Source organism: Fibrobacter sp. UBA7003 (genome assembly GCA_002449765.1).
Taxonomy (GTDB): domain Bacteria; phylum Fibrobacterota; class Fibrobacteria; order Fibrobacterales; family Fibrobacteraceae; genus Fibrobacter.
In genome coordinates this window covers 1-57,671 of the sequence record DJXN01000013.1, presented here as the reverse complement: position 1 = coordinate 57,671, position 57,671 = coordinate 1, and the positions used below count along the sequence as shown (strand labels likewise).

Here is a 57,671-nt window from a genome sequence, read left to right as displayed (position 1 = left end):
CCAACTCCACGCACCTCACGAAGATCTACCGCAGCGCATTCAACTATCGCGGGAAAATCTGGAGGGCGGGATACCCAAAAAACGACGCCCTGTTCCAGGAACGCGGGCCATTCCGAAAGAAGATCCGCGACCTCTACGGCATCCCGCAAGACACGAGAATCCTGCTGTACGCCCCCACGTTCCGCGACAGCTTCAACGAGGCAGGTTTTGACCGGGGGCCATTCGACATCCATTTCGACAAGCTGCAAGGCGCGCTCCAGGAACGGTTCGGCGGCGAATGGAAAATACTTGTCCGCTGGCATCCGGTCATGGCGAACAGCATGAAGGATGTCGCCGAGATATACGGCAGCTCGGTTATCGACGCGACACGCTACCCCGACATGCAGGAACTCATCATGGCGACCGACGCGATGCTCTCGGACTACTCCAGCGGCATATTCGACGCAGCGATGCTTGCAATGCCGTGCTTCATGTTCGCGACCGACTTCGAGGATTACAGGCAGGACCGCGGCGTGTATTACGAACTTGAGGACCTTCCCTTCCCCTGCGGCAGGAACAACGATGAGCTTTTGGAACGTGTGCGGAACTTCAACGCAGAAGAATACAACGCCACATGGAAGGCCTTTACGGAAAGGGTCGGCCTGCACGAGACAGGGCATGCCGCAAAGGATATCGCGACCGTAATCAACGAATTCATCAAGGGGAATTCTGCGCCCCTGAACGAAATTCAGAATGACGAAATTCCGGGAGGCGGCAATGGCTAAGGTCGCCATCTACACGGTTCTCACCGGCGGATACGACACGCTCGAACAGCCCAAGGTCATCGACGAGCGCTTCGACTACTTCTGCTTCTCGAACGACATCGAGAAGGATACCATCGGAATCTGGAAGGTTCGCAAGTTCGAAGGCGAATTTCCCTCGAAACAGATCGAGTCGCGCTACCCGAAGATGCACCCGTACACAGTGCTGTCCGATTACGAATACAGCGTCTACATGGACGCGAACATCCGCATCGAGACTGCCGACTTCTACAATGCCGTGATGCAGAAGATCGATGCAGGCGTAGAACTTTCGGGCGTGAAGCACCCGTTCAGGAACTGCTGCTACGTCGAAGGCTATGTGGTATTCACCTACGGGCTCGACAAGTTTTCGACCATCGTGAAGGAGATGCGATTCATCCGCAAGGAAGGCCTGCCCAGGCGCTTCGGCATGTTCGAGGCGAACATCATCTTGCGCAGGCACGACAGCGAAAAGGTACGCAGGCAATGCGACATGTGGTGGAAGATGATAAACACGTATTCGCGCCGCGACCAGCTTTCGTACCCCTACACGCTCTGGAAATCGGGAATCGCGTTCGACTACCTGCTCCCCGAAAACGAGAATGCGCGCAACTGCCCGTGGCTCTACATGGAACAGCACAAGCGCGAAAAGAACATCTGGGGAAAAAGCCTGAACCGTATCGGGCGATTTGTCTACCGCAAGCTGGTCGGCTTCGAGAAATAGGGATTAGCGCCTCTTGGGCGGGAGCGTAATCATGTCGCCCCATTTCAAATCGGCTTCTTTCAAGAAAGTCGTATCGTATCCACTATCCGGGAAGAACGTGATTTCTCCAAAATAGACTTTTCCAGAAACACAATACAGATCTATTCGCGAAAACGGGAGACCTTTTGAAAGTTTCGCAGCGATACCGAACATCTCGTCAATGCAGGGAGGCTTTGGAATCGTGAAATCATCGGGCAAGTTTTGCGTTTCGATGTTCGGTTTCAGGAATTTCCAGTCGCGATCAAAAAAATAGAACTTGACATCGTGCAGGTGACGATCTACGCAGACCATCACGCAATCAACGCGTCCGTCAAAGCAGAAAAACTTGTAATCCGGAAGCCCTCCCAGAAGGTCGTCTTCCATAAATTGTTCCGCAATAATGCGCGGGCGGATATTCCTATAGGGCCATTCGCGCCAACGGTAGTAATAATTCCGCGCGAGGCTCTTCCCAATCTTTTCCCGGGCTGCAGCCTTGTCGAGTTCTTCCTTGTTGCGGCAGATGACAAGGCCGCCAGAATCATGTGTACACTTCAAGACAAATTCTTTCGGCAGTTTACCGAAATCGATATCGTCGAACTTATCCCATACGCCGAGAAGCGGAATGAGGTACTCCTCGCCAACGGTCTTCTTGACGTATTCGCGGACTCCGTACTTGTCAACCATTTCCGTATATTGCGGATTTTTGTTGTAGAACTTAAGCCACTGCAGTTTTTCGTTGAGCGTCCGCGGATTCTTCCAATTCAGCTTGTAGCCCATCTTTATGCGGAACATCCAGGACAGGAACAGCTTATCCGGCAGCCAATGGAGCCTGTCTTCCTTGACCATTTTCAGGAACTTGCGGTCAAGACGCTTTCGTATCTTTTCAACTAGGGAGGACATTGCCGAACCGTATTACACCCGTTCCAGTTTCATGCTTTCGATGGTGCGCCGGAACATCTCTTCCAGGCCGAATTCCGCCTTCCAGCCGAGGGTTTCGAGCTTCGTTGTATCGAGGCAGATTTTCACCACGGGATTGTAGCCGAGCTTTGTGGCGTCTTCCGCGATGTCGAACACGACCTTGCTCCTGCCGCCCGAGAACTTGTCGCACACGAGATGCGCCATGTCGGCGATGGAAATCGCGGTATCCTTGTTCGCGACGTTGTAGGCCTCCCCGACCGAGCCATTCACGAGCACGAGCAGGAGCGCCGTCACCGCATCCGCCGTGTAGCAATAGTTACGGAGCGTCTCGCCCTTCGTCTTTAAAACGATATCCGTCCCTTCGATGGCGCTGCGGGCAAACTGTGCGAATACGCGCCCGTCCACATACGCGACCCCCGCACCGAACGTCTGCGAGAGGCGCACGACCTTTATAGGCACGCCGTATTCCGAGGCGTAAGAGGCGCAGAGGCATTCTACCATGCGCTTGCCTTCGGAGTAGCAACTGCGGACCTTCATCGAGTCGATGTAGCCAGCCTCGGATTCTTGCATCTTCACGTGGCCTTCGGCCGGGACGCCATAGACTTCGAGCGAAGAGAGGTAGAGGAATCCCTTCACCTCGCTGCGGCGTGCAAGTTCCAACACGTTGCGCGTGCCGTCGATTGCCGTCGCGATGGTTTCCACGGGGTTCGTCACGAAATACTTCGAGCTTGTCGCGCTCGCCGTATGGATGATGTAGTCGACATCGCCGGCACCTTCAATGGGCGCGGTCACATCGCCTTTGACAATCTCGAATCCGGGCCGATTAACAAGACTCTCGAATTCGCGTTCAGCCTTCTCCCTGTTGCGGGCGAGAGCCTTTATCCTGATATCCTGATTGAACAGGCGATTACGGCAGGCAAGCGCACGCACCAGAAGCGAGCCGATAAGGCCGGTAGCGCCCGTCACGAGGACGGAGCATCCGCCAAGTTTGTCCCACGGGATGCACGCAGAATTCGCGATGCGTTCTACATCTCCCTGCAAGAAGCTATCCCGAGAAGATTCAATTCCTGTCATAAGCTATCGGCCCACCTGCTTTATTTCAAAAGGACAATATAGCATTTATCCCCCGTTTACAAGAGCCCTGCGGACACGGAAAATTCTATTATTATATGCAATGGGTTCGAAGAAACGATTTGCCATCAACGGCTTTGCGCAAGTGTTTGCCTTCCTGGTGAGCATCGGCATCACGTTTTTCCTGACCCCCTACATTGTCGCCCGCCTGGGTGCCGCCGCATACGGTTTTGTGGGCCTTGCAAGCAACTTCGTGAGCTACGCGCAGATTATCACGATCGCCCTCAACTCGATGGCGGGGCGCTTTATCACCATAAGCGTACACAAGAACCAGATCGAGGACGCGCGCAAGTACTTCAGCTCGGTTTTCTTCTCGAATATCATCCTTGTCCTGTTCATCAACTGCATCGCCATCGGCGTCCTCTACAAGCTCGAATACATCGTCAAGATTCCGGAAGAAATTATCGGGGATGTCAAGCTGCTTTTCGGTTGCATTTTCCTGAACTTCTTCATCAGCCTGATCTTCAACGTCTATAGCGTAAGCACCTTCATCCGTAACCGCCTCGATCTCTCTTCTACCAGGTCGATTGTCGCCCACGCCCTGAAGGCCCTGTTGCTCATCGCGCTCTTCTACTTCTTCGACCCTGCGGTATGGTTCATCGGCCTAGCAACCGTCATCAGCACAGTCTATACCATCGGCACAAACATCATGTTCAAGCGGAAGCTCACTCCGGAGCTCCGGATTTCGTTCAAGTATTTCGACACCAAGTCTATCAAGGAACTGCTTTCAGCAGGCGTCTGGAATATCGTTTCCAAATTCAACGCCATCCTGTGCACGGGATTCAACCTGCTCCTTGCGAACATCTTTATCGGTGCGGGGCCCATGGGTATCCTTTCCATTACGCGCCGCATCCCGGAACTCACGCTCACGTTCTACGAACGCATCAACTCCATCTTCGCGCCGCCCTGGACCAAGCTCTACGCCGAAGGGAACACGAAGGAACTGCACCGGGGCATCATCTCTTCGCTCCGCTTCTTCGGCATCATCAGCATCATTCCCACGGCATTCATCTTCGTGTTCAGCGACCACTTCTACCAGCTATGGATGCCAACGCAGGACGCGCACCTGCTCTATATCTTGACAGTTGGCGCCTGTGTCGACCTACCGATTGCGATGCCCCTGCAGCCTATCTACAACATCTACCCCATTGTAAACAGGATTAGGGCAAATTCGCTGTTCGGGCTCGGGCTCTTTTCGCTCACCTTCGTAGTCGTGGTCATCGGTCTGAACGTTACGGAAGGCGAGACGACACACCTGATGATTATCGCCTGCACAAGCGCCATATTCAACGCCATCAAGGCTCTCACGTTCCTGCCGCTCTACGGAGCACACTGCGTGGGGCTCAAGGCACGCCTGCTCTACGCCTGCACCGTACGGAGCCTCATCGCATTTGCCGTCACGCTCGCTCCGCTGTTCTACATCAAGCAGTTCATCACGGACCCGAGCTGGGCAATGCTCTGCGTAAGCGGGCTTGCCTGCTGCGTGGTGGGCGGCGCGTTCGGCTACCTGATTATCCTCGACGGGGATTCGCGCAAGGAAACTCGCAAGATTGCAGGCAAGCTAATCGCGAAGATTACGCACAGGAACTAGTACAGGAAAGTGCGGGATTCCGCCTCGCAGAAAAGCGCCGGAATCAGGACTGCGGCTATTCTTCGGGCATCAGCAAATTCTGGTCGAGAACCCACATCCAAGCATCCGCCGCGTCCAGGAGGCTGTCCGTAGGAGCCTTCACGCCTAGCGGGAGCTTCTCTTCGGCGACAAAACCGCCCACTGTCTCGGTCGTATCCCAATCGACGGCACGGCTCTGCCTGCGCGCATGCGAGAAAGAAGCGTTCCCCGCGCGGGCAAATACCACCACGGAATCCCCGCGCATCACGGCATCGGAATGCCGGAACGAGAACACCCTCCGGTGCGATTCGCCAAAGAGGTTCTCCCCGACGAAGTGGTTTGTCGCCCGCAGCCCCAGCTGTGACAATATGGTGGGCGCATAGTCTACGTGCGAACGCGGTTCCAAAACCAGGCTGTCGGCAGGGATCCCGGCGCCCGCCCAGATGAACGTGGTCCACGTGTAGGTGCTGTTTGCCTCTCCGAGCTCATCCTGCTTTTTCTGGGCCTTCGCATTGGCGATGGAGTGGTCGCCCGTAACGACAATGATTGTCTCGTTCGCGCGCGGGCCATTCCGCACTGCATCCAGCACAATCCCGATGGCACTGTCCAGGTAGGCGACGGCCTGGGCGTAGCGCTGGTCGGATGTCGAGGCCGGCTCCGCATAGGATTTCGGCACCGTGAAGGGAGTGTGCGTCACGAAGTTTATCCACTCGAAGTAGAGAGGCTTATCCTTGGGGCGAGCCGCATAGACTTCCCTGAACCTCTCTGCAAGCGGAATATCCGCAGACCTTTTCGGGTCGTATTCGGCAAAATCGAACCACTTGCTAAACCAGGGCGTAAAGTTGTCGAAGCTGGGCTCGGCGGCGGTAAGGACGACACGGTAGTAGCCAGCCTCGCCTAAGATATCGGGCAGGGAGCGGGTTCGCGTATTCATGAGGCTGCTCAGGAACACCTTGCTCGGATGGCTCCAAATTCCAAGCTGCAGGCCAAGCATACCTTCGGTCGAAGGGTAGCCTACGCTGTAGGTATAGGGGAACGTCGTGCCGGCCTTGCCCAGGGCGCAAAGGTTCGGCATGCGTTCGCAGTTCTGGCCAATGCGGAAGTCTCCCACCCAGCCGCGAAAGCTTTCCAGGGAAAGGAGAATCACATCCTTCTTCTGGTCGAGCGGACGGTTCCTGAATTCTTCCATCAGGGAATCCTCATTTTCAACTGGATGGTAGAAAGGGTATTCCGATTCCGGGTTCCCGCCCAGCATCGAAATTCCCTGCTCAAGGCGCTGCGGGCGGACGCTGTGTTCGCGCTGGTAGATGTACTCGTCCAAGATTGTCAGGTACGTGGGCTCGATAGTCTGCCAGCGGATGCGGCAGGGCTTGTAGTAGTGGTGCGCATTCCCGCTCGCGACGGCAATTACCACAAGGACGCCCGCAAGCACGCAAGTCACCCACAGGGAAAGCGGACGCTGGCGCAACTTCGCAAGCATCACGAAAAACAATACACCCGCAAGCAGCACCAGGAACACGGACAGCAGGAAGTTCGGGAGCCCGTCGAGCGCAACGTTCGACGCCATCGTCGAATCCAGGCGGAAGACCGAATACGTGGAAAGGAAGGACATGGTCAGGTGCTGCCCCATCCAGCGCATGATCTGGTCGTCGATGGCGCATATGACCAGATGGAACCAGGTGAGCGCGGCCACCAGCACGCACACCCATCTTGCGGCCTTTCCCTTCAGAAGCGTAGCCAGGGAGAATAGCGCTCCCAGAAATGCGAACGCGGCGATGTTCACGATGGTCGCACATATAATCCCGTTCACGGGACGTTCGATAAAGCTTCCGCCCGACGGCGTCTCGGTAAAGTACAGTTGCAGAATTTGCAGGAATCTTATCCCGAAGGCAATCAGGATAAACAGGACAGGCTTGCTAAAAAGAAAATTCTTCACCACAGCAAAGATAGTTTTTTCCAAAGCGGGAACTGCGGCTGCACAATAATTTATACATTGTACCTACAAACAGGAATTCCGCATGATATCCGTCGCGATGGCAACATACAACGGCGAGCGCTACATTCGACAGCAGCTCGACTCCATCCTGAACCAGAACGTTCAGGATTTTGAAATCGTAGTATGCGACGACTGTTCCACCGACGGCACGTGGGACATCCTTCAGGAATACCAGTCCAAATTTCCGTCCATTCGATGTTTCAGGAACGAGAAGAATCTCGGGTTCAAGGCGAACTTCGAGAAGGCCATGCGCCTCTGCGAAGGCGAATTCGTCGCGCTCTCCGACCAGGACGACATCTGGAAAGAAGACCACCTAAAAACTCTCGCGGAAACAATCGGCGACCGCGACATCGCCTGCGGAGATGCGGAACTCATCGACGGCGAAGGCAAGCTTCTCGGGGCAAAGCTCAGCGAAGTAGATTTTCTCTACCATTGCCCAAAGGACTACCGCGAGATTCCGCTCCGCATCTTCTACAGCAACGGATGCTTCCAAGGAGCATCGATGCTCATCCGGAAATCGCTGCTGGATGTCGCGCTCCCGCTCCCCGAAGGTATCGACTATCACGATACGTGGCTCACCGTCATCGCCTGCTACAGCAAGGGTTTCGCCTTCACGCCGCAGGTCATTACGCAGCACCGCCGCCACGACATGAACGCCTCGCGCCGCACGCACTGGCCGACCTATCTCGGGTTCATCCACTTCAAGCGCAACCCCGTCCGTCCGGACAGGCTCTGCATCGCCGAATCCGTCAAGACAAGGCTACAGGGCAAACTCAACCGTTCGCAGTTGCAGCAACTGGAGCACCTGAGCGTCTACTACAAAAACCGCAAGTCAAAATTCGGGAAGCTGAAGAATCTCCTTTTCAGGTTCTTCCACTACGGTTCCATCTACACGACGCATACCAAGTTCTATATCGAGTGGTAACCGGGCCCTACACCAACCCGATTCCATTCTTAGCGCACTTCTATTTCAATCATGACCGGATGATGGTCCGACGGGAACCGGTAATTCTCGCCGTCGAAATACGTCTCGCGCAGGATTCCGTAACGCAGGATATCGACCCCGCCACGACAGAACATGTGGTCGAGCGTTTCCTCGCTGTGCCTATCCGTACGGAACTTCGTGAAGGAGCCCTCGGGAATGGAGACGACCGGGGAGATTTCCAGCGCTTCGCGGAAAAGCGAATCCTCCTTCAGAATCTGGATAGGTTTCCTTCCCGGCTTGATGTTCAAATCCCCCATGAAGATTGTCGGCGCGTCGCCCGCAATGCGCGGGACAAGGTTTCTTGCCATGCGGGCACTCTCCATCCTCGCCGTATCGCCCTTGTTGTCCCAGTGCGTATTGAACACGAATAGTTCCTTGCGGGTTTCCTTATCGACCAGGCGGACCCAATTGCAATAGCGCGGGTGTTTCGAGTCCCAATCCTTCACGCCGGGAACCATCGAACGCGAATACCAGAACACCCCGTTGTCGAGAAGCTCAAGGCGGTCCTTGCGAAACGCGATAGGGTTGCCTTCCGTACGGCGGTCGAGCACCCATTCATATTCCGGCAGCAGTTCCTCGAGCATGGCCCTCTGCGTGGAATCCACCTCCTGCATGCCCACCACGTCGAAATTCCTGAACCGCACGACCTTCGCGATTTCGGGGGCACGCTTGCTCCAGGCATCACCCCGAAGCGAATCCTTGACATCGACGCAGCGGATGTTCCATGTCGCGACATGGAACGGTTCCGCACGGGATACCGTCACCAAAAACAGAACAGCTAGCAAGGCAAGCGCTTTCAACGACTTCATATGGCAATATTAGTTTTTTCAGACCTCTTTTTTTTATCTTTTAGACAGAAATGAGATTTGTATTTCTAGGTCTGATGCTTGTCCTTGTCTTCGGCAAGGTCCGCTACCTCCAGGACGCCTTGGGCTTTGGAGGCGAAGTGGTCAATATCCCGCCTAAAATCATTCTCATCGTCATTCTCTTCGGCATTTTCCTGCGCGCCATCCACGGCAAGCGACTTATCAACTTCTCTCTGACAGAAAAACTCATGTTCGTGGCCTTCGGGCTATTTATCGCCTGCGGATCCCTGAGTTCCGTTTTCTCCGACGAGCACATGAAACTCTACCCGCAAATCATGGACGTCGTGAACTACAGTTCGTTCATTCTGGGGTTCTACGGTACCATCTGCTATTTCCAGGACACGCCGAAGGAGCGGCTGAAGGAATGGCTCGAGCCGACGATATTCTTCGTCAAGGGGCTGACCGTCGCAACTCTGCTATTCTGGTTCCTCGAACAGGCTTTCGGGCTAGGGATGACCTCGCACGACGCAGCGCACCGACTTTTCCCGCCCTACGAGTTCATTTACTACCACGGCACCTACCTCATCACTGTCGTCGCCTTCTCGTTTCTGCTTCTCTACAAGGAACGCAATCTCTACACGTTCATCCTCTGCGCGCTCTGCCTGCTTTCGGCCAGAGACCGCGGCTACATGTTCCTGCTGCTATTCATCGCCTTTGCAATCGTTTACCGGAGCAACACCTTCAACATAAAGCTGTTCATCCCGTTGCTATTCCTCATCGGAATCATTGCCGGCGCGATTTCCTACCAGAAGATTCTCTACTACACCGACGACGACTCCATCCGGGCCACGTTCTACGTGGTGGCAACAATGCTCGCGCTCAAATACAACCCCCTGGGAGCCGGATGGTGCACCATCGGAACCTGGAACGCCTACCGCTATAACTCGCCCGTCTTCAGCGACTACTACTATTATTTTCTCTGGGCCGACGAGCGCGATTCCGTCTATGGCGACTCCGGCTTTTCTTCGATTATAGGCCAGACAGGTTTTGCAGGCACAATCTGCTACCTGCTTTTCATGATACTCCTGTTCTTTGCCATCTCGCAGAAGTTTACCGGCAACAAGAAGCTCCGAATGGTCGTCAGCTGCTGGCTCATCTTCAACATCGTGAGTTTCTTCATCAGCGATTCGATGGTATCGAACTTCTCCATCATCAGCTCGTTCTTCATGGGAATTCTCTACTTGACCCAGAAAGAGGACCCGGACGAACCGAAAGCCCCGGCGCAAGGTGACGACGGCAAAACTGTGCCGGAACTGGAAAACATGGCAGAAGGCGAAAGCGCCTCCGACGAAAACTAGACTACTTTTCCCACACGAGCAACCCGTGCGTACGGCGTTTCTCTTCGGGAGGCAACTTCATGTAGTCGCCATACAAATTATGCAAATACTTGTCGTAGGCGACGGGCGCGTTATACATCTTGCCCTCGAACTCCACCTTCACGGCAGATTCCAGGTCGGCGCGTTCCATACGCTCGTGCGGGCCGTAGCCCCAGTTGATGCCGCCGAGATAGCGTCCCTTCTCGTAGCGCCGTATCTTGCTGATGCGGTCGATGCATGCCGACGCGAAATCGTTCACGCGCTCGGGAGAGATGTGCAGCACCTTGAGAATCGGGAGCGCAATCTTTCCGAACAACCCAGTGCGCGGGCGGAAACCGAAATACACGCCCTTGCGCAAAAAGAGTGTCACCTTGTAATGCAACTTGTTGAGGAAGTTATTCTCGAACAGGCTGTCAATCGCAAATACATCTATCCAGAGCGCCGTGCGGGAACGGTTGTTCTTCTCGCACGCCTCCGTGTTCGCGTTCACGACCTTCAAGAACGGCTTGTGCGACTTCCCGTTCTTGTAGAAATGGATTTCAAACGGAGCATCCATCGTCAGGTTCTGGATTTTCTCGAAGTCCGGGCGGGGCATGAACACGTCGATGTCGTCGTCCCACGGGATAAAGCCCTTGTGGCGGATGGCGCCGAGCAGCGTGCCTCCGCAGAGGTAATACTGCAGGCCGTTCTTTTCGCAGGTATCGACAAAAGCATCCAGAATTTCTATCTGCTTCTGCCTAATTTCCTCACCCGATAATTCGCGCATAGTTACTTCTCGAATGTTGACTTCTGGGGCAAGATCTGCTCGAACGCGGCGACAAGTTTTTTCTGGATGTTCTCGAACACGTCCAGGTTCTCGTTCTCGTCCTCGTTAATGCAAATCGCCTTGTACTTCCTTTTGCAAATCGCCTTCGCGATATCGCCCGCATCGTCGACATCCAGGTCGAAGCGCTGCCGCACCGAATGCATGTTCACAGGTGCAAAACGTCCCTGGGCGATCTGCCAGTACCTGAACAGGTACTGGTTCACGTTGAAGAACGACCTGAACTTGCAGGCACATGTCGCATCGAGAACCTCGGGTTCCTTTTCCCAGAGATCCACGAATGTGCTCTTCAAAAACGACTGCGCCGTATGCGTCCGCTTGAAACCCGGGAAAACGGGCGACGCCATCGTGTAGAGGGTATAGAGATTGTTCTTCAGGCCGTAAGCGGGATGAAAGAACTTGAACGGATGCTTGCGAACGGACTTCTTCTTCGAAAAATTCCTGTTCAGCACACCCATGTTGTGACCGTCGATGGACTTGGAAATATTGTAACGCTTGGGCAGCAGGAACTGCATGGAGGCTTCATCGCAAGGCAGGCCGTTTCTGAAAAAATCCGTCGGCTTCGCCGGAGCGACAAGGAACATGTCGTCGTTGAAATAGACGAACTCTTCCGAAAGATCCTTTATCCTGTGCAGGTTGAGCTCAATCGTGTGCGAATTGAATGTCGGCAGGTATTTCGCCGGAATATACTCCGAATGCCTGACAAAGTTGATCTTGGGGTGATCCAGGTTTAGCCACGCGGGCGTGTGTCCGCACGTCACGAAATGGACCTTGTCCACCCAAGGGGCAAACTGTTCCACGCCCCGGAACCAGTACTTGAGCAGGCCCCAGTCCCTAAAGCGCGCCGCGGCATTGTCGACAGGCGTGCCGGAATACTTGGCCTTTTCCTTCAGCCACTCCTCGTCACCGCCGTCAACCCAAATCAGGACAAAATCCATCAGATGAATCCCTTCTTCTGTAGGTCGGCAAAGGCGGCGAGCAGGCAATCGTAATCCTTCTCCGTCAGGCACCCGATATGGCCGACGCGGAAAACCTTTTCCTTCAGGTCGCCGCCGTTGGGGCAAATCCAGATTCCATACTCGTCCTTCAGTTTCAGGAACAGGTCGTTCGCCGAAACCGTCGTCGGACAGAGCGCCGTCACCGCGTTGGAGGGGGAACAAGAAAATTCCTTGAACGGGAACGCCTTGATTCGGTCCCTGAAGTACCGAGCAAGATGCGCCGTACGGGCAATTTCAGTTTCGACACCGCCTGCGGCATCGATTTCCTTAAGTCGCGCGTTTATCTGCAACAGTGTCCCGACAGCGGGCGTCCACGGGGTCTGACCGCGTTCCGCGTTCCTGAGCGCAATCTGCAAGTCGAGATACTGGCAGACGCACTTTGTCTTCGACACGCGTTCAAGCGCCCGCGGCGAAAGCACCATGACGGAGATTCCCGGCGGGCAGGCAAGTGCCTTCTGCGAACCCGTAATCATGATATCGGCGCCCAATGCCCCCATATCGAACGGATCGGTCAAGAAAGAGCTGATGCAGTCCACAATCAGAAACAAACCGTTCCTCTTGCAGAACGCACTTATCATGTCCATGTCGTACAGGATGCCCGTCGACGTCTCGTGCATGTTGACGACGAACGCCGTGAAGCCCTTGTTCTCGAACGGTGCCAGATGATTCGCGGCAAGCGGAGTCCCGGCCTCCAGCGCAATCTCCTCGAACGGCACCTGGTGCAGCTGGAGTAGTTCCACAAAGCGGTGGCCGAAGCTTCCGCCATTAACAACGAGCACCTTGTCCGCAGAGGCAAGCGTATTCATGATGGACGCTTCCATCGAGGCCGAACCCGAACCCGTGATGAATACGACCCTGGAGCCTTCCGGAGCCTTCGCGAATTTTTTGACCAAGGCTTCGTTCTCGAACATGACATCGGAAAACTCGGCCGTCCTGAAATAGGGAACCTGATGGGAGCCAATCTCCCTTACGGTTTCGCTCGACTGCACCGGACCTACTGTAAAATTGAGCATCCGTCAAATCTCCGTAAAGTTTTTCCTGTCGGAAAACTGCTCCATGACTTCCGCCATGGCGATACTTTCCCTGCGACGCAGGCGAGCCGAAGAGAAACGCCTGTTCACGATACAGCTGACAAATTCCTGAATTTCGTAGCGGAGCCCGAAGCCATCCCACTTGTAGAAGAACTTCTTGTTATCGTTCTGGTCTTCGTAGCGGAGCTCGAAATAGTCCGTCTTCCACCAGGGAGCCGGCACATAGGCGTAGCCCTTCGTTCCCGAAATCACCAGGTTGCCTTCGGTTTTGACGCCAAGCCCGACCTTGAAGGAGCACACCGCCTTCGGGTACCTAAAAATTCCGTGCGTATAGACGTCAATCCCGTTCTCGATGCGGGAAAACAGGCGCAGTTCCTCGTAATCGATTCCCATCAGCTTGAAAATGGGGAGCAGCGGGTAGCTGCCTTCCTCGTACAGGGAACCGCCCGCCTGCTTGCTGTCAAATTCGCGACCGCTCTTGTCGAGCAACTGCGAAAGCGAGGCCTCGATATCCACCACGTCGCCAATCAGCCCGGATTTGATCATTACCATCAGGTGGTTGAACGCCGGGCAGTGCGCCGTCTTGTTCGCTTCCATCAGCACGAGGCTATGTTCCTCGGCGTACTTGTAGAGTTCCTTCGCCTCGTCCTTCTTCAGGACCATCGGGGTCTCGCAGAGTACGTGTTTCCCCGCTTCCAGCGCCTTCTTGATGCATTCATAGTGCGAAAGGTGCGGAGTCGCGATATATACGGCGGAAACCCTGGAAAGCAATTCGTCGTAAGACTTGCAGCAAGCGCCATCGGCCAAGTGGTTCTTGCAGAATTCCCTCGCGACTTCGATATCGGCATCGTATGCGGCAACGACGCGCACGCCATTCACCACGTCGGCTTCCTGCGGGAAGCGCTGGGCAACACGGCCGCAGCCAACAATGCCGACAGGCACCGTTTCCTGGTCCTGGTCGCGCAGCTGCGTCGAGGAAATGCCTTCCGTGCGGGGCAGGTACACGACATCGCAGAATTCATTGAGGTAATCGAACTTGCCTTCCCAATCGGAACCTATCGCGAAGATATCGACATCGTATTTCTGGATATCGTCAATTTTCTGCCCGACATAGTCCTCGATAATCACCAGGTCGGCAAAGCCCGTAGCACGCACGGCTTCGACGCGTTCGAGCACGTTGTTGCGGACATTCAGCTTTCCGCGTTCGCGGTCGAAATTGTCGTTGGTAACCCCGACAATCAGGTAGTCACCGAGTTCCTTCGCCCTACGCAACAGGTTGATATGCCCCTGGTGCAGCAAATCGAATGTGCCGTATGTGATGACCTTCTTCATTCTTCGTCCCGCCAGTACATGGAAACAATGTGGTCATGCCGTTTGTCTTCGGGCGGCAGCGTTTTCCAGTCCCCGTAAAGCGACGTGAGGTATTCCTCGGGCATGGCCACTCCATAAAACTGAGTATCTTCGAACTTGTAGAGTCTAGGTTCGCCCATGTATTCCCTGGGCATCGTTTCGGCCTTCGCGGTACCGCCGTATGTATTCGCGATGAGGTCGCCCTTCTTTTCTACCAGGTGGCGCTCGATGAAATTGTAAATCATGTCCCTGCTGACAAAGAAGAACACCGTCTTGATCAAATAGGCAAGAATCTTCTTCGAAAGCGAGCGGTTCTTCGCACTCAGCACCCTGTAGCCGCGCATCTTCAAGATAAAATCCTTGATGCGCCCGCGCGTCTTGCTCGTCGCAGGGTCGAGCTGGAAGATGTCGATATCGACACCGTAATCGCGTTCCTGTCCGTCCGTCCAGCGATACACATGCAGGGTTCGCTCGTCGGAAATTTTCAGGAAGCCGGTGACGGACGCGGTATCCTTGCGGGTGAGCATCCTGTAGGGCGCGGGCAGCCGCTCGGGCAGAATCTTCAGCAGGCGTTCGAAATCCTTCCTGGACACGGCGAAATCCATATCGTCATCCCAGGGGATAAAGCCGCCGTGACGGATGGATCCGAGCATCGTTCCGCCCACCATGTAGTAGGGGATATTCTCTTCTACGCAAATCTGGTGGAAGACCTTGGCTATACCCAGCAAGACTCCCTGAAGTTCCTTCACGGACTTGATCGGCCTGAGTTTTTCGACATCTATGTTGCTGGTTTCTTTTTTCATCGGGCTTCCATCTAGTACCATAGAAATATAAAAACTATTTCAACTGCGCATACACCGATTCGAGTCCCTGCAAAACTATTCCACCCGCAAATCGTTCCGTACAATCCTTCCAGGCGGCCTTACCCATCTGCATGCGCAGAGCGCGGTCATTCACAAGTCGCTCCAGCGCGTTCTGCAACGCCGGCAGGTCACCCGCCTCGAACAATATGCCGTCTTCGCCGTTGCGCACCACGTAGGGAACGCCGCCGGAGAATGTCGAAATCACGGGCAGGCCCTGGCCCATCGCTTCCACCAGGCTCATGCCGAAAGTCTCGGAATACGAAGGCAGGGCGAGCAGGTCGTAACCGCGAATCATCTCCAGGTAATCGCCACGGCTCACCCAGCCCGAAACAGAAATTTTCTTGCCGCAATCCGCAAATTCCGCATTGTCGCGTTCGGCAATCTGCTTTACCTTCTCGACTTCGTCGTCACCGAACAGGCACAGTTCCGCGGGAACATTGAAATTCGCATTCTTAAATGCGGCAAGCAAGTCGTAGACACCCTTGCGGTGGCCGTAGCGGCCCGCAAAGAGGATGCGGACCGGAGAGCCTTCGGGGCGATTCAGGTCGGCAGGAACATTCGCCAACGTATCGCACGGATTCGGGACGACGCTGTAGCGGCAAATTCCCTTGCCGACAAATTCATCCAAAAATTCCTGCATGTCAGGTGTAATGCAGATGACCATCGCGGAATGCCTGAAGTAACTACGGATAAAACCCTTCACTATCGAAGGCGCCGTCGAGCACATCCTCTTGAACTGGCTTCCGTGAATGTGCGCGATGTAGCGCTTGCCGCGCAGGCGGAGGCAGAGGCTAATCAGGTACTTGCGAAAAAAGCTCCCGTTGAACGACGTATGTATCTGGACAAGCGGAGCCTTCGGCGGGCACAGCAAGAGCTTAAGGCAAAGCAAAGTAAACATCGGGAGCGACTTCACGAACGAGCCGTTGTAGCTCGCGATGAAGTTCTTGCGCGGGAGACCGAACAGCTTCTTATAGCTCACCAGCACGGAGCTGATGCCGCCCTGCACGTCGAGCGCGGGACCTATGTGACAAATACGTTCAATCATCCGAGCACCTTAATCCTGGTCACGAATTCCATTTCGCCTTCGCAGTCGGCTTTTGCATATAGATATTTCGTCGGGACCTTCTCGCCGAAGTGTTCCGAATACCAGCCGTCTTCGCGGACGGCGTATGCGAGTTTTCCATCAAGCGCAAGCGAAACGCGGCGGCTCCCCGGTACAGAGACCTCGGCGACCGTCCCGCGCAAATCTACAACGGCGGCCGGATGCAGGTGGAACGGGATTTCGAGAGTCGCCGACTTTGCGCAGCGCAGCTTATCCGTGATAACAAATTCATCCGCATCGCGATTGAATTCTACACGGCGCGTATGCGAAACGCCCTCGGCCCTGTAACCGTCGTGGGTCGCCTCGACAAAGCCCTTCGCCTCGTCGTAACTTAGCACCGTCGCCTTGTAATGGTTCAGCCACATCGTGGGGCCCGCCTGCTCGGCCTGGTTCCTGCCGTTCACGCAAACCGTATTGTGCGCAAGCGTGCTCACAAAATAGGCACGCAGTTCCTTGTGCGTATGGTAGGTAAACGTACCGGGGTCAACGATGACAGGTTTTCCATCCACATGCAGAATAAACGAAAGCGCATCCGCATGGCCATGCGCCGCAATGCTCAGGAACCCGAGCGGGGCGGCATCGAAATGCAGGTAGGTTTCGCGGCCCTCATTTTTCCTGAATATAAAATGCCCGCTCCCTGCAAAGAACCTGTTGCCATCCGCAAGCGGGGTCACCTGCAAGGCGTCAAACTTCTCGCGGCCCGCACTGCCGAACAGGACCTCGTTTTTCTCGTCCCATACGAGGCCCGCACGCTTGAACGAGGAAGCGCCGAAGTATGTCGCAAACGAGACGAGCAGCGACTTGAAGTTGTTGAAATGCCCGCCCGCATCGGGGCGCAGCACGAACCCGTCGTCGCCGTCGCCGTACATCGGGTAATTGAAATTCACGTCGAGCATGGCATTCATGTAATTTGCCATGGCGTGCAGGCGTTCCTTGTATGTGGCAGAGAACGGATGCCCCGTTGCATCGCCCACCACAGCGGCAATCAAGAAGAAGTCGTCGATAAACTGGATATATTCCGCAGCCTCCTCGCGGTTCACCCCCTCGGCCGTATTCTGCTTGAGGATTTCGCGTTCGAGCCCCGCTTTCGCATATTTCAGGCGCGCATTGCGATGCGGGATATTCCACACGCAGGCCGCGACGAACAGGCCCGCATACTCCGAAATCAGGTGGTTATTCGCCGAGGAACAGAGCGACGGATGCCTGTAGGAATATTCCGCGTGTTCACAGATCATCGGCCACCACGCTTCCGTTACGAACTCCTCGATAGCGCTGTTTTCCTTGCGCAGGCTGTCAATATCCAGCAGCTGCCAGCAAAAAGCCCAGCAGATAAGCCGCAGGTTCACCTCGATATTGCTGTACCAGTTCACGCCCACCATGTAAGGGTTCGCATTGCGCCACATTCCCAGATGGTGGCAGAACAGCACGAGATGTTTTAGGTCACCGCCCGACTTGTAAAGCCCAGCAAGGTAGAGCAGGAACTGCATGCGATTCACTTCCCACACGTGCTTGGCACTCCCGTAGCGGTCACTGCGGATGTCTATCTTGTGGGCAAATGTCTGCGGGAACCGTTTCCCTGTCGAAAGATCAAGATGCCAGTCGATTTCCTTGAAAATATCGAGCTTCTGGTCAAAAACCGGATAATAGCAGTGCGCGTCAGGATTCTTCACGATTTCGGAATCGGGAATCGACAACTGGGTGCCAGAACCATCCTGCCTTAAATTGTCCAAAATATGGGTCCGGACGCGTTGGCGAACCCGAAAAAAGACTTCGCCCGCAGAAAATGTCCGCAGCCGCTTTAAATACCACGATAGACTCACAGGATAAATATATATTATTACAACGAAGAAGGATGTTTGTATGAACCGTTTCCTAGCAATATACCTGAACTCCCTGTTGCTCCTCGCATGCAGCAACAGCACGCAGGAATACATGGAAGAAACAACGGACGTTCCCGAAATGGACGGTATGATTCTCGTCCATGCAGGCACGGCAACGATCGGCAGCAACGATTCCAAATACAGGACATCGGAGCGCCCCGCCATGAAGGTCATCCTCGACTACGATTTCTATCTCGGGAAGCATGAAGTCACTTGCGGGGAATACAGCGAAATCGCAACGAAAATGAGTCTCAAGGATTTTGGCAATTGCGACGGCGACAGCCTCCCGCTCGCCGACATCACCTACTACGACGCGGCGCTCTTCGCGAACGCCAAGGGCAAACTCGAGAATCGCGACACCGCCTACACCTACAGCAAGGCGGCCTTCGACAGCGAAGGCCACTGCACCTATCTGGAAAGCTTCGCGTTCCACCCCAAGGCCAAAGCCTACCGCCTGCCGACCGAGGCGGAATGGGTTCTCGCCGCATCGCAGGGATGGAATCCCGAAAGCAAAAGCTGGAACGCGGACAATTCCGGATTCCGCACGCACGATGTCTGCAGCATCGGCACCAACACGCTCGGCTTCTGCGACCTTGCGGGCAACGTGAAGGAATGGGTCAACGACTGGGCCGGAAGTTTCCGCGACACGACCGTCACGAACTACCTGGGCGCACCCGACGGGGGCGACCTCGGCGAACGCGTGCTGAAGGGCGGCTACTTCTCGGACCGCGCCTCCGAACTGAATATCGTCGCACGCGGGGACGAATACACCGTAGAGGCGTCATCGCACGCCGACCGCATCGGCTTCAGGCTTGCTTTCGGCGCCATCCCGAATCCCGTATGGCTCGACGCGAGCGGCAACGTGAAAGGAAGCATCGTCACGCCGCTTTCCAACGTGGCCACGCTGAAATCCTACACCGGAACCTACAACATGCTGCTCGCCTTCCGCAACGATGTCAGCGGGAACCTCGCCTACATCGACTACGGCGAAGGCAATCTATCCGTGACCGAAATCGACGACACCCTGGAAGTCTACCACCCCGATATTTCCCCCGACGGCAAGCTCGTGGCGTTCTGCACCAAGCCCGAGGGCGTCTCGGGAAAATCATCGCTCTACGTGCGCGACCTCAACGCCGAAGGCACGAACCTCAAAAAGCTCGACGTTGAAAGCGCAGCCATCCCGCGATGGCGCGTGCTCAGGAACGGCGACACCGTGATTGTCTACGTAACCGACGCAGGCAACAACAAGGACGAAGCCGCCTTCAAGAACTCATCCACCTGGCAGGTAAAATTTGCAGGAGGCAAGTTCGGCACTCCGGAAAAGCTCTTCGACGGAGCGTTCCACGGCGGCATCAGCGAAGACAACACGCTCGCCGTAACGGGAGCGCGCCTGCTCCGCGCACGCATCGCCGATTCCGGCTCCACGCTTACGGGCAAGGCGGCAAACACCATCTGGTACGACACGGCCCAGGCCTGCAACGCATCGCTCGCCCAGGACGGCAGCAAGCGCACGCTCTTCCTCGACTTCGGCGGAAAGCCCGGCAGGACATTCGCCGGCGAAAACTATGCCACGCACGAGCGAATCCTCATCGCCGACAGCAACGGCAAGCTGCTGCAGACCATCAAGGCTCCCGCAGGCTACGCCTTCGACCATACGGAATGGGCGGGCGACGGCGAGACCTCGAACATCGTCGCAACCATAACGAACACAAACGGAGTGCACGAAAAGATTGTCCTTGCAAGCCCCGCCGACAGCAGTATTATAGAACTTGCCGAAGGCGACGAACTGTGGCACCCCTGCCTGTGGGTCGAACGCAAGGCAAAAGTTCCGGCAAGCAGCGGAGACTCCACGTCCACCGAAACGCCCGAAGTGGGCATCGACTTTGAACTCGATCCCGACAGTGCCGGCATGTACTATACCGTCGGAGGGAGCGATGATGCCGAAAAGTTCAGGTACAAGATGCAACTCCTGTGGCAATACAGGGATTCGGCCACCGTCGTCATCCTTGGTTCTTCCCGGACATTCCACTCGGTAATTCCCGAGCTAATCGAAAAGCCTCATTTCGCCTTGAACATGGCAAACGACCACAACACGCTCATAGGCTCGTTCTTCCTCTTCAAGAACTACATATTGCCGCATTTCTCGAATCTCAAATGCATTGTCGTCGAAGCCGGCATGGACAGGCTCAAATACCTCGACAGTTTCTGGGATTCGGAAGCATGGACCTATCCCGGATGGGTCTATGACCAGAGTCACGATTATTGGAAAGACGGCATCCCCAAAAAAATGCTAAAGGCAACAGAACAGTCCCTAGGAAAATCCAAGACAATGAAAGAGACGATTCTCCAGACAAGAGGCTACAAATCACAAAAAAACCGCGGATGGGGCGATTCCATCCCGTCCGTCAATGGCGACAGCAGCTGGCACGTCAACGACCCGACACCTTTCAACGAGAACCTCGAACTGCTCAAAGAAATTGCACGCCTTACAGCCGACAAAGGAATCCGTGTCATCATCCTGGAGCCACCGCAGAGTCCGTCATTTCGAAATACCGGGGCATACGGCAAGAACGGAATACTTAGAAGCGAAGCCCCCGCATTGCTAGAATCAATCCAAAACATTTCACAGGACTATCCCCACGTCGTATTTATGGACGAAAACAAGATGGGCGAACACGACTATACGGACGACATGGCCTATGACAGGGACCATCTAGGATCCCTAGGCGCCGAAAAAATTTCCCAGCGTCTAGATTCTCTCATCCAGACGCTGGACATCGACTTTTCAAGCAAAGAGTAAAACTACAGCCCGAGCAGCTTCTTGTAGGCACCGATCAGCTTCGGCTTCTCGTAATCCCAGCTGAGTTCGTTCACCACGCGCTCGCGGCCAAACTTGCCCATCTCGGAAGCCTTCTCCGGATTTTCGAGCAGCCACAGGATCTTTTCGGCAAAGTCGTCCGTGTCAGTATTCTTCGCATAGAGCGAGGCTTCCTGGGCACTGAACTTCCCTTCCTTGAGCGTGAACTGCACGATGGGCTTCCCGAACGCCATGTATTCCATGATCTTGTTCATGGTGGACTTGTCGTTCATTTCGGATGGCAAGTCGGGATTCACGCAAACATCGGCGGTATTGAGCACATCGGCCAGATATTCGTCCGACACACGCCCCGGGAACTCCACATAGTCCGTAAGCCCCATCTTCTCGTTCATCTCGCGCAACTCGTCAAGCGCGGGGCCTCCGCCCATGATGCAGAAGCGGATATCCTTGCGGCCCTTCCTGTTCACGATGTAGTCGACGGATTGCAGCAACAGGTCGATACCTTCCTGCTTGCCCATCACGCCAATATAGCCCACCAAGTGCTTGAAGCCCTTCTTGACTTCGGGTTTCGCCGGGCCCACCTTCAGCTTCGAAATATTCGGGCCGCTGCGGACGATGGTCACATCCTCTTCGCGCTTGTGCCCGCGGCGCATGGCGATTTCCTTGTAGGATTCGTTCGTCACGATGGCATGCCTTGCAAAGTGGTACGTGAGGCGTTCCACCAAGAGCATCGCCTTGTAGCCCAGCCCCTTCTTGCCGAATTTCGCAATCCAGAGTTCCGGGTTGATGTCGTGGTGGTCGAAAAGGAACCGGCAGCGCGTAAAGAAGAAGAACGGGGCCGCCGCAATGAAAATCAGGTCGGGCGGGTTGCAGGCATGGATCACGTCCTGTACGCCCTGCTTGCGGAACACCTTGAACAGGAGGCGGGTTTCGTGATAGAGCGCCCCGAGGTATTCCTTGATATACTCGATGGAACGGTTCGCCTCCGGCAGCGGATGACGATAAATCCTGATGCCTTCGAGTTCCTCGTATTCGAGCGGGTAGGTCTTCGTCTGCGGGCAGATGACCGTCACTTCGGCACCCGCCTCTTTCAGGGCGAGCGACTCCTGCCACACGCGGCGGTCAAACGGAACGGGTAGGTTTTCGACAACGATACAGACTTTTTTATTCGCAAGTTCCATGACACTATTACCAGCAGAATCCTTCGTAGTTCGGGAGCGTTTCCACGGACGAATCCTTCAAGCGGACCAAATCCAGGAAATGGATTTCCGGATACTTGCGGATCAAATCTGGTATTTCGGGATTCTTGACTGTCACGATCACGAGAGAGACCTTGCTCACCACCGATTCTACGTCCTTGTCCAGAAGCGGAAGCAAATGCGGAATGCGATGGTTCAGTTCCTTCAAATTCGTTTCCTTCTCGCGCGCGATATTCAAGTAGCGGTCATAGATGCGGAGCGCACAGCCCTTGCCGAGCACCGCTTCTGCCAGGCGTATGGCGGCCGAATTGCGGAGGTCATCGGTCCCTGCCTTGAAGGTGAGACCCACGATACCCACGGAGCGCACGCCAATCTGCTGCACGCGTTCCAGCACGCGCTGGATGTGGAGGTTGTTGCTGTTCTCGATAGAACCGAGGATAGGCACTTCCACCTGGTTCGATTCGGCAAGGAAGTTCAGTCCGCGCAAATCCTTCGGAAGGCACGAGCCGCCATAGGCGAAGCCCGGCTTGAAGTAGTACGGAGAGATATTGAGCTGCGTATCCTTGCAGAACAGGTCCATCACCTGGTGGCTGTCGATATCGAGCTTCTTGCAGATAGCGCCAATCTCGTTACCGAAAGCGACCTTGAGCGCATGGTAGGAATTGTTGACGAACTTGATGATCTCGGCGACCTTCGGGTCGACTTCCACGATCTCGCTGCCGAGGCCGGAATAGAGTTCCTTGAGCTTGTTGAGGGCGCGACGGTGAAGACTGCCGATAACCGTGAGGGGCGGGTTCAAGAAGTCCGCGACGGCCATGCCTTCGCGCAGGAACTCCGGGTTGGAGACGACCGTAAAGTTGATGCCGTCACGCTTGCCCGAAACCTTCTCGATAATCTCGCTCACCATGGCGTTCGTTCCGGGAGGGACCGTACTGCGGATAACCACGATATGGAACGTCGACTTGGAGCGGATCGCGTTCGCAATGGAACGAACCGCCGAAACAAGGAACGACGTATCCAGGCGGCCATCCGAAGCATTCGGAGTGCCGACGCAAAGGAACGAGATTTCGGACTTGAGCACGGCTTCCTCGGCAGAAGACGTCGCCGAGATGAGTCCGGCCTTGAAGCCTTCCATCATCACTTCGTCGATATCGCGTTCGACAATCGTCGGAAGTCCCATGGCGATTCGCGAGACCTTGTTGAAGTCCACGTCACAGCCAATGACGCGATGGCCGAGCTTGGCCAAACAGGCAATACCTACGCATCCAACGTATCCCAACCCAAAAACACTAATAGAAGCCATACCAGTCGTCCCGGTTAAAAACTATTCCGCCTTGCCCTTGCCGATGCTGGACACTTCAAAGCCGATCTTGCGGAGGGCGTCGGCATCCAGGATATTGCGGCCGTCAAACACGAAAGCGGGCTTCGCCATGCCCTTGTAGATGCGGTTCCAGTCAAGTTCGGCAAAGCACTTCCATTCGGTACAGACCACCACGGCATGTGCGCCCTCGGCAGCCTTGTACGGGTCTTCTTCGAACTCAACCTGTTCAATCACGTCCTTCAGGTCGCGCTTGGCATCGGGAATAGCCTTCGGGTCGGTCACGACCGGCTGTGCATGTTCGGCGAGCAAATCGCGCACCACGAGGTTCGCGGGGCTTTCGCGGGTATCGCCGGTGTTCGCCTTGAAGGCGAAACCGAACACAGCAATCTTCTTCCCTGCAATCGTGTTGAACATGGTCTCGAGCATGCGGTCCACCACGCGGTGGGTTTGCCACTCGTTGATTTTCACGACGCTTTCCCAGTAGGCGGCCACTTCGGGGAGGCCGTAGTAGCCACACAGGTACACGAGGTTCAAAATATCCTTCTTGAAGCAGGAGCCACCGAAACCGATGGAGGCCTTGAGGAACTTCGGGCCGATACGGCGGTCCTTGCCCATCACGTAGGCGACCTCGTCCACGTCGGCGCCGGTCTTTTCGCAGAGGGCGCTGATGGAGTTGATGGAGCTGATGCGCTGCGCCAGGAAGGCGTTCGCGGTGAGCTTCGTGAGCTCGGAACTCCAGAGGTTCGTCGTGAGGATGCGGTCACGCGGCACCCAGTGGGCATACACATCCACCAGCTTCTGGCAGGCGGCGAGGCCCGATTCCGTCTGGTGGGAGCCAATGAGCACCCGATCGGGCTCAAACAGGTCGTTGATGGCGGTGCCTTCAGCGAGGAACTCGGGGTTAGAGAGCACTTCGAAATGCAGGCCCTTGTCGTTAGAATTCAGGATGCGTTCCATCGCGGCGGCGGTACGCACGGGAAGTGTCGACTTTTCCACGATAATCTTGCCTTCGTCGGCAATTTCCAGGATGTTGCGTGCGGTCTTTTCCCAGTACTGCAGGTCGGAAGCCTTGCCGGCGCCATGGCCAAACGTCTTGGTCGGGGTGTTCACGGAAACGAAAATGATGTCCGCTTCCTTAATCGCAGCCGGGATGTCCGTGCTGAAGAAGAGGTTACGGCCGCGGGCACGCTTCACCACGTCGTCGAGGCCGGGTTCAAAAATCGGAAGGTTGTCGCTGTTCCAGGCGTCGATACGGGCCTGGTTGATATCGACTACGGTCACTTTAACATCGGGGCACTTGTCGGCAATAACAGTCATAGTGGGGCCGCCGACATAGCCCGCGCCAATGCAAAGAATCTTGGTATTGTAGTTCATGATGTGTAAAAATAGAAATAAAGCCGCCCCCCGCAAATCCGCATGTTAAATCGCTCACACAAAGCCGACACTAGAGCGCGCAAGAACTGCACAAGAGAGCATACTTTTCTTTATAAAATTGTGAAAGAATGTGCAAAAACTTCAATTCAGCGCTTCGTAACGGCCCGCCTTACGTAAATTCCAGCCAGCCGTTTTCAAGCGCCGTCACAGGGACGATGCGGCGGACAGCCTTAAGCGAATCCGTCACGACAGCCATCCCGGTGAGGTAGTTCATCCAGCGCTGCGGCGTGAAGCGCATCTTGCAGAAATGCGTGAGACACGGAACCACCCAAGCGTCGTGCGTCGCGAAGATGTTGAAACGGGCATTCCCCTTTTCGAGCATCATCGAAAGCATCTCTTCGGAACGGGCAGACAGCGGCGCGAACGCTTCTTTGTCGCCGCGTGGCCTACCCGCAGTCTCGCTAGCAAGCCACTCGCAGATGCCCTCGTAGAAACCGGCACGCAGCACATTCAGGTACTCGTCGTAATTTTGGACAAAGTATTCCGCCAGGCAGTCGAGCGGTTCTACAACCGGTTCTTTCGGGACCTGTATGCCGAGTGCAGCCGTCCGGCCCCTTTCTATAAATCCGGCAGTTTCCATGCAACGTCCGACCGGACTCGAGAAAAGCGACATCCCGCCTTCCGCAGGGATGCATCTGCCAAGTGTCAAAGCCTGTTCGCGGCCCCTTTCCGTGAGCCCCACGTGCGCCCCGAAATCCGGGTCGTCAGGCGTAATATGCCGACGCTCCCCGTGGCGAATCAAAAGGAAAACGCGTTCATCGGATGCAATGGCAGAAAAGAATTCCGGAGCCAGAACAAAATCCATCAGCCGATTCCGAAAGTCGCAGTCACCAGGATCCATATCGCGTGTCCGATGACATAGCTCAAAATGCCGAGCAGGAATCCACCCACCACATCCGAAAGCCAGTGGACGCCAAAATACACGCGCAAGAGTCCCCACGTGAGGGGCAAGAGGACCATCACCCAGCCATATTGCGGGACGCTATAGAACACCGCCGATGCGACCGCGAGGTTGTTCATCGTGTGCCCCGACGGGAAGCTGTACTTGTCGAGCGGCGGGACCTCCGCCTTGATTGCCGGATTGGCGTCAAACGGGCGCGGACGCTTTATCCAAAGCTTTATCACCCAGTAGCCAAGCAGGCTTATCGCAAGAGCCGTCAGCGCATGCCAAAGAATCGGCAGAAAATTGTCGAGCCCGACCCTCCAGAAAAGGAACGCAATGAACAGGGCCCAGATATAGCCGTCCCCCAGGCGCACGTAGAACCTGAGGATTCTGTTCGCACGTCCGGAAAAATGGTGGTTCGTCCAGTACTCCGACACGCGATTGTCAAATTCTGCTATTCTCTTGAACATCGCCACAAATGTAGTTAATAAAATTCCTATTTTTTTGCGAGTTAAATTATAAAGGAAGCATTATGCGCGTACTCGTTCTTAATTGCGGCAGCTCCTCGGTCAAGTTCGCCGTTATCGACACCCAGACCAAACAGTCCATCGCCAGCGGCCTCGTCGAAAATATCGGCGTGAACGGCCACGTCAAGGCCAAGGGCCCCGAAGGCAACATCGACTTCAATTTCGACTGCCCGACCCACGCCGAAGCCGTCGCCGAGGTACAGAAGTTCCTCGCCGAACAGAAGCTCACCGACACGATTGAAGCCATCGGCCACCGCGTGGTGCACGGCGGCAAGTACGTCAAGAGCGAGCGCGTCACGCAGGAAGTCATTGACTACATCCGCAGCATCACGCTGTTCGCCCCGCTGCACGAACCCGCGCACGCCACCGGCATGGAATGCGCCACCAAGTTCTTCCCGGGCCTCCCGCAGGTCGCCGTGTTCGACACCGCCTTCCACCAGACCATGCCGCGCAAGGCCTACCTCTACGGCATCCCCTACAAGTTCTACGAAGAAGACAAGATCCGCCGTTACGGCGCACACGGTACGAGCCACCGCTTCGTGACCGGCGAGGCCGCCAAGATTTTGGGCAAGAAGCCCGAAGAAGTCTGCCTCATCACGGCCCACCTCGGTAACGGTTCCAGCTGCTCTGCCATCCTGAACGGCCAGTGCGTTGATACCACCATGGGCTTCACTCCGCTCGAGGGCCTCATCATGGGCACCCGCTCCGGCAGCCTCGACCCGGCCATCCTCTTCTTCATCAGCAAAAAATACGGCTACGACATCGACCGCCTCGACAAGCTCGTGAACAAGGAATCGGGCCTGCTCGGCCTCTCCGGACTTTCTAACGACATGCGCACCCTGACGCAGGCCGCAAGCGAAGGCCATGTGGGCGCACAGATTGCCCTCGAAACGTTCGCCTACAGGCTCACCCGCGAAATCGGTGGCATCGCCATGGCACTCCCGCGCATCGACGCGCTGGTGTTCACCGGCGGTATCGGCGAGAACAGCAAGCTCGTCCGCAAGATGGCGATGGACAACCTCAAGATTCTCGGCTACCAGATCGACGAAGCCCGCAACGAAAAGAACGGCAAGGAATCCGGCCACATCATCAGCAAGGACGGCACCCCGACCGCCATGGTTGTCGCCACCAACGAAGAACTGCTGATTGCTCTGGATACAGAAGCTCTGGTAAAGTGACGCGAAGCCCCATCTGGTTCTTGAATACAGTAAAGGCCCCGCAATCCGCGGGGCCTCTTTTCGCTTCTATTTATTCATCCCGATTGGTGCCGATGGCAATAAACTCGACTAAATCGTACCCGTTTAGTTCTTCATTCGGTTTTTCTTGAAAATGGAATACGATTCTGACTACCTTCTTTGCCGCTTCCTCTCCCGAAATAGCCTCGTATCCTTCTTCAAGATTGGGTTGTTTAAATTGGCTCCATTCGTAGCATTGGGGTTCCTTTTGAGAGACCGTTTTTACAGACGGCAAGGAGTGGCCCATCTTTTGGTTGAGGGAATCGCCTAAATCTAACTGTATGGTCGGACTGATAGAACCTTCGTAAAGAACGCATATTCCGTTCCAGTCAGAAACATCTGCGGATATCGCATGCCCGCTGGAATCGAATCCCGCCACATTGAAACCTATATTGCAGAAAGGATTGTATGGAAGGTTCTGTTTCACTAACTGGAGATTGGCAAAAAGTAATCCTCTGAATTCTGGCCAAATAATATGGTTGTCGCCCCAAATAATTCGAGATGCTCCTCCTTCTGCAGAATCCGTTTCAAAAAAGAACTCTCCTGCCCTATCACCCAAAGAGGCAGGGTCAATAAGAGAAGCTGTTTTTACCTTAAGATTGCCTGTAGACCATAGGTCTCCGTGACCACTAGGCGGAGTTTCCGCACATCCGCCACGCGATCCCCAATCACCGCTCACCTTGCACAGGGCATGGAAAGCACTTGACGACGATTCCTGCATAGATGTGGATGATGCCTCAAGCGAGGAACTTGATTCTTCAACAAGAAGGCTTGACGACGATTCGTTTTCTGCAGCCGAAGATTCCGGGTTGTCGGATGTCCCGGAAACATCGTCTCCCGAGCAGGCGAGCAGGGCGAGCGACAACGCTCCCGTCAAGAACATGAGTCTTTTCATTTCAAGCCTTTTTTCTTTATTCATCCCGGTTGGTGCCGATGGCAATAAACTCGATATCCTCATGACCATAAAATTCTTCATTCGGTTGTTCTTGAAAATGGAATACGATTCTAACTACCTTCTTTGCCGCTTCCTCTCCCGAAATAGCCTCGTATCCTTCTTCAAGATTGGGTTGTTTAAATTGGCTCCATTCGTAGCATTGGGGTTCCTTTTGCGAGACCATTTTTACAGACGGCAAGGAGTGGCCAATCTTTTGGTTGAGGGAATCGCCTAAATCTAACTGTATGGTCGGACTGATAGAACCTTCGTAAAGGACGCATATTCCGTTCCAGTCAGAAACATCTGCGGATATCGCATTGCCGCTGGAATCAAATCCCGCCACATTGAAACCTATATTGCAGAAAGGATTGTACGGAAGGTTTCCTGTAACCAGATGAATATTGGCTTCAAGAAGTCCTTTAAATTCAGGTATAACGAAAATCCGTTCCGTCCAAATTATTTCCGAACCGCCGCCTTCTGCAGAATCCGTTTCAAAAAAGAACTCTCCTGCCCTATCACCCAAAGAGGCAGGGTCAATAAGAGAAGCTGTTTTTACCTTAAGATTGCCTGTAGACCATAGGTCTCCGTGACCACTAGGCGGAGTTTCTGCACATCCGCCACGCGAACCCCAATCACCCCTAACTTTGCAGAGTGCGAAATCGGCGCTTGACGACGTTTCCTGCATAGATGAGGATGACGCCTCAAGCGAGGAACTTGATTCTTCAACAAGAAGGCTTGACGACGACTCGTTTTCTGTAGCCGAAGATTCCAGGCTGTCGGATGTCCCGGAAACATCGTCTCCCGAGCAGGCGAGCAGGGCAAGCGACAACGCTCCCGTCAAGAACATGAGTCTTTTCATTCTGAACCTCCTTTCTTTCCCTAATTATAATCTAAATAAATTAATCTATTTGTGCAATAGGCCCCGCAATCTGCGGGGCCTTCAATTTTATAAGAAATTCCCGCCTTCGCGGGAATGACACGGGAGCGTATTACTTAATCGTCCAGGTCTGCCTGTTGACCATCAGGATCTTGCGGCCCTGCACCTGAGCGGCGGCGTTACGCACGGCGTCTTCGCTTACCGGGAGCCTATGCTGCCACATCACGCGGCCCTGCATGTCGAACATGACTGCCATGCCATGGTCGGCAGCGACGGCACCTTGCCAACCGGCCTTGGGCGCATTCGCGACAACAGGTATCGGAGTCGGATTGGAGACGAACACCAGCTCCTTCGCAGGGGAAGTTTCGCCCGCTTCATCCGTTGCCGTCACCCTGACTTCGTAAGCAACGTTATACTGAAGCGCCAGGCGTTCTTCGATCAGCCTGACATACAGGGAGTCGCCGACAATTTCTGCGAACAGGAACGGATGGACTTTCGTCGTTTTCATGACCAGCACCGAATCGTCCACGTCTTCGAAGAGATCGAACACATAGAACACCTTCTGCCAGCCGGAAATCGGGACATAGACCGTATCCTTCAGGCCGTAGCGCGTCGGCCTGTCGTTGACGCAGGCAACCGGAACCGGAATCTGGAGGGCCGTCGAATTCTTGTTCTTGTCCGTAGCGGTCACGACGAGTGTAGCATCGCCACAGGCGTCCTTCACGGACTTGACGGTCATCTTCGAGGTATTCACCTCCACATGCAGGATGCTGTCGGGATTCGCGACTGTCACATCGAAGGCATCACCGTCGGGATCGGCAAACCAGCCCTTCATTTCCATGAGGGTGTACGAGAACTGGCTAGTAAAATCTTCCTTGAGGTCGGCAAAGCGAGCCTTGAGGGAATCCGCAATTCCAGCGACAACCTGCGGGGCGCGGTTCCTGTAGGCGACATCCAGCGTCACCGTAGCCACATCCGACGTATCGCCTTCGGCATTGACGATGAAGTAGGTGAAGGAATCCTCTCCCTCGTAGGCGCCCACTTCATAGCGGAAGGCACCCGTCGTATCGAGAGTGACCTTGCCATGCGAAGCATCCGTCGAAAGGAAGGCCTTCAGCGCGGATGCGGCATCATCGGGGTTCAGGTCGTTCTTGAGCACGCCCTTCGCGGCCGAAACGACAGTCACGGTATCCTGGAGGACGGAGTAGGTATCGTCCACCGCCTTGGGCTTGTCGGCCACGGCTTCAATCGTGAGCGGGATGGAGAATCCCACGGTATCCTTGTCATCGATGATGAACAGCTGGATGGCGTCCTCGCCGTACGCATCGGCAACCGGGGATACGGAGACGATGTAGTAGCCGCCGCGCTTCTTCAGGAGGGTCTCGACGCTGCCCTTCGTGCTTCTCGCGAGGACGTTGAATTCAGCGCCAACCACGTCAGGGTCGGTGAACACGATGTCGGCGGTGGGGATGAACAGGTCGAATTCGGCAAAGTCTTCCTTTAGGGCGATGCCGTCGGAAAACTTGTTCGCGTCGCCAGTGTAATCGTCTATGTAGAACAGCGAATCGGTGATGGAGAGGGTCGCCGGGTCGTTCACGTTCTTGACAGTGATGGTGACGGTCGCCGGTTCGCTTTCCAGGCCGCCATCGTCGGTAATCGTGTAGGTGAAGGAGTCCGTTCCGTAGAAGTCGGCGTTGGGGGTATAGGAGAACTTGCCCGTCAGACCGTTGAACGATCCGAGCGTTCCATGGGACGGTTCGTCCTTGACAGTCGCCGTGAAGCCGTTGTCATCGGCATCGTAGTCGTTGGCCATGACATCCCTGTCCTTGACCGTGAGAGTCTCGTCCTCGTTCATTTCGTAGTTGTCGTCTACGGCCACCGGCGCGTTCTTGCGGTCGATGAGGTTAAGCTTGACGGTGTAGGTGACGGATTTGCCTGCCGGATCCTTGGCGGTGAAGGTCGCCGTGGCTTCCGTGCTGTCGATCGGGTTCGCCTTGCTCTTGATCTTTGCGATATCGCTCATGGAGTAGCTCTTCGAGCCCACGAGATCTTGCGCATAGCCGGAGAGGGCCATCGTGATGTTCAGGTCGTCGCCGTCGGCATCCTCGAAGATTTCCTTGAAAGCGACCTGGAGCGTATCACCTTCGTAGAGGTCCTTGGTAACGGCAGCGGAAACGCCGTCGACTAGGTTCGGGGCGTGGTTCACGCACTCGTCGGCCAGGATAAAGCTCACTATTTCGACCGTGTTGGTGCTGACGGTCGTAGTCGCGTGGGTGTTCTTGTAGGCAAACTGGACACCCGTCTGCGAGTTCGCGTTCCAGGCGACAGTCGTCTTGGAAGTCCACCCCTGCTTCAGGCTGCTGAACGCGACGAAGGTCCTCTTGGCACCCGCGGCGAGTTCCGCACCATAATAGTTGTAGTCCGCGATGGTGGACTGTTTGAAGTCCATACGGAAGGGAGCGGTCGCCCTATAGGTGAAGCAGACGCCCTTGTAGTTCGCAAGCGAAACGGGAACATCCTTGTAGCCATTGTCGGGATCCTGTTTCCAGGTGAGGCCAAGGCCAGCGCTGTTCTCTGTCTTGCCCGGTGTCACACTGAATGTAGCCACCTTGACATTGTCCGCCGTTGTCGTCGTATCGACCGAGGCACCCGTCCCGCTCGTATAGGTATACCAGGAGGCCGGGGCCATTGTACCCGGACCATCTTCCGTCCAGACTGTCGCCGTTGCGGCCATGGCGGCGCTACCCAAAAGCGCCAGAGCCAATGCAGAATTCTTCACGTTCATAAAGCCTCCTACCAAAAGGTTATGAAGAGTAATGTAATAATAAAATAAACAATCTGCGCTTTTTTTGCAACAGCGAAACCCCGGTTTTTTGCCGGATTCCATAGACATTTCGTCCAAAATAGGCTAGCCGCCGAGCAAATCCAGTTCTTCGTAGCGTTCGTAGGCCTTTTCGAGTTCCGACTCTCGGGTCGCAATCTCTTTTTGCAGTTCTACGATACGTTTTGCATCGGTATAGACTTCCGGTTTCGAAAGTTCCGTCTGAAAACCGGCAATTTCGGATTCCAGCTTCTCAATCTTGTCCGGAAGTGACGCATATTCGCGTTCCTCGTTATAGGAACGCTTCTTCTTTTTTACCGGATTTTGCGAAATTTGCGTACTTTGCGCAGGATTTTGAGGCTGAACCGCGCCGGACGCGCGAGATTTCGCCTTTTCTTCGGCTATTCTCGCCGCATTTGCCGCTTCTTTTTCACGAATCTTGCGATTATTTTCGTAATCGGTGTACCCGCCGACGGCTTCGAACACGTTTCCGCCGTCTTCTATGGCAAAAATACCCGTAGCGACGGAATCCAGGAAGGCCCTGTCGTGGCTTACGACGATAACCGTGCCGTTGAAATCGGCCAGAAGTTCGGCCAGGAGGTCGAGCGTTTCCATGTCGAGGTCGTTCGTGGGCTCGTCGAGCACGAGCACGTTGCTCGGGTGGCTGAACAGGCAGGCGAGCAGCAGGCGATTCCTTTCGCCGCCGCTCAAGGCACTGATGGGCCCGCGGGCGCGTTCCGCCGAAAACAGGAAGTCCTGCAGATAACTTAACACATGGCGCCGGACACCGTTGAGCGTGATATAGGCCTGGCCGTCACCTACATTCTCGACAAGGCTCTTGTCTTCGCGCAGGCGGGTGCGCATCTGGTCGAAGTAGGCAATCTGCAGGTTCGTCCCCAGCCGGACTTCGCCCTCGTCGGGCTGGATCTCGCCGAGGATAAGCTTGAGCAGCGTCGTCTTGCCGGAACCGTTCGGGCCCACGATGCCGATGCGGTCCCCGCGGGAGACCTCGGTACTGAAATGCGATATCAGCGGGGCGCCCTCGTAGGCAAAGCTCACGTCGGTGAGGCGGGCTACAAGGCGGCCGGAGCGTTCGGCCTCGGTAATCTGCATGTTCACCGATCCGGTCCGCGTGCGCCTTTCCGCACGTTCCTGCCGCATCTTGATGAGCGCACGCACGCGTCCCTCGTTCCTGGTACGGCGCGCCTGGATTCCCTTGCGGATCCAGACTTCCTCTTCGGCGAGCCGCTTGTCAAAGAGCCTGTTCGCCTTCTCCTCTTCAGCGAGTGCCTGGTCCCTGAACTGCACGAACTTGTCGTACGGATAATTCCACGTGCGGACGCGCCCGCGGTCGAGTTCGAAGATGCGGGTCGCCACACGCCGCACGAAGGCGCGGTCGTGGCTCACGAAAAGCACCGCACATTCCAAACGCGAAACGATACCCTCCAGCCACTGGATGGCAGGAATATCCAGGTGGTTCGTGGGTTCATCGAGCAAAAGCAAGTCCGGATTCTCGGCGACGGCCCGTGCGAACAGCACGCGACGCTTCTGTCCGCCGGAAAGCCCGTCGAACAAAGCGTCGGCCGCGATGCCCGTCTTGCCGAGAATCGCCTCGGCGTGGGCATCGTGGTGGCCGTCCTGCGCAATGCCGACCATCACCACGTCGCGCACCGTGCCTTCCATATGGGCGGGGATTTCCTGCACCATGCGGGAAACCTTCAGGCCGGTGCGCTTCACGATTTCGCCCGAATCCATGCCCATCTCGCCCTGGATTATCTTGAGAAGCGTGCTCTTGCCTTCGCCGTTACGGCCCACGAGACAAATGCGGTCACCCGCCTCGATATCGAACGAGGCGTTGTCGAGAAGCGGAGGGCCGCTAAACCGCAGGGAGATATTCTGTGCAGACAGGATTGGCATCTGCACTATAATTTAGAAAAATGGGGACGCCTACAATCCGGTAATATCGAACATCCTGGTCATAAGGCGCATGCCCGAAGCGCTTTCGACAATGGCAAGGACACGACCCGCACGGATTTGCGGCATGGAGCCACCCTGCGCGCCGAGCACACCGAGCAAGTTGCCCTGTATGTCAAACAACTTAACACGGGCATCCACCGGAGCCCCGGAAACCGCAAGGAACCTTCCCGAGACATGCATCGCGATGCCGTGGGGCATTCCCATGCCGCGCACCAAATCCGGTATGGAATCGTTCGTCATCGTATCCTGCGCAGAAGTGTCGGCAACCGTGGTGTCGGCAGAACTCGTGTCCGGAGGCGGCTCCTGCGACTTGAGGATTTCAAGCATCTTTTCGGCGTAGCGCTTGCCGAACGTCTCGTAGCCCTCGCGCGTAAAGTGCAGCGTGTAGCTCGCCTCCTTCAACGCGGGGCAGCCCTGCGCCGAAATCAGGTGGCCGTTCGGGATAAGGTCCGCCGCCTGCTTCACGGCATCGTTACGCCAGCCCAAATCGCCCGTGGGCGCAAGTTCGCCAATGAGTATCGGGGTCTTTTCCGGGTCGAGTTCCAGTTCGGCAATCAGGTCGTCGTACACCTTCTTCACGCGCTTGGGCCAGTCGCTCATCTGGTAGTCCGCCTCTCCCTGGTGGAAAAGGAAACCCTTGATGACGCCCTTCTGCTTGGCAATCTTCCCCATCTCGACGATGCGCTTGTACACGTCGCCACCGTATTCGTCCAGGTACTGGATCCACCAGGTATCGCCCTTGTTCTTCGCGTTCTGCACATAGGCCTTGTTGCGGTCCTTGTCGAACAGGTCTATGCTCTGCCCGCCAATCGCAATATTCGCCACCGCCACCTTGATGCTGTCCGGGAGGTTAGCGACCATGGTGCGCCCGAATATATCGGCGATGCCCACCTTGGACTGGCTGTGACCCATCGGGGGTGCCGCCGGGTAGAACTCGCCCACCTTCTGGTTCGAATGGTTCGCCGCGCGCAACACGAGGAAGCGGGGGTCCTGCACGCGGTCCTTGTCGGTGACAGTCGCCTGCCCCGACATGTTGGACTGCCCGTAGGCCAGGTAAATGTGGAGGTTTGGGTCCTGCGCAAAACCGGCCGTGGCAAGGATGCACAAAACAAGCGCCATCAAGGGCACCGAAGAAATTACTTTGTTCATTATCACTCCTTTAACCAAACAGCAAAACCGCCCATTCCCCCAAAATACGGGTTCCACCCGTCATGCCTTAATCTAATCTTTTTTCCCGCAAAAAGCGCATGCAGTGCGAACAAAATATGTTGACATTTTGTAAAAACAGGAACGGACCCCTTTCCCGGGCAGGGTTCTTTTTTTTCTAAATTGCCTAGCGTGATTGTCCCCGTCAAAAAAATATCCGCTACAGTCGGCCTCGCACTCGCAATATCCTCCGCGTACGCACAGGCCGATTCTGCGAACGTAGCCACCGACTCCGCCGCTGCCGACACATCGCATTTCCAGTGGTGGAGCGCCGTGCCCGTACTCGGCTATACCGAGGAGACGGAACTGCAGTACGGCGCGATGGTGAACTTCTTCATTCCCTCCTCGTTCAAGGGCGGCAACTCGCAGGAGATAGACATCGCGGCCTACGGTTCTACCCGCAAGCAGTTCCAGTTCGCGGCCACGCCCTACTTCTACCTCGCGCACGACCGCATCTCGGGCTGGCTCGACTTCCGCTACCAGAACTGGGTGGGGCACTTTTTCGGCATCGGGAACGACGTCGACATGGACGACTACATCAGCTTCGACCGCGAGACGTTCTTCTTCATGGCCCTCGTGGAATCGAACCTCGGGCTTCCGCCTTCACTCCAGTTTTTCCGCTACGGCATGGTGCTCGACATCAACCACAGCACGATGGAGTTCAAGGAATACGACGGCGAAATCGCGCTCCCCGCAAACGCGGACGGCTGGCGCACCGCCCTCGGCTACCACCTCACGGTAGACACGCGCGACAACCCCAACTGGGCGCGCCACGGCATGTACCTGCAGTGGGAACACCGGTTCTACACCGACGCCATCGGCGACTTCGGGTTCACGTACCAGGAGCTAGACCTGCGCACCTACGGCGAGACCATCTGGAACACCTCCATGGCGGTGGGTCTCATGTGGCAGCGCTCCGACGGCGACGTCCCCTTCGAGTACATGGCGGGCCCCGACGGCATCAAGCGATTCCGTGGCGTGGAGATGAAGTATTTCCGCGACAACCAGGCACTCATCATGCAGGTGGAACTCCGCAAGGAACTCTTCTGGAGGCTTGCGGGCGACATCTTCTTCGAAGGCGGCAAGGTCGGGCCGTATTTCAGCCAGCTGTTGCGCAACGAGTGGCACCGTTCCGTCGGATTCGGCGGCAAGTTCGCGCTCAACAAGAGCGAGCGCCTTTACGCCCGCGCCGAATTCTCGTGGGTCGACTTCAAGAGCCTCGGCATGACGTTCTACTTCCGCGAAGCGTTTTAAGGTGATTTAAATCACGGGGCGAAGCGCGCACCTGAAGACACCTGTATACAGAAAAACGCGGACTCCGGGGTGGAATCCGCGCTTTTTATTTTGAGATAGAATAGCTTGAAAGACCCTAGTCCTTGATGCTCGTCCAGTCGAGCACGCCCTTCTTGTAGAGGTAGATGTAGCCCGCTTCGAGGATGAACAGGAACCCGAGGAGCACGATCAAAAGCTCCCAGCCACCAGCGAGGAACTGGACCGTCCAGGGGTAGAGGAACGCCACTTCCAGGTCAAAAACGAGGAAAAGCATGGCCACCATGTAGTATTTAACGGGATAGCGCTCGTTCGCGGTACCCGAGACATGGGCAAGGCCGCACTCGTAGGCAGCCCCCTTGATAAGCACGTTCTTGATCTTGCCCGGGTGCAAAAACCAGTTGGCAAGCAGGAGGATTGCGGGAATGCAGAGGGCCATGATGACCAGGATGGTCATGGCGAACGTCGTGTCGAAAACTTCAACATTACTCATAGTGATAAAAAATATAGTAAAAAACTTTTTTCTGTTAACCTCCCCTTATGTAAAGTATATTTGGGGATATGAAAAGACTATTTGCATGTGTGGTTATAGGCGCAGTGGCGCTTTTCTGGGGTTGCTCCGATACCGCGAGCGGCCCGGTCACCCCCCCGGACGATGGCGACATCTCCGAGATCGAATCCTCCGATTCTAGTTCCCCCAAGAGTTCCGCCGGCAGCACGTCCAGCGACAGTTCCAAGCCAGCTTCGTCCACCTCGAAGGACACCGTCACCATCGTACAGCACGTGAAGGACACCTCGGGGAACAACGAAGAACTCAGCTACTACAGCAGCGGCATCTTCTGCTGGACCGAAGGTTGCGAGAAGGACTTCATCTCCTCCTCTTCGGCCGAATCCAGTTCTAGCGACGAGATTATCATCGCGGCTTCGTCCGCATCCGTCGAACCGCCGACCGTGAACGGCAACACCATGGTCGACAACCGCGACGGCAAGAGCTACCAGCTCAAGAACGTGGGCGGCAAGCTGTGGATGGCCCAGGACCTCGCCTTCAAGAGCGGAAACAGCATGTGCTTCGACGACAACGATGCGATGTGCGAAAAGTACGGAAGACTCTACGCTTATGTCGCCGCCACGAAGGCCTGCCCTCCGGGCTGGAGACTCCCAAACCGAAACGAAGTGACGACACTCTTCGCCGACGACTCCTACCCGTGGAGCTACAGCGGTCGCTGCAAGGACGGCAACTGCGACTTTACGGAAAAGATGGGCTTCCACTGGACCAGCGCCACCCCGCAGGACGGCGACAAAAACTTCGACTCGAACAAGGGTGACAGCTACGCGGTCATCATCGTGGAGAAGGAGCCTGAGTACGCCGGAGAAGGAGCCGATCAGAAGTTCTTCCAGGTCGACTCCAAGACCAAGTTCTTCAGCGTGCGCTGCGTGCAGGAATAATAAAGTCGGCGCAGTATTTCGCGACCTGTTCGCGGACGCTGTTGCCACGGACTTTTCCGAGCAAATCGACGATATCTTCAAGCGGAGCAGCCATAAAGGCCTCCGCGCTTTTGTATCTGGAGAGAATCTTCACGCGGGTCTCGTGCCCCACGCCTGGCATCTTGAGCCATTCCACTTCCAAATCCTTCTTGCGCTTGCTCCGCTGGTACGTGATGGCGAAGCGGTGCGCCTCGTCGCGGGCGTTCTGCAATAGTTTCAAAGCGGGGCTCGTGCGGTGCAGCACGATGCTCTTGCGGTCGTCGGGAAACACGATTTCTTCGAGGCGCTTCGCAAGCCCGATGAGCGGCAGGTCCTTGTCGTGCCCGAGTTCCTTCAGAATCTGCATGGTGGCATCCACCTGGCCCTTACCGCCGTCGCATACCCACAGGTCGGGCATGGGCGTACCTTCGTCTTCGAGCCTGCGGATGCGTCGCGTCATCACCTCGCGCATGCTCGCGAAGTCGTCCACACCCGTTACCGTCTTGATGATAAACTTGCGGTAGTTGCTCTTGTCGGGCTTGCCGTTCTTGAAGGCGACGAGACTTGCCACCGTGTTCGTGCCCGAGAGGTGCGAAATGTCCACGCACTCGATACGGAAGGGGGTCTTCTTGAGGCCCAGCACCTTCTGCAGCTCAAATACGCTCTGGTCGATTTCGCTATACTTCTGCACCTCCGCGCGCATCTCCACCAGAATCATGTCGGCGTTCGCGCCCGCAAGTTTTAAAAAGCCGAGCTTCTCGCCACGTTGCGGGTTCGTGATTGCCACCTTGTGGCCCGCCTTCTCGGTCAGGGCCTGCGCAAGCGGTTCCGTATCCGGCGAGTCTCCGGCAATGCCGCCCTCGTCGCCAAGCCCGAGGGGAACGTCGGTCGCGATTTCGCCCGGGATAAACTCCACGTCCATGTACCACTGCAAAAGCATCTGCCGGAAAATCTCGGTCTCGTCCTCTTCCAGTTTGCATTCCAGGCGGTAGTGGCGGCGCCCGCAGAGCACGCCATTCCTGTACTCGAAAATCACTGCGGCCGCCATCGTGCCGTTCCGGCGCAGGCTCAGCACGTCCATGCACAGGCGCGCATCCGTCACGTCGGTCTTCTGGTGCACGCCCGTAGCCTTCAGGGCCTGGATGGCGTCGCGCTTCTTCATCGCGGCCTCGAAATCCAGCCGGTCGCTCGCCTCCTGCATTTCCCGTTCCCACTGGGCAATCAGGTCGTCGCGCTTCCCGTTCAACAGCATCTGCGTCTGGAGAACCGCCTGGTGGTATTCCTCCTGCGTCACGAGCCCCGCGCACGGGGCGCCACACCGCCCTATGTGGTAGTTGAGGCAGGGCCTCGCGGGCTTTGCGAGCGGCAACTTCAGCTTGCACTCGCGAATCTTGAACAGGCGGGCGGCAATATCCTGCAGCTGGCCTATCATGCGGGAATTCATGTAGGGCCCGTAGTACTGGCAGCCGTCCTTGCGCACCGCGCGGGAAAGGAACAGCCTCGGGAACGGCTCGTTCACCGAGAACGCGAGGTAGGGGAAATGCTTGTCGTCTTTAAGCAGCACGTTGTACTTGGGCGTGTGCTTGCGGATGAGGTTCGCCTCCAGGATTAGCGCCTCGGACTCGCTCTCGGTAATAATCCACTCGATATCGCGTATATAGGGCAGCATGAGCGTCGCCGCGCGGTGACCTGCGTGGTCGCTCCCGTCGAAGTAGCTCCTCACGCGGTTCTTGAGCACCTTCGCCTTGCCGATGTAGATAATCTTCCCCTGGGCGTTACGCATGATGTAGACGCCCGGCAACGCGGGGAGTTCGGCAAGCCTGCGCTCGATATGTTCGCTAACGGGAATCACTGACCTACAAGGTAAAATTTATTTCCTGGACCCGCACTAGCCGCAACGATATTTTTTCTCTTTTTTTGTTACATTTGCGCAATTTTTTTATATATCTTTTTTTATGGAAACTGTTCCATCGATTTTTTCACGGAGTCAAAATGAACCTAGAAAACATCAATCTCCTCTCGCAAAAGGTTGACGGGGTCCTCGCGACCGTCCGCAACCTCCGCCAAGAGGTCGCCTCCCTGAAAGGGGCCCTGGACGGGGCACGAGCCGAACTCCAGGACAAGAACATCCTGCTGGAAAACGCGAACGCCGAACTGGCGGACTGCAAGGCTGCCCTTGAAGCCCGAGCCAACCAGGCTGCCGCACAGGACGACGCCATCAACCAGAAACAGGGCGCCATCGACGACCTCAACCGCAGCCTCGAGGACATGAACGCGAAAGTCCTCGAACTGCAGAACCTGGTGAACCAGGGCAACGAGAACCTGGAAAACGCGAAGAACGAGATTTCGAGGCTCAACGGAGAAATCGCTTCGCGCGACGAGCAGGCGGGACAGCTACAGGAACAGGAAAACCAGTTGCGGATAGACCTTGCCGCGTCGAAAGCGAACGAGTCCATCCTGAACGGGAAAATCGAGGAACTGAACAAGGCCATCGCCGATAAGGACGCCGCCATCGAAGCGCTCAATGCCGAAAAGGCGGGGCTCAACGAGACCATCCAGGCCCAGGGCGACGAAATCCTGCAGGCTCAGGAACGCTTCAAGCAGATGGTTTCGACCATCGAGACCGAACTCGGCACCGAGATTCCGGTGCGGGTACCCTTCTCCGAAGACGCCGAAGCTGCCGCCGAGGAAGGCGCCGGGGCGGAAAGCGCAGAGAGCCCGGCCGAAGCCGTCACAGAACAGCCCGCCGACAATGCGGCCGCTGAAGAAGAGGAACCCATCGAAATCCACCCCGCCAATGAGAAGGAACCGGACCTTTTCGCGAGCAATGGAGGCTCGCAATCCGGTTTTTTCGGCTAAGGTGGCTGATGGATGACGATCCATTCGGCGTAGGAATGAAATAATGGCAGAATTGAATCTACACAGGCCCGTCAGCGTGACTGTCGCCAAGGAACGGCTGCAGATCAAGACTGACCTTCCCGACGGGGACATCAAGGAAATCGTCGACTTCATCGACGAGCGCTATGCCAGCTACGATCGGTTCAAGCTAGAAGCGGGCAAGAAGATGGCGTTGCTCGCCCTGGAACTCGGACAGCAACTTTTCGAGATGCGGAAACTGCTGCACCAGGTCAAGGTGGAACGCGACGAGCTCAACAACAGCATCAAGGAAATGGCGGCCCTGCTCGACGAAGGGCTCGACCGCCCCGAGAAAGCTGACGACTGGATGTAGGCGGCCATTTGCCTATTTTTACAATACTCTGACAGACAAAATACAAATTAAGCGCTTTTTTCGCTTGATTTTATGCCCCCATAAAGGTATATTTGGGATATAAGGCATCGCACGGATTAACGCCCGATCTAACAAGATATAATCAGCTCGTGGCTCTTGGTGTCCAGTTTAGGCGCGCTTCGACGTGAAAAACGAAACAACAAGGCACTGCTATCTTTTCAGAATAGTAGCTTCGAGTGTTCCACCGTGACGGATGCCTTTTTTTGTACCCTGAACTTGCCCAAGGTCATGCCTTCGGCTTCTGGCAGGCGCGGATAATCATGAGCTGCGCCGGGACGTAGAACCACCAGATGAAGTTCTTCGAAATTGCGGAAACCGTCTGCAGGGCGCCGTGGTCTTCACCCGAAAGCAGCGAGAGGCCAACGAGGACATCGCCCACGAAGAACGCGACCATGCCCCAGCGGATGCACCTTGCGTTCTTCGCAGGGAAGTAACCCTTGCGCGGAGCGAGGATGCCCACCACCATCGACATGGTAAGGATCACGCCATAGACGGCGACAGTTACGATTGTCACGTTTTCGAGCGTAAGTTCAAGCACTCCCCCGCCGAAAATGCCCGACGCGGCCCCCAGCAACCCACAAAGGAACAGGTGGCCCGAGGGCCTGCTGGTGTCGGAATCGGATATTCGCGAATGCCTGTAGATAAGCAACATCTGGAAGACCATGAAGAGCGCGATACCGAGGACGTCGCTGAGGTCGTGCTCGGAAGGCACGACAAGCTTGATGACGCTGAAACTCGTGTCGGCGAGGAAGGAGAAGACGAACGCGACCCGGAGCAGCCTGCCGTCGCGTTGCGAAAAGGCGTCGCGCGACACGACGAACGCCATCACCGTAAGCAGCAGCGACATCGAGAACTTGGTAATGAACTGCAGCGTTCCCGCATCGGCAAGGCACTGGCCAACGGCGCCGCAGGTGTAGAAATCATACCAGTCCTTGCCCGTAGTGACGACAAGAAACACGGCCATCAAGGCAAGAATCACCCTTTGCGCAACGCTCTCCAAAAACATGCGCAAAAGAATAGCAAAAAAACTACGGACCGGTTTTTACTGTATCCGGACGCGGTGGATTTGCACGCCCTGCCTCACGATGTACACGCCGGGGAGCCGGATCCGCTTCAGCGACGTGCCAAGGAAACGTCCCTGCATGTCAAATACCTGGACAGGCTCGTTCGCATTGAGCTTGCTTGCGTCCAGTTCACCGGCAAGACCGCGCAGGCCTATCGCCACCGAAGTGTCCGTGACGCCGGTGTCGTTCACGCTCGTATCCGGTTCCACGAAGGGGTGTGCCGGATCGTCCACCACCACCTTGAAGGTCACGGAGCCTTCGCAGCCCGAGGCGTTCGTGTGGACCGCCTTGTAGTAGCCGCTCATGGTGCCGTCCATCTTGCCGAGGTGGATTTCACGGTTCGTAGAGGTAAAGCTGTTCGGGCCGCTCCACAGCCAGCGCCCGCCTTCCCACGGGTGCGGGCCGATCGAAAGCGAATCGCCCTTGGAAAGCGAGATTTCGGTCGCAGTGGACCAGCCCTCGTTATTGTTGATTTTCGAATACGGGATGATGGAATCCGGCTTGCAAGCGCCACCCTCGGCGCCGTCAATCACCATCGTGGTAATCGTGTTGGACTTCGCGGTCATCGAAAGCGCCTTGCCCGAAACCACGATATCGGATTGCTTGGTGAGGCTGCCCGGCAGTTCGAACCGCACCACCTTCGCGCTCGTGCCAATCTTCACGAATTCACCCAAATCAAATTCATACTTCACGTCGCTAGAACCGCTATTGCGCACGATAAGCACCAGCGCTCCCTCGGGCGTGAGTGCCGCGAGAGTGTTGCCGTTGTCGCTATCAATAATGCGGGAGCCCGGACGAATGTAACGGCTGAATGCGGCATGCATGTAGTAGCGCGCGTTCGGGCTGAAAGTCTGCTTGCTGTGGTTCAGCGCGAGGCTACGCCAGTTCTCGGCCGGGTCGCCAATCTGCCAGTCCACCCAGGCACTCGCCTTCATATCGCGCAGGTCTGCCAAAATCACGCCCGCCATCCAGAGCGCAATGTTCTCGTCGCCGCTCTTGTGAAGCGGGCCCGTTTCGGACTGCCAAACCTTCTTGTCTTTCGCGAACGCCGCATTGAAAAGTTTGGCGCGGTTATCGCCGCCGGAATAGCTGTGCGTGTTCACCTGGAACATGTAAGAGAGCGCTTCGCCGCTGTACTTGTTGAACTGGTTCAGGGCATCGCCAATGTTCGTCTCGTCGGCGGCACTCACCGAAGTCTCTGGGAACAGGCCCTTCTTCTGAAGCGCCTTGCCGAGTTCCACAATCATCTTCGTCTGGTTGTTCTTGAACCCGCAACCTTCCTGCCCGCCATTGGACTTCCACCAGCCGGCACTCGGCTCGTTGAACGGTTCCACCGTACGGAACGTAATTCCCCATTCCTTCTTGAAGTGCAGCGCCACTTCGGAGAGGTAGTCCGCGAAGTCGTCGAAATAGTCTTCCTTGAGGTTGTCGCTGCCGTCGCTAGAGCCCGAGACGCAGCCGCTCTTCGTCATCCACCACGGGGGCGAATTGCTGAATGCCTCGAAAATCGGGTCCTTTACGCGCTTGGAAAGTTCAATCGCAATCGTGCGCTGGTACGGGTCGGCCGTCCAGTCGTAACTTCCCTTTTCAGTAGGCTTGTAGCCGGGAACGTTCGCACCGCCGTCGCCCTTCGTGAGGTGATTATGGCCCGGTTGGTCGCCGCCGCCGATGTTGTAGCGGAAAATTGTGTAGCCCAGACCCGTATCGGGGTCGGCAATCGCACCCAGAAGCTTGCTGCGGTTCGCCTCGCTCCAGGCGCCCGCCTTTACGGCCCACCAGCAGAGGCTTGTGCCCCAGCCCTCGAAAACCTGGTACTTTTTGCCGGGGTCAACAACGACCTTGGTCTGTGCATGTGCGGGAGAAACGATACCCGCGAGGCCCGCGACAAACGCCGCCATCGCCAGAACCGCGCCGGATACTCCAAAATTCCTTTTTTTCATAAACCAATCCCTTTCTTGCGCCATGTTATTTTACATAGCCTGATTATAAATATACCCTAACAACTGGGGATTGTCAAATGTGGACTTTTGGGGGCCTATTTCGGGCCTATTTAAGGTCTAATAGTTCAGGGCGATATAGGCCGTACCGGAACCGAAACGGCGCTTGAACGACTCGAATTCATCCCACAGGGCGTCCCATGCCACGCCGAGTTCCAGCTGCAGCGCCGAATTGCGGAAGAGGACGATACCGGCTTCGAGTCCGCCAGCCAGGCCCAAGGCGACGACTTCGTCAAAATTCTCGTAGTGGAAGTCCAGCTGTCCTCCGATGCCGAAGCCGCCCCCGAAGAACGGAGAAACGGCTCCTGTGCTCGTGTAGTAGCGGGCGCCGATAAGGAACACGTCGTGAAGTTCCCAGCCCTTGCCGACGACAAAGTTCGTGTTGTTCACCATGGTGATGGCCGCATGCGCGGAGACCTCGAAAATCCTTGCGTAGTGGAAAGCGAAGGTAGCGTTCCAGGAGCGTTCCTCGTCCCTGTCCTTGCCGTCCTTTATATCCTTGGGATTTGCGAAGTAGTCGTAGTTATGCCATATCGCGGCACCCACGCCGAAACTGTTGTAGTTGCGTGTCGGGCGTTTTTCGCCGACAGGTTCCTCGGTTTTCGCGGCAGGGGCTTCCTCGACCTCGACAGTGACGACAGAAGTGTTCACGGGGAGCGGTTCCTTTTTCGGCGCGGTGGCAGAATCTGCGGCAGGCTGCGGAGCAGGTGCCGCCGCGACCGGCTCAGGCGCGGGTTCGGCCGGGGCTTCGGGCTTCTTTTCGCCCAGCGCCGAAAGTACCGCCTGCTCGATTGCCGCGTCGAGGGCATCGACGCTCGCCGCCTTCTGCTTTCCCGAACCGACAACCACGCCCGCCTTGGCCTGCTCGCATACGACGATATAGGAGGAACCCATCGTCATGATATTCGTGCGGAGCTGAATCTCGGTGCTGTCTTCCACCGGAGTGTTTCCGGACTGGCTCACTGCTGCACGCACGAGCGAGTTCACGATCTGGGGAGCATCGGGAGAGAAATCGGCACCGGATGGGGCAACAACTTGAACATCGGCAGCGAAGGCTGCCGCGGCCATCGAAACGGCGAAAGCGAGAGTCTTTTTCATATCCATAAAATACAAACAAAAAAAGCAATAGTGGAGCATCACTTGTCCGATAATCTTCAAAAAAAGGTATTTTTTAGCCATGGATTTTAAAAGGAGCATCCAAGACTGTTGCAAGCGGGAGCGCATTTCGCAAGAAATGTTCTGCCAGCGTCTCGGGTGTACCATGAGCGAACTGCGGTATGCCGGAAACTGGTCGCGAATCGCGCACGGAGCCTGGGTAGCCTTCGGAGCAAAGCTCGAAGGCTACGAGCCGCGTTCCGCCCGCGAGGAGAGGGCCTGGGCCGAACAGCTGCTCCCCTGGATACGCAGGTTCCCCGTGAAGGCCCTCCAGAAACGCGGGCTCCTCCCGCACGGAACGTGCGGGGCAGGCTCCGTGCGCGACGTACTCCGGTTCATGGGAGTCGGCGGACGCGAAGGCTTCGACAAGACTTACACCTTTACGCTCGACAGCGTGGCGCCCCAGGTCTACGCCGCATGGATCCGCATCGGCGAAACGCTCGCATCCGCAGATGCCGCCAAGTCCAAATCGACATTCGCGGTCGACAAGGACCTCCTCGCCCGCAACCTGAAAACGCTCACGCGCAATTCGGGAGGCGGCCTGCGTTCCGCGATCGCAAAAGCACTGCGCGACAGCGGCATCGGATACATCGAGGTGGATCCATTCATCGCCGCGCCATACCCCACCTGCGCTAGCTTCTGGATCGGAGACATCCCCTTTATCCAGGCTTCCACATCGAGGATAAACGATTCTGTGTTGCTCGAAAGCATATGCCGTACCGCATGGCATATCGCTGCACACCCGCGCAGGCGTTCCTCCTTCCTTGTCGCCCCATGCAACGCCCCAGCATCCCCGACGCAAAATACCCAGGACGCCGAAGCACAGAAGTTTGCAGGCGACCTGCTGCTTCCCGAAGCCGACGAATGCAGGCTCATCTGCTGCGGCCGTTTCGAGGAAGACCGCTGCATCCGCTATTTCTCCCGTACGCTCCGCGTGCGCCCCGGAATCCTCGTGGAACGCCTGCAGCAGCAGGGGAAGCTTCCGCATCGCACTCTCCTGAACGATTTCAAGGTTGCCGTATAGGCAAAGATTTCTATGAACAAAGCCGCCATCATCGTCGCCGTTTCCATGCTCCTGAGCCGCGTGCTCGGAATCTTCCGCGAAATGCTCCTTGCGCACGCCGCGGGCGTCTCGCTCGAGAAGAACGCGCTCGACCTCGCCTTCATGATTCCCGATATCCTCAACCATGTGGTGAGTACCGGGTTCCTTTCCATCATCTTCATCCCGATTTTCACGGGCTACAAGGTCGCGGGCGACGAGAAGGGCGGATGGAAATTTTTCAGCAACGTGCTGAACACCTTCGGCCTCGTGCTCCTGATCCTCGTGGTTCCTGCATTCATCTGGATGAAGGAACTCCTGCAGCTCCTGACCGTCGAGGGCGCCACCCCGGAACTCATCGAGCGCGCCACCTACTACGGCCGCATCATCCTGCCGGGCCAGATATTCATCTTCGTGGGCAGCATCCTTGTCGCCGTACAGCACACGCGCAAGCAGTTCCTGATTCCATCGCTCACCGGCCTCATCTACAACGTGGCGATTGTCGGGGGCGGCGCCGCGGGCATCGCGCTCACCAGGTACACCGGAACAGACTACGGCCTCGAAGGGTTCGCCTGGGGCGTCCCGGTCGGAGCGTTCATCGGGTTCTTCGCACTCCAGATTTTCGGCGCAAAGCGCGGAGGCGTGCACTACGACCTCATCATCCAGCCGACACACCCGGATATCGTGCGCTACTTCAAGATGATGTTGCCGATGTCACTGGGCGTGGGCTCCATGTTCGGGCTCGAATTCATCATCCGTAGCTTCGGCGCGAACTTCGGCACGGGAGGCATCTCGAGCCTCAACTACGCCTACCGCGTCATGTACACGCTGGTGGCGGTATTCGGGTTCTCCGTATCCGTCACGAGCTACCCCGACATGGCGCGCCTCGTGAAGGAGGGCGATTTCGGGCAGCTCAACCGCAAAATCTGGAAGAGCCTCTCGCGCATGTTCTGCATTTTGATTCCGGCAGTGGTTGCCGTGTGGGCGCTCAGCTTCCCTGCGGTGCGCATCCTCTTCGAGCGTGGCGCCTTCCAGCGCGAAACTACCGAAGCCATTTCCGAAATCCTCCGCTGGTACCTGCCCGTGAGCCTCGGGCTCTGCCTCCAGGCGGTGCTCGTCCGCAGTTTCTACGCCTGCGAGCGCATGTGGGTGCCGACGCTGCTCAACACCGGCATCTTCGCGGCAACCATCCCCGCCTATATTCTGCTCGGCGCTCCCGAAGCGGGGCTCGGCATCAAGAGCGTCCCCATCGTCGGCGCCACGGGAGCAATTCTCCAGGTCATCTCGATGATTTTCATGTGGGCCAAGAAAAACGGGACCGACGGCATGAAGGACGCCCTCCTCAACATGCTCCGCGCGCTTGTCGCCTTCGGTATCATGATCTGTGCCGCCGTGGGCCTCGACCGCGTGTCGGGAGAGTTTGTCCGCAATACAAGTCTCGTGGTGCTCGTCATCTATGCCTGTGCGGCGGGCCTTGCGCTCTTCACGCTCACGCTCATCGTGCAGCGCTACCTCGGCAGCAAGGACGCGAAGGACATCCTGAACGAGCTCCTGGGCAAGGTACTCCGCAAGCTGCACCTCGCAAAGTAGCGCTTTGTCGCCCAAATAACGCCATTTGTACGGGAGACGTCTACCGTCTTTCCAAAAAATGATTATTTTAGTAAGTGAAAGGTCGAACAACCATCCAACACCTATAGGTAGATATGTCCGCAAGAGTCACCAGCAGCGACAAGATTGAAGATTTGTTCCCGGAAACCCCCGTCCGGAAGATTATAACTCCGATAGAACGCCTGATGAAGGTGGAAACGACCGGCGGCATCGTCCTTATCATCATGACGCTAGCGGCCCTCCTCTGGGCCAACCTGAGTCCCGAAACATACCATCACTTTTGGCACATGCCGTTCGCGCTCACGATAGGCAGCTGGGTCGGTTCCGCCGACCTGCACTGGCTCATCAACGACGCGATGATGACGGTATTCTTCTTCAATATCGGCCTCGAAGTCAAGGGCGAGATGACCTACGGCGAACTCCGGAACCCCAAGGCGGCGAGCCTGCCCGTGATTGCCGCTGCGGGCGGTATGCTTTTCCCTGCACTCATATACCTGCTCCTTTGCCCGCATGGCGACAACAGCGCCACACACGGATGGGGCGTCCCGACGGCGACCGATATCGCATTCGTGGTGGGCTGCATGGCCATTCTCGGCAAGAAGGTGCCGCATGCGCTCCGCGTGATGATCCTGACCCTCGCCATTGCCGACGACATCGGCGCAATTCTCGTTATTGCGATTGGCTACCCGAGCGGAGACGGCATCAACTTCATCGCCCTCGGTACCGGCTTTGCCCTGCTCGTGCTTATCAACGTGCTGTTCCGCATCGGGGTCCGCAACCTGCTCCTGCACGGCCTGATAGGGATTTCTGTCTGGGCGTTCTTCGTGAAGAGCGGCGTGCACCCGACTATCGCGGGCGTGCTGCTCGGGCTCTCGGTTCCGGCGAAGCCTGTGCTCGCGAAGGGCAAGCTCGCCCACTTTGCGGGTAGCGTCGGCGGTGCGCTTTCGGGCGAGGCCAAGGACCGCAACGAACAGTACGAGGTGTTTACGCTCTTGAAGCGCGGTGCACGCGAGAGCATCTCGATGCAGGAACGCTTCTTCAAGCCACTCGTGCCGTGGGTGAACTTCTTCATCATGCCGCTGTTCGCGCTCAGCAACGCGGGTGTCGAAATCAAACTCGGCGGCGTGGAAGTCCCCGTGATGGGTGCGGTCGCGCTTGCGCTTATCCTCGGCAAACCCATCGGCATATTCCTCTTCAGCCTGCTCGCCGTGAAGATTGGCGTGTCGGTGAAACCCAGCTACAGCTGGAAGGTGCTGTGGGGCGGCGGTATGCTCGCGGGTATCGGCTTTACCATGGCGCTATTTGTCGCGAACCTCGCCTTCGACGTGGGCGACCGCCAGGATTCCGCGAAACTCGGCATCTTGCTCGGAAGCTTCTGCGCGGCAATCCTCGGTACGATATACATGAACATCGTGTCAAAGCCGCATAACGAAACCGAAGAGGCGAAGAGCGAAGCGGCCTAGGTCCGCCGAAAGAATGCCCCATTTCGTCTACATGCTCCGCTGCGCAGGAAACCGCATCTACACGGGCTACGCCGTCGATGTCGAGGCGCGGTTCGAGCAGCACAAGTCCGGCAAGGGCGCGAAATTCACGAAGGCATTCCCGCCGGAATGCATATTGCGCAAGTTCGAACTCGAAAGCCACGGCATGGCCCTGCGCCTGGAAGCGCGCATCAAGAAGCTGCCGCGGCCGCAAAAGGAACTTCTCGCAGCGGGCGACCCAGAACTTGCAAAGAAGCTGCTCGAAGAACTAGCTGACAATTAAATCCACGACCAGGAATACGGCCATGATGACGCTCGCGACACTCACGAAGCGGCGGACAAACGCGTTCCCCTTCTTCCTCTGCGTAAAGCTCCCGAGGTAGCCGCCGAGCCAGGCTCCCGCCGCCATCACGATGGCAATGGGCCAGTCAATCTTCCCCATGACTCCGAGTGCCACGGTGCTTACGAGCAGGAACACGTTGGTAAGCGAGTTCTTGAGCGCGTTCACGTGGACGGCGTCCATTCCGGTGTAGCGCGTGAGCCCGAAAATCTGCACGAACCCCACACCCACCTGCACGATGCATCCGTAAACCGCTATGCCGAAGAATCCGAGCGCGCCTTTCCAGGTGAGCTTTTCGGGAGGCGTCGCGGGAGGCTTGCCGAGGATGTCCTTGCGGAGGTTGCTCATGACCACCACGACGCAGATGACGACCGCGAGAATCGCCTGGAACATCTTGTCACCGATGCGCACGAGGAAGCATGCGCCCACGAGAGCGCCCAGGAAGGTGGGAACCGCAAGCTGCATGAAGATTTTCTTGTTCAGGTAGCCGTGCTTCATCAGGTTGAACGCACTGCTGAAGTTCCCGATGATAAGCCCGATGCGGTTCGTGCCGTTCGCGACGGTCGCGGGCATCCCGAGGAAAATCATGATGGGGAGGCTCAGCGTGGAACCGCCGCCCGCGATGCTGTTGATGAGGCTGACTACTGCCCCCAGCACAAAGAATGCGGGGTACTGCGCGTATTGCCACACTTCGGAATCAATCATTTCGCGAGTTCCTTCTCGAGGAAGCTCTTGTTGTCTACGACCTTCTGCTTCTGCGTGTATTCGGGGTATTCCGCGAGGCACTTGTCAAGCGGTCCGATGGCGTCCTGGAGCAACTTCTTTTTCTTTGCTGCGTCCTTCTGCTTCTGCGCCTTCGCGAAGATCTGCGATGTGGTTTTGCGTTGCGCGTTGCAGAACGTGTTGGCGAGTTCCTGGTACTTCTCGCCCGCCTTCTTGCGGAAGTTGCTCGCCTTGAGCCTGGTGAGGATATCCTTCGCTTCGGCGAACTTGCCTGCCTTTATGAGGGTGTCGGCCTTCGCGAGTGCCTGTGCGGGGTCATGCGATTCCCAGTACTTCGCAGCTTCGGAATCGGCGGACTGCATCATTTCCTTGACGTGGTCGGTGTATTCCTGGATGCGGAGCGTCTCTGCGAAGTCGCCGTAGCGCATGCGGAATTCTTCGATCTTCTTGAGCGCTTCGGCGAATTGCGCCTGGTCATCGGCCAGTGCCTTGATCTGCGCAAATTCCTTCTTCGCCTTCTCGAGCGTATTGACGAACGCGTTCTGCTTCTGGACCTTGGCCCAGTTCACAAGTGAATCGCCAGGGGCGAGCGCGATCAGACTGTCCGCAATTTCTGCCACCATGCTGTAGGCAGACTTCACGCGGTTCATGTTCTGGATGGTGAGCACCAGCGGCTCGAACGCCTTCGCCTTCTCGGCGCGCGTCTTGCCGAACTCGTTCAGCATGGAATCTGCCTGGGCTTCCCAGGTGTTCCAGAGCGGCTTGATGATGCGGAAGCGCTGCAGGTAGGCGCTGGCGGAATCGGTGAGGCCTGTCGCGTAGAGCGAGTCGGCGTGTGCAAACACGCGGACGGCGAGGGCCGGGAAGTCGGTATAGGGGTCGGGAGCCGCGGCAGCCGTCGCGGCCGGATTTTCACAGACAACGTTGTTTATACCCACACTTCCGTCACCGCCGTTTGCGGCAGGGACCGAATCCGGAGTCGAGAGCCTGTAGCTGTCGAGCACGTCCGAAGTAAAATATGTCCGGCCTTCGTTTGTCGCGGAAGGTTCCGCCGTGGATTTCTTTGTCGCGGTTGCCGGTTGCATTTTCGCGTCCTGGGCCGTAGCCTGTTGCGCGGGCTCCGCCTGGCCCGGCGCGGCGGAGGATTCCGCCGGGGCGGCAGGCATTCCTGCCTGCTGCACGGAGGCATCCGTGGCGGGACAGGGGGCGTTCCCTGCGCAGGCGGCGAGCATGAATGTCGCGGCCGAGAGAATCACCTTGCTAAAAAACTTGTTGTTCATCTTGTTTCCCATTTCACATCACACGCTTCTGATTACTTATTCCGCCTCAATAGGCACGAAGGCGCCTCCGTCCATCCCTTCCGGCAAATCCCAGTCGTCGTCCTTGGGCATTGCGGCAGCCTTCGGTTCGGCGGGTGCGGGAGTTGCAGCGGGCGCAGTGGCCGGAGCAGGCGCAGCCGGAACGGAAGCAGCGGCAGATGCAGCAGCCGGAGCTGGCGTCGAATCGGGTTTTGCAGCCGGAGCCACCGGGACCTGCGCCGCCTGCACCGCAGGAATCGAATCCAAGGTAGTATGCGCCGATTCGGAACCGACGGGTGCGTTCGCCTGCGCGTCCGCACTAGCCGACGATTCCACAACGGCAGCGGCCGCAGGCATCGGGAGGCTCGTCATGATTCCCATCTCGGCGATGGATTCGGCGGCCTGTTCCTGCACCTGCGGCGGAATGAATCCCGGAACCTCGAGCCACGGCAACGGCCTTCCCGCCGTCCCCGCTTCGGTCACGTAGAGGCCCGTCATCGGGTCGACCGTAATTTCGCCGCGCTCGTTCGCAAGCTGCAGCGGCACCTCGCCCGTCGCGAGAATCGAAATGTCGTAGAAGTCCACCATGTCGGGAATCTTCAGAATCTCGATTTCTTCCTTCGCGAAAGACGCCCACTGCGGAAGGCCGCCCGAGGCGCCCGCGATACGCGTCTTGCCCGACTTCAGCGGCTTGTTGTTGTCGAAGCCCACGTAGCTTCCGACGGCAATCACGGAATCGAGCGCGAAGCCCTCCTTCTCGTAGACGTACGTCGGGATGCCGCCCATGAACGCGACGTTCCTGTAGTCGTTGGTGGTACCGGTCTTGCCTACCACGGGGTAGCGCAGTTTCGTCTTCCCGTCGGCACTCACCACCGCGATGGAAGAATTCTGGCTCCTGGCCGTACCGTTCGTGAACACCGAACGCAGCATCGCGCCCATCTGCGAAGTGATGTTCTCGTCGAGCACGACCTTCGACTCCACCGTGTTCCTGAAGATGACGTGTCCGTTCCTGTCGCGGATTTCCTTGATGAAGCACGGTTCGTTCCATTCGCCGTCCTTGCACTTGTACACCTTTCCCGAAAGGATGGTCTGGTACGCCGTGCTGATTTCGCCAAGCGTAATCTCGTTCACGCCGAGCGGCATGCTGAACACCTTCTGCAGTTTCTGGTGGATGCCGATTTCGTGCGCGAACCGCGCGTATTCTGCCATCGAGAGCGAACGGCGGAAGTCCGGCCAGTAGCGGATGTTGTCGGGCAGCAGGTAGTCGATTTCGGAATTCACCGGGTCGATCATGGCGGAAAGCCGCTTCATGTCGGCGAGCGTGAAGTTCCGGAACAGTTTCACGGAATCGAGCGGCGGGAGCTTTTCCGAGACGTCGGGGTCGAGCTCCTGCATCTCGCGGGCACGGAGTATCTCGGAGTAGTTCTTGTAGTTGTGCGCGATGAACGCCTTGATCTTCTCGTCCTTCTTCGCCTGCTTCATCGCCACGTCGTTGTAGGTGCCGTAGCGCAGGTTCCTCACGTCCATCGCCTTGTCGAACTTGTCCTCGCTCTCGTAGAGAGCCGCAAGCCTGTACTGTGCCTTCGTGAACTCGATTTCACGCTTCACGTCTTCCTTCATGGTGAGCCCGAACTTGTCGCGGAGCCTCGCGAAGTAAGCCTTCGAATCCTCGTCGGGGAGCTGCGCGTAGCCGTTCTCCGCGGCGACGGCGTCGAACTGTTCCTGGTTGAGCCTGTCGAGAAGGTGGTCCAGAAGCCAGATGCTCGCGATGTTCTCGGAGCGGGTCGCCGCCCACGCGATGCTCACCACGTCGCCCTTGTTCTTGTGGTCGGGGCGCGGGAAGTAGAACTGGTTCACGTACTGGAACACGTTGAAGTCGTTCTCGAGCGGGTTCATGTAGTTCCAGTTATACTTGAGCGCGAGCGCATACAGGATAGGCTTCCAGCTGGAACCAAGCTGCCGTAGCGCCTTGAAACTGCGGTCGAAGTCCGTGTTGTGGAACCCGCCCTGGCTTGCGAGCACCCTGCCGTTCTGGATGGCCACGAGGCCGCCCTGCAATACCGGTTCCGTCTCTATCTTGCAGGGCACGAACCCGTTCACCTTGTTCTCGTCCGCGACGCTCACCAGGAGAATCGCGCCCTTCTTCATCTGGTTGCCGAGTACGGCGGCCGGGTCCTTGCCCACCTGCTTGCCGAACTCCTTGAGGGATTCTTCGCCCACTTCGCCCTTGAGCTGCCCGAACCCGAGCCGCAGCGCCTTGAGCGAGCCGTTCTCGTTGTACAGCACCGTGTCGACCGCGCCGTAGAGGTAGTCGCCCTTGCGCGCGCTTACCGCCTTGTTCGCGAACTGCGCCTTCGGGAGCACGAATCCGCCGAGCTGCATCTGCAGGTTGCTGATGTTGTTCTGGAGCGCGCGCTTGGCCGCATCCTGGCTCTTCGCGTCGAGCGTCGTCACGATCTCGAGCTGCGCCTTGCGCCAGTCTCCGATGCCCTTCTCCTCGAACAGCTGCTGGTAATATTCGCCCGAAAGCTTCTCGTCGATGCGTTCGAGCGTCGTCGAGACGCTGAAGCGGAAGTTGCCGTGCTTGAAGTGCAGCGGTTCCGCGAGCGCGTCGTCCATCTGTTCCTGGTCGATATAGCTTTCCTCGACCATGCGGCCTAGCACGTAGCGGAGACGTTCCTCGCCGCGCTTGATGGCCCTCTCGCGCCGCTCCTCCGTGCGCTGGATGAACGGGTCGTAGTTGAACGGCCCCTTCACGGAACCCGCGATGAACGCGCATTCCGCGAGCGTCAGGTCCTTGAGTTCCTTGTCGAAGAAATACTGTGCGGCGATCGCCACGCCCTTGCCCGTACCCGAGACGTGGAACTGGTTCAGGTAGAATTCGAGGATGTCTTCCTTGGAAAAGTGCCTCTCGAGCCTGAGCGCGTCGATGAGTTCTTTCCACTTGGCCTTGATGCTCCTCTCCTCGCGGCCGAGCACGTTCTTCGCCGTCTGCTGGGTGAGCGTGGAACCGCCCTGCCGCATGTGGCCGCTCTTGATGTTAGCGGCCATCGCGCGGAGGAACCCCTGCAGGCTGAACCCGTTGTGCGTCCAGTAGCCCGCGTCCTCGGCGGCCACGAGCGCGTTCACGATATCCTTCGGGATGTCGCCGTAGGGCACGTAGAGGCGGTGGTTCGCGTCGAAGAAGGCGCCGAGCAGGTTGTCGCCGTCGCGGTAGTACACGCGGGTCTCGCCCGAGAGCACCTGGAGGATGGTCTCGCGGTTGAACTGCTTGTCGGGGTCGCGGTCCGGGAGCACCTTGAACACCACGATGTAGGCGGGAATGCAGCAGATGAGCCCCACGAGGGCGAAAGCCGCCACGATCTTGAAAAACTTCACGAGCCTGGAACTCTTTTTCTTCTTTCTATCTTTTGCCATATGAGCCTTACAAATCGCCAAAAGGACCCTGCGGGTTGCGCAGAGCCTCTTTTTTTAGTCGAATATAGCTTTTTTTGCCGTCACCCCTTGAAAATCGGCCGAAAATTAAGTAAAATTAGTGTCCCCAAGATGGGAAGATGGCCGAGCTGGCCGAAGGCGCGTCCCTGCTAAGGACGTATAGGACTTAATCCTATCGCGAGTTCGAATCTCGCTCTTCCCGCTGCAAAGGTCCCCCGGAGCGATCCGGGGGATTTTTGTTTTTGATATTTTACCGGCTTTTTGCATAAAAAACGCCGGTTTTTACGTATAAGTTATATATTTCAAGAAAGTGCGGGGTAATAACCAGAATTTTTTTGAGGAGATTGTCAATGCGTAAGACCGTTCTGCTTTGCATGTCGGTAATCAGCGGATTGTTCTGTGGTTGCTATGACGGCGAAACGGAGTGCTTCGGTTCGAGCCAGTTTGTGAGTTTGAATTTTTTGACGACCGGTAAACTGGATAGCGTTCATTTCTATTTAAATGAAGATAGAGTTTGCGAAGGAAATATTGGTGTTTATTATGACCAAATTTTATGTTATCAAGATTCAAACGCTTTTTTAACCGCAATGATTGCAACGGAGTCTGATACTGACAAGTGTATTCTTTCGGATAACAAATCAATATGGAAAGCGGTCCATTGCTTTGTTGGAAAACCATCTGATGGAGTAAATGTTGGCTCTGCAAAAATATGGTTGCGTATTTTTTATAAGAACGAATCATCTCGAGTTGAATTGCCTTTGGAATCTTTTGGAGGTAGCAATGTTAACATTATTGCCGAACATGATACAATTTCGTGGTTTGCTTATGATGAAAATCCAATAAGGCCATATTTTGATGATTATGAATCACCAGCTGCGTCAAATCGTGTAGGATGCCATGATGGCTATTGTATAGCGACGTTGCCAATGGCTGATAAGGATGTTTGCTACGACAAGTAAAAAGAGGTAATGTGGTGCAAAAGTTATCCAAAATAAGCCTTGTCTTAACAACCGCAATTTGCGGATTGTTCTGCGGTTGCTATGAGGGTGTAGATGTTGAGTGCTTTGATTCAAAGGAATATATCTCTATTCACATATTATCTACTACAAAGATAGATAGTGCAGATATCTATTTAAATGGGGAGCAGGTGTGTCATATAAACAATGCATATCACTTTGTTAAGCCTGCAAGTAAAGAGTATTTTTATGATAAAGATTTTCATAAGGTGTTGACCGGTGAAGATCTTTGCGACTCGTTAGAAAAATGTCCTTCATGGTATAATTTGGATTGTTATTTAAGAAAACCTCCTGATAAGATCAGAACCCAAGATACCATTGTTTCTATGCACTTATTTGAAGGATTGCAAAAAAAAGAACAAAATATAATCATACCAGCTATGGGCGGGAATAATATCAATGTCATTTCTGAACAAGATTCAGTTATATGGTTTGGTTATAAGGACAATCCCATGATATCCTTTTCTGAAGATTTTAGGTCTCCGGCTTCATCAAATCGTGCTGGCTGCTATGATGGTTATTGTGTAGCAACGTTGCCAATAAAAGATAAGGAATATTGCTACGACAAGTAAAAAGAGGTAATGTGGTGCAAAAGTTATCCAAAATAGGCCTTGCCTTGGCAACCGCGTTTTGCGGATTGTTCTGGGGTTGCTATGAGGGAATTGAGACGAAATGTTATGATTCAGATCAGTATGTATTTTTGAAAATTATATCTATGACAGATATTGATAGTGTTCATTTTTTTCTCAATAATCGGCGGGTCTGTGTGGTTGGATTAAGCGAAAACAAATACCAGTGCGACGATTCTACTCTAAAGGTTTCAGAGAATGATTGCCCTGTATGGAGTGTTTTTTCCTGTGGTCTCGGTCCTT

The 57,671-nt window shown here is 56.2% G+C and carries 46 protein-coding genes and 1 tRNA gene (1 of these 47 running past the window's edge); 18 read left to right on the top strand and 29 right to left on the bottom strand.

Translation table 11 applies throughout. The features are described 5' to 3' along the window. Together B2952_RS09990 and B2952_RS09985 are read left to right on the top strand one after the other, a co-directional pair. Positions 1-764, top strand: the 3' portion of a protein-coding gene (locus tag B2952_RS09990; RefSeq protein WP_290728668.1) for a CDP-glycerol glycerophosphotransferase family protein. 547 nt of this gene lie to the left of the window's left edge; the window shows 764 of its 1,311 coding nt (coding positions 548-1,311); its start codon lies beyond the left edge, outside the window; the stop codon is at positions 762-764. Further along, positions 757-1,503: a glycosyltransferase domain-containing protein gene (locus B2952_RS09985; protein ID WP_290736673.1), complete on the top strand. Its 747-nt coding sequence runs from the start codon at positions 757-759 to the stop codon at positions 1,501-1,503. The genes B2952_RS09990 and B2952_RS09985 overlap by 8 nt, the downstream gene beginning before the upstream one ends. Positions 1,504-1,506: 3 nt before the next feature. On the opposite strand, the gene B2952_RS09980 is transcribed toward B2952_RS09985, so the two are convergent. Both B2952_RS09980 and B2952_RS09975 read right to left on the bottom strand, forming a co-directional pair. Next, complete coding sequence (locus tag B2952_RS09980) at positions 1,507-2,421, bottom strand: ATP-grasp fold amidoligase family protein (RefSeq protein ID WP_173366363.1); 915 nt, start codon at positions 2,419-2,421, stop codon at positions 1,507-1,509. Positions 2,422-2,433: 12 nt separating this feature from the next. Further along, complete coding sequence (locus B2952_RS09975; RefSeq protein ID WP_290736679.1) at positions 2,434-3,513, bottom strand: NAD-dependent epimerase/dehydratase family protein; 1,080 nt, start codon at positions 3,511-3,513, stop codon at positions 2,434-2,436. Between the two features lie 100 nt (positions 3,514-3,613). Here B2952_RS09975 and B2952_RS09970 point away from each other — a divergent pair, with 100 nt between their 5' ends. Further along, the gene (locus tag B2952_RS09970) at positions 3,614-5,161 is read left to right on the top strand and encodes an MATE family efflux transporter (RefSeq protein WP_290736682.1); all 1,548 of its coding nucleotides are present in this window, start codon (positions 3,614-3,616) and stop codon (positions 5,159-5,161) included. A 55-nt stretch (positions 5,162-5,216) separates the two neighbouring features. On the opposite strand, the gene B2952_RS09965 is transcribed toward B2952_RS09970, so the two are convergent. After that, a complete protein-coding gene (locus B2952_RS09965; protein WP_290736687.1) occupies positions 5,217-7,115 on the bottom strand; it encodes an LTA synthase family protein in 1,899 nt (632 codons plus the stop codon). 82 nt (positions 7,116-7,197) lie between these two features. On the opposite strand from B2952_RS09965, the gene B2952_RS09960 reads away from it, so the two are divergent. Further along, a complete protein-coding gene (locus tag B2952_RS09960) occupies positions 7,198-8,100 on the top strand; it encodes a glycosyltransferase family 2 protein (protein ID WP_290736690.1) in 903 nt (300 codons plus the stop codon). Positions 8,101-8,129: 29 nt separating this feature from the next. On the opposite strand, the gene B2952_RS09955 is transcribed toward B2952_RS09960, so the two are convergent. Next, positions 8,130-8,969, bottom strand: coding sequence for an endonuclease/exonuclease/phosphatase family protein (locus tag B2952_RS09955; RefSeq protein WP_173380871.1), 840 nt, complete (start codon positions 8,967-8,969; stop codon positions 8,130-8,132). Positions 8,970-9,019: 50 nt separating this feature from the next. On the opposite strand from B2952_RS09955, the gene B2952_RS09950 reads away from it, so the two are divergent. Beyond that, entirely contained in the window at positions 9,020-10,324 is a 1,305-nt protein-coding gene (locus B2952_RS09950; RefSeq protein ID WP_290736693.1) for a hypothetical protein, read from the top strand. A 1-nt stretch (position 10,325) separates the two neighbouring features. Here B2952_RS09950 and B2952_RS09945 read toward each other — a convergent pair whose 3' ends face one another. Genes B2952_RS09945 through B2952_RS09910 form a run of 7 tightly spaced genes read right to left on the bottom strand, consistent with a single transcriptional unit; the run spans position 10,326 to position 18,443 of the window. Then, a complete protein-coding gene (locus B2952_RS09945; RefSeq protein ID WP_290736696.1) occupies positions 10,326-11,108 on the bottom strand; it encodes a LicD family protein in 783 nt (260 codons plus the stop codon). Positions 11,109-11,110: 2 nt separating this feature from the next. After that, positions 11,111-12,103 carry a stealth family protein gene (locus B2952_RS09940; RefSeq protein WP_290736699.1) on the bottom strand — a complete coding sequence of 331 codons (993 nt, stop codon included), beginning with the start codon at positions 12,101-12,103 and terminating at the stop codon, positions 11,111-11,113. After that, positions 12,103-13,176 (bottom strand): pyridoxal-phosphate-dependent aminotransferase family protein, encoded by a 1,074-nt coding sequence (locus B2952_RS09935; protein WP_173380870.1) that lies wholly within the window; start codon positions 13,174-13,176, stop codon positions 12,103-12,105. The genes B2952_RS09940 and B2952_RS09935 overlap by 1 nt, the downstream gene beginning before the upstream one ends. A 3-nt stretch (positions 13,177-13,179) precedes the next feature. Next, the gene (locus B2952_RS09930) at positions 13,180-14,526 is read right to left on the bottom strand and encodes a Gfo/Idh/MocA family oxidoreductase (protein WP_349678231.1); all 1,347 of its coding nucleotides are present in this window, start codon (positions 14,524-14,526) and stop codon (positions 13,180-13,182) included. Continuing rightward, complete coding sequence (locus B2952_RS09920) at positions 14,523-15,347, bottom strand: LicD family protein (protein WP_290736702.1); 825 nt, start codon at positions 15,345-15,347, stop codon at positions 14,523-14,525. Before B2952_RS09920 ends, B2952_RS09930 begins: the two co-directional genes overlap by 4 nt. Positions 15,348-15,381: 34 nt before the next feature. After that, a complete protein-coding gene (locus B2952_RS09915) occupies positions 15,382-16,452 on the bottom strand; it encodes a glycosyltransferase family 4 protein (RefSeq protein ID WP_290736705.1) in 1,071 nt (356 codons plus the stop codon). After that, positions 16,449-18,443, bottom strand: a complete 1,995-nt coding sequence (locus B2952_RS09910) for a heparinase II/III family protein (RefSeq protein ID WP_290736708.1) — start codon at positions 18,441-18,443, stop codon at positions 16,449-16,451. Before B2952_RS09910 ends, B2952_RS09915 begins: the two co-directional genes overlap by 4 nt. Between B2952_RS09910 and B2952_RS09905 the strand changes: the two genes are divergently transcribed. After that, complete coding sequence (locus B2952_RS09905; RefSeq protein WP_290736711.1) at positions 18,370-21,189, top strand: TIGR02171 family lipoprotein; 2,820 nt, start codon at positions 18,370-18,372, stop codon at positions 21,187-21,189. The two genes, B2952_RS09910 and B2952_RS09905, sit on opposite strands and share 74 nt — an antisense overlap. A 2-nt stretch (positions 21,190-21,191) precedes the next feature. On the opposite strand, the gene B2952_RS09900 is transcribed toward B2952_RS09905, so the two are convergent. From B2952_RS09900 to B2952_RS09880, 5 genes are all read right to left on the bottom strand, one after another. After that, the gene (locus B2952_RS09900; RefSeq protein ID WP_290736714.1) at positions 21,192-22,388 is read right to left on the bottom strand and encodes a glycosyltransferase family 4 protein; all 1,197 of its coding nucleotides are present in this window, start codon (positions 22,386-22,388) and stop codon (positions 21,192-21,194) included. A gap of 7 nt (positions 22,389-22,395) precedes the next feature. Further along, positions 22,396-23,709 (bottom strand): nucleotide sugar dehydrogenase, encoded by a 1,314-nt coding sequence (locus tag B2952_RS09895; RefSeq protein WP_173380866.1) that lies wholly within the window; start codon positions 23,707-23,709, stop codon positions 22,396-22,398. 21 nt (positions 23,710-23,730) lie between these two features. Further along, positions 23,731-25,101: a nucleotide sugar dehydrogenase gene (locus tag B2952_RS09890; protein WP_173380865.1), complete on the bottom strand. Its 1,371-nt coding sequence runs from the start codon at positions 25,099-25,101 to the stop codon at positions 23,731-23,733. A gap of 169 nt (positions 25,102-25,270) precedes the next feature. Beyond that, positions 25,271-25,966 (bottom strand): histidine phosphatase family protein, encoded by a 696-nt coding sequence (locus tag B2952_RS09885; RefSeq protein ID WP_290736717.1) that lies wholly within the window; start codon positions 25,964-25,966, stop codon positions 25,271-25,273. Beyond that, entirely contained in the window at positions 25,966-26,514 is a 549-nt protein-coding gene (locus tag B2952_RS09880) for a phosphatase PAP2 family protein (RefSeq protein ID WP_173380863.1), read from the bottom strand. The genes B2952_RS09885 and B2952_RS09880 overlap by 1 nt, the downstream gene beginning before the upstream one ends. A 62-nt stretch (positions 26,515-26,576) precedes the next feature. On the opposite strand from B2952_RS09880, the gene B2952_RS09875 reads away from it, so the two are divergent. Continuing rightward, positions 26,577-27,749 (top strand): acetate/propionate family kinase, encoded by a 1,173-nt coding sequence (locus B2952_RS09875; RefSeq protein ID WP_290724803.1) that lies wholly within the window; start codon positions 26,577-26,579, stop codon positions 27,747-27,749. Between the two features lie 70 nt (positions 27,750-27,819). Here the strand turns inward: B2952_RS09875 and B2952_RS09870 are convergent, their stop codons facing one another. The 5 genes from B2952_RS09870 to B2952_RS09850 all read right to left on the bottom strand — a co-directional run bounded on the left by B2952_RS09870 (position 27,820) and on the right by B2952_RS09850 (position 35,564). After that, positions 27,820-28,782 carry a hypothetical protein gene (locus tag B2952_RS09870; RefSeq protein WP_290736720.1) on the bottom strand — a complete coding sequence of 321 codons (963 nt, stop codon included), beginning with the start codon at positions 28,780-28,782 and terminating at the stop codon, positions 27,820-27,822. Continuing rightward, complete coding sequence (locus B2952_RS09865) at positions 28,718-29,599, bottom strand: hypothetical protein (protein WP_290736724.1); 882 nt, start codon at positions 29,597-29,599, stop codon at positions 28,718-28,720. Before B2952_RS09865 ends, B2952_RS09870 begins: the two co-directional genes overlap by 65 nt. 130 nt (positions 29,600-29,729) lie before the next feature. After that, positions 29,730-32,402 (bottom strand): cadherin-like domain-containing protein, encoded by a 2,673-nt coding sequence (locus tag B2952_RS09860; RefSeq protein ID WP_290736727.1) that lies wholly within the window; start codon positions 32,400-32,402, stop codon positions 29,730-29,732. Between the two features lie 123 nt (positions 32,403-32,525). Next, positions 32,526-34,355, bottom strand: a complete 1,830-nt coding sequence (locus B2952_RS09855; protein ID WP_290736730.1) for an ATP-binding cassette domain-containing protein — start codon at positions 34,353-34,355, stop codon at positions 32,526-32,528. A gap of 30 nt (positions 34,356-34,385) precedes the next feature. Beyond that, the gene (locus B2952_RS09850; protein WP_290736734.1) at positions 34,386-35,564 is read right to left on the bottom strand and encodes a sialate O-acetylesterase; all 1,179 of its coding nucleotides are present in this window, start codon (positions 35,562-35,564) and stop codon (positions 34,386-34,388) included. 189 nt (positions 35,565-35,753) lie between these two features. Between B2952_RS09850 and B2952_RS09845 the strand changes: the two genes are divergently transcribed. Continuing rightward, positions 35,754-36,875: a hypothetical protein gene (locus B2952_RS09845; RefSeq protein ID WP_290736737.1), complete on the top strand. Its 1,122-nt coding sequence runs from the start codon at positions 35,754-35,756 to the stop codon at positions 36,873-36,875. Positions 36,876-36,990: 115 nt separating this feature from the next. On the opposite strand, the gene B2952_RS09840 is transcribed toward B2952_RS09845, so the two are convergent. Continuing rightward, positions 36,991-37,383: an NADH-quinone oxidoreductase subunit A gene (locus tag B2952_RS09840; protein ID WP_290736740.1), complete on the bottom strand. Its 393-nt coding sequence runs from the start codon at positions 37,381-37,383 to the stop codon at positions 36,991-36,993. 68 nt (positions 37,384-37,451) lie between these two features. Here B2952_RS09840 and B2952_RS09835 point away from each other — a divergent pair, with 68 nt between their 5' ends. Next, positions 37,452-38,336, top strand: a complete 885-nt coding sequence (locus B2952_RS09835; RefSeq protein WP_290736743.1) for an FISUMP domain-containing protein — start codon at positions 37,452-37,454, stop codon at positions 38,334-38,336. Here B2952_RS09835 and uvrC read toward each other — a convergent pair. Continuing rightward, positions 38,311-40,206 (bottom strand): excinuclease ABC subunit UvrC, encoded by a 1,896-nt coding sequence (gene uvrC / locus B2952_RS09830; protein WP_290736745.1) that lies wholly within the window; start codon positions 40,204-40,206, stop codon positions 38,311-38,313. The genes B2952_RS09835 and uvrC overlap by 26 nt on opposite strands. Positions 40,207-40,346: 140 nt before the next feature. Here uvrC and B2952_RS09825 point away from each other — a divergent pair, with 140 nt between their 5' ends. Next, on the top strand, positions 40,347-41,213 hold the full coding sequence (locus B2952_RS09825; protein ID WP_290736748.1) for a hypothetical protein: 867 nt from the start codon (positions 40,347-40,349) through the stop codon (positions 41,211-41,213). 43 nt (positions 41,214-41,256) lie between these two features. Next, entirely contained in the window at positions 41,257-41,583 is a 327-nt protein-coding gene (locus B2952_RS09820) for a hypothetical protein (protein ID WP_173366933.1), read from the top strand. 286 nt (positions 41,584-41,869) lie between these two features. Here the strand turns inward: B2952_RS09820 and B2952_RS09815 are convergent, their stop codons facing one another. The 3 genes from B2952_RS09815 to B2952_RS09805 form a co-directional block, all read right to left on the bottom strand. Next, positions 41,870-42,607 carry a lysoplasmalogenase family protein gene (locus B2952_RS09815; RefSeq protein ID WP_290736751.1) on the bottom strand — a complete coding sequence of 246 codons (738 nt, stop codon included), beginning with the start codon at positions 42,605-42,607 and terminating at the stop codon, positions 41,870-41,872. A 78-nt stretch (positions 42,608-42,685) separates the two neighbouring features. After that, a complete protein-coding gene (locus B2952_RS09810; RefSeq protein WP_290736754.1) occupies positions 42,686-44,647 on the bottom strand; it encodes a glycoside hydrolase family 30 protein in 1,962 nt (653 codons plus the stop codon). A 117-nt stretch (positions 44,648-44,764) separates the two neighbouring features. Next, positions 44,765-45,802: a hypothetical protein gene (locus B2952_RS09805; protein ID WP_173382457.1), complete on the bottom strand. Its 1,038-nt coding sequence runs from the start codon at positions 45,800-45,802 to the stop codon at positions 44,765-44,767. 79 nt (positions 45,803-45,881) lie between these two features. Between B2952_RS09805 and B2952_RS09800 the strand changes: the two genes are divergently transcribed. From B2952_RS09800 to B2952_RS09785, 4 genes are all read left to right on the top strand, one after another. Continuing rightward, entirely contained in the window at positions 45,882-46,883 is a 1,002-nt protein-coding gene (locus B2952_RS09800) for a hypothetical protein (RefSeq protein WP_290736757.1), read from the top strand. A gap of 12 nt (positions 46,884-46,895) precedes the next feature. Further along, the gene (murJ, locus tag B2952_RS09795) at positions 46,896-48,488 is read left to right on the top strand and encodes a murein biosynthesis integral membrane protein MurJ (protein WP_290736760.1); all 1,593 of its coding nucleotides are present in this window, start codon (positions 46,896-46,898) and stop codon (positions 48,486-48,488) included. 113 nt (positions 48,489-48,601) lie between these two features. Further along, positions 48,602-49,969, top strand: coding sequence for a Na+/H+ antiporter NhaA (gene nhaA, locus B2952_RS09790; protein ID WP_290724768.1), 1,368 nt, complete (start codon positions 48,602-48,604; stop codon positions 49,967-49,969). A 13-nt stretch (positions 49,970-49,982) separates the two neighbouring features. Further along, positions 49,983-50,270 (top strand): GIY-YIG nuclease family protein, encoded by a 288-nt coding sequence (locus tag B2952_RS09785; protein WP_173382453.1) that lies wholly within the window; start codon positions 49,983-49,985, stop codon positions 50,268-50,270. Here B2952_RS09785 and B2952_RS09780 read toward each other — a convergent pair. The 3 genes from B2952_RS09780 to B2952_RS09770 are packed head-to-tail and all read right to left on the bottom strand — an operon-like array spanning position 50,256 to position 55,765. Beyond that, positions 50,256-51,032 (bottom strand): sulfite exporter TauE/SafE family protein, encoded by a 777-nt coding sequence (locus B2952_RS09780; protein WP_290736763.1) that lies wholly within the window; start codon positions 51,030-51,032, stop codon positions 50,256-50,258. The genes B2952_RS09785 and B2952_RS09780 overlap by 15 nt on opposite strands. Then, entirely contained in the window at positions 51,029-52,330 is a 1,302-nt protein-coding gene (locus B2952_RS09775; protein WP_290736767.1) for a hypothetical protein, read from the bottom strand. The genes B2952_RS09780 and B2952_RS09775 overlap by 4 nt, the downstream gene beginning before the upstream one ends. 36 nt (positions 52,331-52,366) lie before the next feature. Beyond that, complete coding sequence (locus tag B2952_RS09770) at positions 52,367-55,765, bottom strand: transglycosylase domain-containing protein (protein ID WP_290736770.1); 3,399 nt, start codon at positions 55,763-55,765, stop codon at positions 52,367-52,369. A 131-nt stretch (positions 55,766-55,896) separates the two neighbouring features. On the opposite strand from B2952_RS09770, the gene B2952_RS09765 reads away from it, so the two are divergent. The 3 genes from B2952_RS09765 (at position 55,897) to B2952_RS09755 (ending at position 57,371) form a co-directional block, all read left to right on the top strand. Continuing rightward, positions 55,897-55,985, top strand: a tRNA-Ser gene (locus tag B2952_RS09765). A 148-nt stretch (positions 55,986-56,133) separates the two neighbouring features. After that, the gene (locus B2952_RS09760) at positions 56,134-56,742 is read left to right on the top strand and encodes a hypothetical protein (protein ID WP_290736772.1); all 609 of its coding nucleotides are present in this window, start codon (positions 56,134-56,136) and stop codon (positions 56,740-56,742) included. 14 nt (positions 56,743-56,756) lie between these two features. Continuing rightward, positions 56,757-57,371, top strand: a complete 615-nt coding sequence (locus B2952_RS09755; RefSeq protein WP_290736775.1) for a hypothetical protein — start codon at positions 56,757-56,759, stop codon at positions 57,369-57,371. The last annotated feature ends 300 nt before the right edge of the window (positions 57,372-57,671 follow it).

Coding starts and splice junctions, on each gene's coding strand:
- B2952_RS09985 (WP_290736673.1), top strand. CDS start 757: ATGGCTAAGGTCGCCATCTACACGGTTCTCACCGGCGGATACGACACG.
- B2952_RS09980 (WP_173366363.1), bottom strand. CDS start 2,421: ATGTCCTCCCTAGTTGAAAAGATACGAAAGCGTCTTGACCGCAAGTTC.
- B2952_RS09975 (WP_290736679.1), bottom strand. CDS start 3,513: ATGACAGGAATTGAATCTTCTCGGGATAGCTTCTTGCAGGGAGATGTA.
- B2952_RS09970 (WP_290736682.1), top strand. CDS start 3,614: ATGGGTTCGAAGAAACGATTTGCCATCAACGGCTTTGCGCAAGTGTTT.
- B2952_RS09960 (WP_290736690.1), top strand. CDS start 7,198: ATGATATCCGTCGCGATGGCAACATACAACGGCGAGCGCTACATTCGA.
- B2952_RS09955 (WP_173380871.1), bottom strand. CDS start 8,969: ATGAAGTCGTTGAAAGCGCTTGCCTTGCTAGCTGTTCTGTTTTTGGTG.
- B2952_RS09950 (WP_290736693.1), top strand. CDS start 9,020: ATGAGATTTGTATTTCTAGGTCTGATGCTTGTCCTTGTCTTCGGCAAG.
- B2952_RS09945 (WP_290736696.1), bottom strand. CDS start 11,108: ATGCGCGAATTATCGGGTGAGGAAATTAGGCAGAAGCAGATAGAAATT.
- B2952_RS09940 (WP_290736699.1), bottom strand. CDS start 12,103: ATGGATTTTGTCCTGATTTGGGTTGACGGCGGTGACGAGGAGTGGCTG.
- B2952_RS09935 (WP_173380870.1), bottom strand. CDS start 13,176: ATGCTCAATTTTACAGTAGGTCCGGTGCAGTCGAGCGAAACCGTAAGG.
- B2952_RS09930 (WP_349678231.1), bottom strand. CDS start 14,526: ATGAAGAAGGTCATCACATACGGCACATTCGATTTGCTGCACCAGGGG.
- B2952_RS09920 (WP_290736702.1), bottom strand. CDS start 15,347: ATGAAAAAAGAAACCAGCAACATAGATGTCGAAAAACTCAGGCCGATC.
- B2952_RS09915 (WP_290736705.1), bottom strand. CDS start 16,452: ATGATTGAACGTATTTGTCACATAGGTCCCGCGCTCGACGTGCAGGGC.
- B2952_RS09905 (WP_290736711.1), top strand. CDS start 18,370: ATGAACCGTTTCCTAGCAATATACCTGAACTCCCTGTTGCTCCTCGCA.
- B2952_RS09910 (WP_290736708.1), bottom strand. CDS start 18,443: ATGTATTCCTGCGTGCTGTTGCTGCATGCGAGGAGCAACAGGGAGTTC.
- B2952_RS09900 (WP_290736714.1), bottom strand. CDS start 22,388: ATGGAACTTGCGAATAAAAAAGTCTGTATCGTTGTCGAAAACCTACCC.
- B2952_RS09895 (WP_173380866.1), bottom strand. CDS start 23,709: ATGGCTTCTATTAGTGTTTTTGGGTTGGGATACGTTGGATGCGTAGGT.
- B2952_RS09890 (WP_173380865.1), bottom strand. CDS start 25,101: ATGAACTACAATACCAAGATTCTTTGCATTGGCGCGGGCTATGTCGGC.
- B2952_RS09885 (WP_290736717.1), bottom strand. CDS start 25,966: ATGGATTTTGTTCTGGCTCCGGAATTCTTTTCTGCCATTGCATCCGAT.
- B2952_RS09880 (WP_173380863.1), bottom strand. CDS start 26,514: ATGTTCAAGAGAATAGCAGAATTTGACAATCGCGTGTCGGAGTACTGG.
- B2952_RS09875 (WP_290724803.1), top strand. CDS start 26,577: ATGCGCGTACTCGTTCTTAATTGCGGCAGCTCCTCGGTCAAGTTCGCC.
- B2952_RS09870 (WP_290736720.1), bottom strand. CDS start 28,782: ATGAAGAATTTTATGGTCATGAGGATATCGAGTTTATTGCCATCGGCA.
- B2952_RS09865 (WP_290736724.1), bottom strand. CDS start 29,599: ATGAAAAGACTCATGTTCTTGACGGGAGCGTTGTCGCTTGCCCTGCTC.
- B2952_RS09860 (WP_290736727.1), bottom strand. CDS start 32,402: ATGAACGTGAAGAATTCTGCATTGGCTCTGGCGCTTTTGGGTAGCGCC.
- B2952_RS09855 (WP_290736730.1), bottom strand. CDS start 34,355: ATGCCAATCCTGTCTGCACAGAATATCTCCCTGCGGTTTAGCGGCCCT.
- B2952_RS09850 (WP_290736734.1), bottom strand. CDS start 35,564: ATGAACAAAGTAATTTCTTCGGTGCCCTTGATGGCGCTTGTTTTGTGC.
- B2952_RS09840 (WP_290736740.1), bottom strand. CDS start 37,383: ATGAGTAATGTTGAAGTTTTCGACACGACGTTCGCCATGACCATCCTG.
- B2952_RS09835 (WP_290736743.1), top strand. CDS start 37,452: ATGAAAAGACTATTTGCATGTGTGGTTATAGGCGCAGTGGCGCTTTTC.
- B2952_RS09825 (WP_290736748.1), top strand. CDS start 40,347: ATGAACCTAGAAAACATCAATCTCCTCTCGCAAAAGGTTGACGGGGTC.
- B2952_RS09820 (WP_173366933.1), top strand. CDS start 41,257: ATGGCAGAATTGAATCTACACAGGCCCGTCAGCGTGACTGTCGCCAAG.
- B2952_RS09815 (WP_290736751.1), bottom strand. CDS start 42,607: ATGGCCGTGTTTCTTGTCGTCACTACGGGCAAGGACTGGTATGATTTC.
- B2952_RS09810 (WP_290736754.1), bottom strand. CDS start 44,647: ATGAAAAAAAGGAATTTTGGAGTATCCGGCGCGGTTCTGGCGATGGCG.
- B2952_RS09805 (WP_173382457.1), bottom strand. CDS start 45,802: ATGAAAAAGACTCTCGCTTTCGCCGTTTCGATGGCCGCGGCAGCCTTC.
- B2952_RS09800 (WP_290736757.1), top strand. CDS start 45,882: ATGGATTTTAAAAGGAGCATCCAAGACTGTTGCAAGCGGGAGCGCATT.
- murJ (WP_290736760.1), top strand. CDS start 46,896: ATGAACAAAGCCGCCATCATCGTCGCCGTTTCCATGCTCCTGAGCCGC.
- nhaA (WP_290724768.1), top strand. CDS start 48,602: ATGTCCGCAAGAGTCACCAGCAGCGACAAGATTGAAGATTTGTTCCCG.
- B2952_RS09785 (WP_173382453.1), top strand. CDS start 49,983: ATGCCCCATTTCGTCTACATGCTCCGCTGCGCAGGAAACCGCATCTAC.
- B2952_RS09780 (WP_290736763.1), bottom strand. CDS start 51,032: ATGATTGATTCCGAAGTGTGGCAATACGCGCAGTACCCCGCATTCTTT.
- B2952_RS09775 (WP_290736767.1), bottom strand. CDS start 52,330: ATGAACAACAAGTTTTTTAGCAAGGTGATTCTCTCGGCCGCGACATTC.
- B2952_RS09770 (WP_290736770.1), bottom strand. CDS start 55,765: ATGGCAAAAGATAGAAAGAAGAAAAAGAGTTCCAGGCTCGTGAAGTTT.
- B2952_RS09760 (WP_290736772.1), top strand. CDS start 56,134: ATGCGTAAGACCGTTCTGCTTTGCATGTCGGTAATCAGCGGATTGTTC.